This is a genomic window from Pseudoalteromonas sp. NFXS53 (assembly GCF_056629255.1).
In genome coordinates, this window is sequence record NZ_JBWVBR010000001.1 from 173,014 (window position 1) to 230,684 (window position 57,671).

The window sequence follows — 57,671 nt, forward strand, 5'->3', positions numbered from 1 at the left end:
CAGAAGCGGATGGTCGTTTCACTTTAGAGTTCGACAACGCTGATACGGCCTTTGTATATGGTATTGAAGCTGAGTGGTTGCTTGAGTTATCTGCTGATGCACTAGGTGGCGCAATATTTACATCAGGTAACGTAACGTTAAGTGATTCTGAAGTTGAAATATTAGAAGCTGACAAGGGAGATCTTACAAATCTCAAACGCAGAATGACAGGTCATTCTAAGTATGTAGCTAACTTCCAACTTAACTATGATTCACATAATGGTAATCACCAGGCATCAGTAATTTATAATGTATTTGGTGATCGTATTTTAGCAGCAGGTGTTAATGATTTTGATGATGCTTATGAGCAGCCGATAAACTCGTTAGACCTTGTGTATAGTTATTATCCGAACTTTAATACAACGGTTACTTTTAAAGTGAAGAATCTATTAGGTCAGAACTTTGAAGTACAACAAAATAACGTTGTGATCCGAGAAAAAGAAATGGCTCAACAAATCAGCTTAGATGTTTCAATGGAATTCTAATCTGAGTAAAAAAATGTCAGTAAGCCCACTAAAGTGAGTGGGCTTATTTTTAAACACAATAAGAACACATCTTACAATTGTTTTTAAAATTAAATAGATGAAAGTTTTTGAATTTTACCAGATAAAGCTAGTGATATTTGTCGATTTTTGCTAGTTTTAGACGTCTAGACTCACGCAATGATTCTAAATAATTTGATACAAGGTAAAAGACTATGAATAAAGTAGGACTCGTTGGTTGGCGTGGTATGGTTGGCTCCGTTTTAATGGAGCGTATGCAGCAAGAAAATGATTTTGATAAGATTGAAGCGCATTTTTTTACAACTTCTCAAACTGGTCAATTAGGACCTAACATTGCTGGCACGCCTAAACCGTTGCTTGATGCAAATGACGTTACTGCTTTGTCCCAAATGGACATTATTATTTCTTGCCAAGGTGGTGATTATACAAAATCTGTCTATCCACATTTAAGGGAGTCAGGCTGGAGTGGATATTGGATTGATGCAGCTTCTGCTCTTAGAATGGAAAGCGACAGCATTATTGTTTTAGATCCAGTTAATAACGATGTTATTAAGCAAGGGTTAGAGCAGGGCGTTAAAACCTTTGTAGGCGGAAATTGTACCGTATCATTAATGCTATTAGCATTAGGCGGCCTATTCGAACGTGATTTAGTTGAGTGGGTTTCTCCAATGACTTACCAAGCAGCATCTGGTGCTGGTGCGCGTAATATGCGAGAGCTGATCACACAAATGGGTGAAATTAATTCAGAAGTTAAGTCTCTGTTAGATGATCCAAGTTCAGCAATACTTGAAATTGATAAACTAGTCGCAGAGAAAATTAAATCTGATTCGTTACCTAAAGATCAATTCGGTGTGCCGCTTGCTGGAAGTTTAATCCCTTGGATTGATGTGCCAATGGAATCTGGCCAGTCAAAAGAAGAGTGGAAAGCGCAAGTAGAAGCAAACAAAATTTTAGGCTCCAGTCGTTCACCAATTCCAATTGATGGACTATGCGTAAGAATTGGCGCAATGCGTTGTCATTCCCAAGCAATGACCATTAAATTAAGAGAAGACTTAAGCGTAGAAGAGATCGAAAGCATTCTTGCTAATCATAATGAATGGGTTCGTGTTATTCCAAATGATAGAAATATTACAGCAGAAGAATTAACACCTGTAAAAGTAACTGGCACATTAGATATACCAGTTGGACGTATTAGAAAACTAACTATGGGTCCGAAATATATTAGTGCATTTACTGTGGGTGATCAGCTACTTTGGGGAGCAGCTGAACCATTAAGAAGAATGTTAAGAATTATTATAGGTTAATTCTTTTTCCAAAATTTATTAAATAAGTTTGGATAATTTTCTTTAAGGGACTTAGGTTTATTTTTAAACCTTTTTCCCTTAGGTTGAAAGTTAACTACTTGATGATAAGGTAATTCTTCACCAGTTAGTTCTTCAAATAATAAACCTGGTACTAGATCAAGTTCGTCAATATAAGGGTAAGGTAAAATATCTTTAATTGGAAAATTATAATCGAACAGCTCGTCTGGTTTACTAGTTAGTTTTATATTAAATTCTTTTCCTTGTAATAAACACCAATTACAAAAATCTAAAAAATCATACTCTGTATTACAACCACATATAATAAATGCAACCGCCCAGTTATCCCAATGCCAAAGACTTCTAAGCTTTTCTGTATAAATTGTATCAAAGCCTTCGATGTCATTGCTTGTTAATTTAGCTAAAATGGATTTGAGTGTTTCATTTGGTTCTTCTGGAGATTGATTTACTTTTTCTAAAATTTCCCAAAAGGTTTGTTCATTCATTTTTATAGGCCAACTAGTAAGAGAAGACGAATTTTACCATTTAATTCAACTATAGTTAATTTCCTATAATTTACGTTATGTTAAATTATGATGTTTATATATTTAAGAGCAGTCTGGGTTAAAAACTTTAGTTTACATAGCCTCTCTAAATCTCTAAACTATGTCCAATACTAACCAATATCGGACTTAATATGATTTTCCCGTTAGTTGATACTGTAAAGCAATTAAGATATATGATTGCCCATGTTGAAGATGCTACCCTTAGAACCGAATATCCTGAATTAGAATCTCTACTTACAGCTTTGAACTCTAAACATGGCTTTATAACTTCGGATTACGAATTTTTATTAAAGTTTTTGTATGTTTACGGAAGAAAATCTGAGGCAACATTCAATCGTTTTCGAAATGAAATCGAACGATTCTATCTATGGTCTTGGTATTTTACAAAGTCATCAGTTTTCAATTTAAAGCGTGAAGACATCGAAGCTTACGTTGATTTCATGGTTAAGCCGGAAAAAGCTTGGTCGACAAACTCTGTACAATGGCGGTTTAAAGATAAAGACGGCATAAAATGCATTAATGAAAAATGGCGTCCTTTTATAGAAAAAGAAAATGGTGTCAGTCAACAAACGCTTGCAGCCATGTTTACTGCGTTAAATGTATTTTATAAATTTGCACAATTAGAAGAAAAATCAGCTTTTAACTATGTGCCTGTAGTTAAAAAAAATTCTCCATATTTAGTTGTGCAATCTCAAATCAATATGCCGGATACTCTAAGTGACCTTCAATGGGAATATGTCTTCGGTGTGACAAAAGATAAATGCGTAAAAGAGCCAAAATTCGAAAGGAATTTATTCACGTTAGCTTGTTTAAAAGGTTTATATCTTAGAATTTCAGAATTATCAGATAGGCCTCAGTGGTCACCAGTTATGAGTCATTTTTGGCAAGATTCAGACAATTATTGGTTTTTGCGTGTGATGGGTAAAGGTAACAAACTTAGAGATGTTACTTTAAGCGTGGAATTTTTAGAGTATTTAAAAAGATATCGAATCCATAGAGGGTTTGAAGCTTTACCTCGCGCTGATGATCCATCCCCTATCCTTCATAAATTGCGTGGTCAAGGTGGTATGAATGTCAGGCAGATCCGAAGAATTGTTCAAGAAAGTTTTGATCTTGCAATCGAAAAACTAGAAAAAGATGGATTCGATGATGAATCAGAACAACTAAAAGCTGCTACATCACATTGGCTTCGTCATACAGGTGCAACGCATGATGCAAAACATCGACCACTGAAACATTTATCAGAAGACCTTGGTCATTCTAAAATTGCCACGACTGACCAAATTTATATACAAACTAATGTGTCAGATCGTGCAAAGTCTGGCTCTAAGAGAACTTTATAATAGCATATTTTGATTATATTAAATTGAATGTGGTTGAATTATTTCAACCACATTACTCATATATTTAAAGTTTAGAAGCAATTAATTCTATTGGGTGAAGTGGTTTTTTCCCTTCAAATCGTTTAACTTGTGAACGACAAGAAAAACCAGTTGACAAAATAGTATCCAATTGTTCATTTTCTATCTTCTTTTTCCAAGAAGACTCATATAACAACTTCGACTTTTCATAATTTTGCTTTTCATGTCCATATGTACCAGCCATACCACAGCAACCAGTTGTGGGAGTATGTAACTCTAAGCCTATCTGAGAAAAAATATTTTTCCAAGTTTTTGATGCTGACGGCATAGCCGTTGTTTCAGTACAGTGCGACAACAAAGTGAACTTTTCTGAGCTGTTTATCTTTAGCTCACTAAAATCAAATGATTCAAACAATTCATGTGCAAGCTTAACTTCAAAACGACCTCTATCTTCAGAGTTTAAAATTGTTTTATATTCGTCTCTATATACCATGACCAATGATGCATCTAAACCAATCATAGGGATGTTTAATTCTGCAACTTGATTCAAAAACTGACTTGAATTTTTTGCAGTCGTTTTAAACTCTTTAAGAAAACCCTTAACGTGTTGAGGTTTTCCATTTGGAACAAATGGCAGAACAAAAACGTTTATACCTAATGCTTCGATAAGTTTAATTGTCGCATTAACAAGTTCTGCTTCATAGAAACTCGTAAATGGATCTTGCACGATTAAAACTGAATTATTTCTTTCAGATTCAGAAAGTGAATTAATCGTTTCTAAATCAAATTTGTTTTTTGTTTTTATACGTTCAGATATTGAAGGTACACTCAAGTTAGGTGTATCTACGTAGCCAATTACATTATTTATGAATTGTTTACCAGGAAAGTTATTAACAATAAAATTATTTAGTCTTGGAAATTTAGACATTAATGGCGCTGTTAATTCAACATTAGCAACCAGTAAATCTTTCGCTGGTCGCAAATAAATACTGTGATAGAAATTTAAGAATCGAGCTCTAAATGTAGGAACATCCACTTTGATTGGGCAGGCTGAAGAACATGCTTTACAAGCCAAGCATTCATCCATCGCTTCTTTGACTTCGTGGTTAAAGTCGTAATTATTAGAGCCAGAGTTTCGGTACCTTTCCCACCAGGTAGTATCACTTTCTTTATTAATTAATTGCTTTTCAACTTCTAGAAGATTAACGCCCTGCTCTTCTTGAAGTCTTAACCATTCTCTAAATAATGATGCTCGCCCTTTTGGTGAATGACGTCTATCTTTTGTCACTTTATAAGATGGACACATTGGTGTGTCATCATCATAATTAAAACAAAGTCCATTACCATTACAATTCATCGCATTTTCAAAACTGTCTTTAACACTTACATTTATTTTGCGATCAAACCAACTTCTTTTTTGTCCATCAACTGAAACAAGTGAGTCTTTACTTTCTATTGGCGTACAAATTTTTCCAGGGTTTAGTCTATTATTTTTATCGAACACTGTTTTTATTTTTCTAAGTTCGTTAAAAAGTTCTTCACCAAAAAATTCAGGACCATATTCACTGCGATAGCCCTTACCATGCTCGCCCCACATTAAACCATTATATTTAGCTGTAAGTGATACGACTTGATCAGAAATTTTTCTCAATAACTTTTCTTGTTCTGGATCGCACATATCGAGTGCTGGTCTAACATGTAATACACCTGCATCAACATGACCGAACATACCATAATGTAGATTATGGCTATCAAGCAATGTTCTAAATTCCAAAATAAAGTCTGCTAAATTTTCAGGAGGAACGGCCGTATCTTCCGCGAAAGCGAGAGGTTTTTGTTTTCCCTTTGTATTACCAAGTAACCCGACTGCCTTTTTACGCATCGCATAAATTTTTAGAATTTCAGATTTATCGTTTGTTAGTTGATAACCGATAACACCTGCTTGTTTATTTTCGATAAGGGAGTCAAGTTTGTTACAAAGGTTATTAATTTTGTCATCCATTTCATTTTCTGTTTCTCCATTGAATTCAACCATGTTTAAACCCAACATTTCTTTGTCAGGGACATCTTGAATAAGGTCTGAAACTGAATGCCAGATAATATCTTCTTTTGCTAGATTAAGAACTTTACTATCTACGGTTTCTACGGATGTTGCTTCGGCATCAACTAAAAATGGAGAATTACGGAGTGCAGAATCAAAACTATCATATTTTATATTTATTAAAGTTTTAAATGGTGCAATAGGTGTAATATTAAGTTTTGCTTCTGTAACTATCGCTAGTGAGCCCTCACTTCCTGTTATAACTCTAGATAAATCGAATGTTGATAATTCTTCATTAAAAACATTTTCTAAATCATAACCAGTTAAAAAGCGATTGAGTCTCGGGAATTTCTTCAGAATTAATTCTCTGTTACTTTCACATGAAGTAAGTACTTGCTTATATACGGATGACGTACTTGTTTGTTGTTCTGCTAATAACTCAGCTTGTTCTTTAGTAATTTTACTTGTGTTTAATTCGGTGCCATCAACAAGATATGATTTTAACCCTAAAACATGATCACTGGTTTTTCCATATACTAACGAACCTTGGCCAGAAGCATCAGTATTTATCATGCCGCCAATTGTCGCTCTATTACTCGTTGATAAATCTGGGGCGAAGAAATATCCATAGGGTCTTAAAAAATCATTTAACTGATCTTTAATCACACCCGCTTGAACTTTGACCCATTTTTCTTCTTCATTTATTTCTATAATTTCACGCATATGTCGTGATAAATCTAGAATGATGCCGGGTGTAAGCGATTGCCCATTAGTGCCAGTGCCTCCACCTCTTGGACCAAAAGTTAAAGACAAAAATGGATCTTGGTTGGCTATTTGTAGTGCTGTTTGTATATCTTTATTTGATTTTGGAAAAACGACAGCTTGAGGGACTTCTTGATAAATACTGTTATCAGTTGAATTAACAATACGTGTTGCGTAACTGGTATCAAGATCACCTGTAAAGCCTGAACCTTTAAGCTTATCTATATAGCGATTGATTAATTCATTTGCGTTATCTTGTTGAGAAATTTGAGCAATCATGACGGCTTTTACTTATTACTTATGGCTCTATTGTATCACGGTAGAATGTTAAGAAAATTGAGTTTTATATTCTTTGTTACAGTTAGAAACAGAAAATTATATTTAACTTGCTATTATTTAATACAGGAGGCTGCTATGAAGAAATTTCTTACTTTGAGTTTAGGTTGTCTATTTGTAATATTAGCAATTATCTTTTTTGTTGTGCCCGGGCCTTCAATCATATTTGGTTTGGCTGCACTAATGTGTTTTTCTTCTTATTACCCTAAAGCGAGAGTTTATTTGAAGAAATTACAGCGTATTTTTAGAGATGTTTGCTATAGATTAGACAAAGCAAAATGAAAAAAGCCGGCTGATGCCGGCTTTACAATTAGTTTGCTTTAAGCTTATCAGCTAAATACAACCAAGTTTCTAGTACTGTATCAGGATTTAAAGATACAGAATCAATACCTTGTTCAACAAGCCAAGCAGCAAAATCTTCATGATCTGAAGGACCTTGGCCACAGATACCTACATACTTGCCTTTCGCTTTAGCTGTTTGAATAGCCATAGATAAAAGTTTTTTGATTGCAGGGTTTCTTTCATCGAAAAGGTGTGCGATTAAACCTGAGTCACGGTCAAGACCTAATGTTAACTGAGTTAAATCGTTAGAACCAATAGAGAAACCGTCGAAGTATTCTAAGAACTCTTCTGCTAGTAATGCATTTGATGGTAATTCACACATCATGATTACTTTTAAGCCATTTTCACCACGTTTTAAACCATGCTCTTCAAGCAATTCAATTACTTGTGCAGCTTCTTCTAAAGTTCTCACGAATGGGATCATGATTTCAACATTTGTTAAATCCATGCCATTTCTAACGCGCTTAATTGCTTCACATTCTAGTGCAAAACACTCGCGGAAATCTTCAGAAATATAACGTGATGCGCCACGGAAACCAATCATTGGGTTTTCTTCTTCTGGCTCATATTGCTGACCGCCAACTAAGTTCGCATATTCATTCGACTTAAAGTCTGACATACGTACAATAACGCGCTCTGGTGCAAATGCTGAACCTAAAGTAGCAATACCTTCTACCAATTTTTCGATATAGAATTCAACTGGAGAAGCATAACCTGCAATCATTTCTTTGATTTCAGCTTGTAAATCAGCTGGTTGAGTATCAAAGTTGATTAAAGCTTTAGGGTGAATACCGATCATACGGTTGATAATAAACTCTAAACGCGCAAGACCTATACCTGCATGTGGTAATTTGGCAAAGTCGAACGCACGATCAGGGTTACCAACATTCATCATGATTTTCATTGGTAAATCAGGCATAGAGTCAATTTCAGAAGTAATTACTTCATAATCAAGTTTGCCTTCGTAAATATAGCCCGTATCACCTTCAGCACAAGAAACAGTTACTTCTTGGTTATTGGTGATTAAGTCTGTTGCGTTACCACAACCAACTACTGCCGGAATACCAAGTTCACGAGCAATGATTGCTGCGTGACATGTACGACCACCACGGTTTGTAACGATCGCAGCTGCACGTTTCATGATTGGTTCCCAATCTGGGTCAGTCATATCAGTAACTAAAACATCACCAACTTGTACTTTGTCCATCTCTTCGATTGAGTTAAGTACTCGTACAACACCTGAACCAATTTTGTGACCAATAGCACGACCTTCTGCAATAACATTTGACTGTGCTTTTAGCTGGAAGCGTTCCATTATATTCGCATCTTCATTAGAGCGAACTGTTTCTGGACGTGCTTGAACAATATAAAGTTTTCCATCGTTGCCATCTTTTGCCCATTCGATATCCATCGGACGGCCATAATGTTTTTCGATGATCACGGCTTGTTTAGCTAGTTCTTGTACTTCTTCGTCTGTGATTGAAAAACGGTTTGACAATTCTGGTTCCATATCAACAATTTCTACTTGTTTACCATGTGACTCGTCACTTGAATAAACCATTTGAATTGCTTTTGAACCTAAGTTTCTTCTTACTACTGAAGGTTTGTCTTTAGCTAATGTTGGCTTATGAACATAAAATTCATCAGGATTAACAGCACCCTGTACAACCATTTCACCTAGGCCATAGCTTGATGTAACAAATACTACATCTTCAAAACCTGATTCTGTATCGATACTGAACATTACACCTGAAGATGCTTTATCAGAACGCACCATACGTTGAATGCCGGCTGAAAGTGCTACACCACGGTGGTCATAACCTTGGTGAACTCGATATGAAATGGCTCGGTCATTAAATAATGAAGCAAATACATGTTTAATAGCAACCATTACGGCATCTATACCACGTACGTTTAAGAATGTTTCTTGTTGACCTGCAAATGATGCGTCAGGCATATCTTCTGCAGTTGCAGATGAACGAACTGCGAAAGAAACGTCTGCTGATGCATCACCATGGAGCGTGTTATATGCGTCGCGAATAGCTTTATCTAGTTCTGGTTGGAATGGTGTATCGATGATCCATTGACGAATGTCAGCACCTACTTTTGCGAGGGTGTTAACGTCATCAACGTCTAATGTGTCTAGGATTTTGTGAATTTTTTCGTTTAAGCCTGATTGCTCTAAAAATTCATTGAAGGCTTCGGCGGTTGTAGCGAATCCGCCTGGTACTTGTACACCAGCGTTTGCTAGGTTTGAAATCATTTCCCCAAGTGACGCATTTTTGCCACCCACTCGAGGTACATCTTGCATACCTAACTCTTGATACCAGAGAACGTAGTCTTGCACGGAACTGTCTCCATAAACAAATTGTAATAAATGTGAGAGATTGTTTGACCATTAGTATAGTCGAGTGCATTCTACACTGGCAAAGCTAGTCGCGTAAACCGCGATAAGGAAAATAAACAAATTTCATTAGGCTTATTTATGAGAACTGCTTTTTATATTTCGGATGGAACAGCCATTACCTCTGAAGTTTTTGGTCATGCGACTCTTTCACTTTTTCCTGTTGAATTTCAACATAAAACCATTCCTTTCGTAGAAACAGTGGAAAGAGCAAAAGAAATTAAAGAATTAATCAATAATACAGTTAGCGCAGATGGTGAAACCCCTTTAGTATTTTTCACCTTCGTTAATCCGGAATTGTCCGATATTATTTTATCTAGTAATGCTGTTTGTTATGACTTCTTAACATTAGCCAGCCATGTTCTTAAGAAAGAACTAAAAACAGAACCGGTCCCCCGTATACATAGAACTCACTCAATACATGAATCAAGTTATGACTTTAGGATTGACGCGGTTAACTACGCATTAGCAAACGATGACGGTGCAAACATAAAGAACTACGAAGAAGCAGATATCATTTTGGTTGGTGTGAGTCGTAGTGGTAAAACACCGACAAGTCTTTATTTGGCTTTGCAGTATGGTATTAAAGCTGCGAATTACCCGATGACGGAAGATGATCTAGAAAAAGGCAACTTTCCTAAATGTTTATTGCCATTTAAAAATAAACTCTTTGGGTTAACAATCGATCCCGAGAGGCTTTCTTTAATTCGACAAGAACGTATGGCTAATTCAAAATATGCGTCAATACGTCAGTGTCGTATTGAAGTGAGAGAAGTTGAAATGCTTTTCAAAAAGCATAAGACCCCTTTTCTTAATTCAACAAAACATTCAGTAGAAGAGATTTCGGCAAAAATTATTTCTGAAGCTGGGTTAGTGAGGCGCAAGTACTAGTCTTTTAATCTAGACTTTTCAAATTTTTAGATAATTTTTAACACATAAACCCCACATATAATATGTGGGGTTTAAAAATTAATTGATACTCTGTTCAATCAATAGTAAAACTATTTTCTTGCATCTTTCAATAAATCAGCAACTAAGAAACCTAGTTCTAAAACTTGGTCTGCATTTAGTCTCGGATCACACTGAGTTCTGTATCGTTGTGCTAAATCTTCATCAGATAAACCATATGCACCTCCAGTACACTCTGTTACGTGTTGACCGGTCATTTCTAGATGAACACCACCTGCGTATGAGCCTTCTGATTTATGTACAGCGAAGAATTGACTTATTTCGCGTAAGATATTGTTAAAGCTTCTAGTTTTATAGCCCGTAGTCGCTTTTTCAGTATTGCCGTGCATTGGATCTGAAGACCAAATCACTTTACGACCTTCTTCTTGTACCTTTCTTACGAGTGCTGGAAGCTTCTCAGGAAGAATATCTGCGCCCATTCTTGTAATAAGTGTTAAACGACCTGGTATATTATCTGGGTTTAATGCGTCGATTAATTCAATAAGCTCGTCTGGTTTCATGCCTGGACCGACTTTAACACCTATTGGGTTTTTAATACCTCTGAAAAACTCAATATGAGCATGGTCTAATTGTCGAGTACGCTCCCCAATCCATACAAAGTGCGATGAACAGTCATACCAATCACCGGTAAGGTGATCTCTTCTTGTAAGTGCTTCTTCATAACCTAATAATAAAGCTTCATGCGAGGTATAAAGTGACGTTTCTTTCAAACTTGGAGCTACAGTCGAGTCTATTCCACACACTTCCATAAACTGAAGCGCATCTTGGATTCTATCTGCTAGCTGCTGGAACTTTTCTTTTAGCGGGTTCGCTGCAACGAAACTCATATTCCAACGGTTCACCTGGTGTAAATCTGCCAAACCACCTTGTGCGAATGCTCTTAATAAATTTAATGTTGCTGCACTGTGATGATATGCAGTCATTAATCTGTTTGGATCTGGTATACGTGCAGATTCAGTAAATTCAAAGCTGTTTACAATATCACCACGGTAAGATGGTAATGAGACACCATCAACTGATTCATAATCTGATGATCTTGGTTTGGCATATTGCCCTGCCATTCTAGCTATTTTCACAACAGGACACTTACCGCCATATGTTAATACAACAGCCATTTGAAGTAGTGTTTTGAATGTATCTCGTATATTTGCAGCACTAAAGTCTGAAAATGACTCAGCACAATCACCACCTTGTAACAAAAAGGCTTTACCTTCACACACATCAGCAAGGCTTTTGTATAAGCTTCTTGTCTCTTCTGCAAATACTAAAGGTGGCGCAGAATTTAGCTGTTTTTCTACTTGTTTTAATTGTGCCTGATCCGGATATTCAGGCTGCTGGACTATTGGGAAGTCTCTCCAGCTATTTGGGTTCCAGTTGTTCATTCCTCATTCCTATATTTAATTTGAACACGAACAACTTACAACATTGCAATTATGAACTCAATAGTTAAAGCACCCAAAAAGAACACAACATACAATGTATCCTACTAGACGTAAGCATTGAGTTACAGCTAATTATCAAAGCCAAACGGGATTCACGGTACACATCATAAGGCTGATAACACGACAATTAAGAACACATCATACAATTTAGTTATAAATTAAAAGGTGCAGAATTTATAAATAATCAAAGAAAAGGTTAATTGTAATGGGATATTATTTAGCCTAAATTTTCTCAATCTTATACATGTAATAAGTAAATCAGAAAATTAATGTTTAGATAACAAGCTAACAGTTTTTAATTTATGCTTTTTTGAAAGTCTAGTTAAAGCTCATTTTGTAAGTTTACTCAAGGAGTACTAAATTAAATCATTCGCTTATTTCATAAATTTTATTACTGTTCTTCTAAAATATTGTTGTATGTATGTAGTCTACTAGGCTTTTCTAATTCTATAGAATTTTGCTTTGACTAACTTAAACCACCTAAATTCTAAATCATACTAACGTTAAAAAATTTTAAAGTTGAATTAGCTATTTTGGTTTCTCAATAGTGCTTAAGAGTATGGCATTGCTTAGAAAGACTTTAAAAAAGTGCTTAAAATATGAAACTGTAAGGTCTAAGGCTGAAAAACATACATTCTAAAGTCCGCCTAAAGTATTAAATGCTTAATGTCTTCATCGCTTAATAAACATAGAAAATTAGCTAATCGCTTTTTAAATTGTTTAATTCGACGTGTCATTTGATATGAAATTTACAGGACTAAGCTAAGCTGTTCAGTTTTAAAACAAACAAAATATCTTTCAGATATTGAAAATTTAGTCATACTTCTTTTGCTATATAGTTTTGTCTTAGTTACTGACAGCTAAAGCGATTCTAAATAATTCGTTATAAAGTAAATTTCTTGGGACCAACATTCTATTGAACATATTTAGTTTTATTAAAAATTACATTTACCCCTAAGTTTTTTTGATGTTGAATAAACAAGAGAACAAGTAACATTTAGTACTTAAATATTGGATGATAATTTTATACCAATAAATTAAGCTTTTTTAGACCATGTAAAGTAATCGATGATTTAAAATGACAAGCATTTTAATTAGAGTTGATAATAGCTTAACTTCTTTGAGAAACATTATTTGTCTAATTCATTTTTACTCAGAATTATAAACTACAGTAATTAACAGCATAAGTTACCTATTATTTATTTCCTATCCAATCTAATTTTTCGATAGAAACTTCGATCAAGTTAAAATTAGAAAAACTTAGTTACGCTTAACTTAATGGTTTGATGAAATTTTTATAACGTTAAGATGCTGTTTAGAGGTGATAGATTTATAGTTTTTAGTAAAGCTAAGATGCAAGTGAATTTTTAGATCAATAGATCAGTGGTTTTATATTTTTGACTTTCCTCTTTTAATCTTAGTGTCATTCATTTTTTGACTATTTTAGTTTTATAATTTTATGAATAGCTGCGCTAAATTAGTGAGAGTTATATCTACATAAAGCTCTTCAAAAAATTTACCTTTAAAATTAAATGATGATAACTTTGTGCTTAAGTTACTAATCGAAAGCTTGTATTTATTCACGTTCAATTTTTGTTATTGTTTTCTTATAAATCTACTTGGCCTCAGAGCTTCGCCTTTCATCTACTTTGTTGATCCATTTTTTAGTTGTTATCAGCCTTACTTTTCGTTTAATAAGTTTAACCCATGACACATTAAATTATGAGCTGCATAATTTAGCCAGCTTTGTATCAGAGGTAATACTTATTTTCATTGAATAAAGTCCCAATGTTAAATTACTTATAACGTGATTTAACATAACTTGCTAACCATTAAATTTTCAGAGCTAAACAACATTAGACAACCGTTGGTCTATTGTGCTATGAAGGGAACACATCATACTTTATTGTAAAATAAGAATTATATCATTAATTAAAAGCTTACACGAAAAAAAGTTGCTTTCACGTTTACCTAATACACCTTTCATTTATTCTACTTTTGTTCCAATATCATATCCTTTTCTTATCTATAGTTTATAGTTTTACCAATAGATACTTAATCCCAAATTTAGTTCTGCATTTAAATTTTTTCAATATTCAGTCGGACACTAAAACTCCAAAATCCTCATGCTTCTCATCTCCTAAATTCTTCATACTTTTTTGAGGGTTATGTAACTATTTACTCTACTATCCTTCTATTAAAGAAATACTTCTTACTCCCGTTTTGATATATTGTTGTTAAAAAGATTTTGTAAGCCTGTTTTCAGTTTAATACTCTTAGTATGTAGACTAGCCTATAACGATAAATAAGTACTCCTCTCTCGCTAATGCAAAACAAGTATAAATTTTATAATGAGCTATTTTATGTTATAATTAAAGAACACATCATACATTATTGCATTAATTAAAATCTAAGATGAATATCAATTTTCTTATCAAAGCACAATTCGATTTGCTGCAAAATCATTTAGAACTTTTCTCTAAAGAACTTGAAGCAGCTAATATAATTTCTGCTAATTATTATTCCCTTCCAGGATATAATAAAGAGCAAGAACATACTGCCCCTGAACAAATAACTGTAAATGAAATTTCTGGCGATGAAGCCCTAAAAAAAATTATATTTGCATTCAATGATTTATTTCTAGAGTCAGGTAAAAGTGGCAAAGTTTTAACTCGGCACCCAGGTATTGTTTTAGTTGAAGATAAATTTAAGCATTTACAAAATAGGATAAATTCAATAAACATTGAAAAAGCAAAGTTTAAAGAATTAATCCTCAGTATTCCTAACAATGATGCTCGTTTTGAAGCCGTTCATTCAGCTGTTCCAAATTTAATTACTTTGGCTGCATATCGTAAAATTCACAGTGAATCAGAATCACCTTTTTCGGTCCGATTCTCTTGGATGAAAAAACACGCAACAAAAACGTTGAGCAAAGATGCAGCTTTAGAAATGCTCGATCGTTCTTCTAAGTATTCTAACCCACGAGCTATCGATCAAGAATCATGGTTAAAGGCTGTTGAAACTGAAAAAATTCGAGTTCAAAGTTTACAGGCAGACTCAAAATTAAGGATAAGAAGACCAACTAGAGTAACGCCAGAAGTAAATATCCGTTTTACTGCGACTAATAGATACCATGTAAGTGGTGCATTGCCTTTTATTATGTTAAATCCTAGCAAGAAATTAAAAGTAGGCAGTCTTCCTAACTATGATGCAAGTTTGAGTGACCCTAGAAAGCGGGAGTATAACTTTTTAGTCGATAGAATCTATCTAGAGAAAAAAGAGTAAATTCAAAATTTACTCTTTTACAATCTCTTCAAGTACATCCTCATCAATAACTTCAACAGCTTCAACCAATCGTTTTCCACCCTGAATTTCGATTCTCTTGTTTTGCTTATTCAAAGTAAGAATTTCATCACAAAACTCTTCTGAAGGATGCATCTCATAAACGTAATCGATAATTTTTCCAGTTTTATCATCTTTCACATTTGTTATGTCGTATTCTGAAATAGCACCTTTTTCTATCAAATCCTTCATTGTTGTAGTCATATCTCGACGCAATGCTTTCAGTTTATTCTCTGTTATCTCATCTGTTGAATAAATAGAACCATACTTTTCCATAATTGAAAGCAATCTGAAGTGGTAAGTTTTACCTGGTGCAGCATATCGCCATAGATGATATAAACGAAGCATCATCCAACGAGATAAACCCCGCTTTAATTCTTGCGCTCTGTTGAAATAGTAACCTTTATATTCCAGGTTATCGATCATGTTATGAACAAATGCATTCAAACAAGCAACACATTTTACATTACCACCCTGGCCTTTTTTACCACTAAAGTGCAATGAAGAAAGAAAGTTCATATTTGATTCGTAGAAAGAATCATCGATATCTGTATTTTTAGTGTCTGTTGCTGAATATTTAAACGACAGTTTAGAACCTTGAAGTGCTTCTAGCGATTCTTTAATTTGAGGGTATGGCATAGATTGACCAACAGCTTTTAATTCCTGCGCCAATTCATTCATAGAAAATATCACAGCATATTGAATACCGGACTTAAAATTGATTTTTACAATTTTACCCTTTGAAGCCAATCGAATTAATGCCCTTTCGACTTTTTCTTCACGATCAGATGGCCAAACTAGGCATTCAACTTCTTCGCCTTCTAGTTTCGTACTCACAACAGCTGGCGTAATTTTTATTTCACCTTCGTAAAGAATACCATCAACTTTTTCAGATATACGTCGCGTTATTATTGTTTTTTTAGGTGCTTCTTCCAGTGGCAACTTTTTGTGACCTGAACGGACAAAGCGCCCCCAAAGATCATAATGGTTGAATGTATTAGAATATGCTCGAAGTTCATGCGCAGCACTGTCAAGTGTGATACGAACATCTTTATTATCTGTAAATAGTGCTAAATTTTCATTATCGGTTGCACTTTCTACTCCATGAATTTGCCCACGTAATGAATCAGGTAGATTATCTACTGAGATGTTCACCTTTCGGCTCATTGTTTTACTTCCAAATTTCGACGACATGCTATAACAACATATTCCACAGCAAAAGTTAATAATTAAAGTTAGTAAAAAAGTGATCTGAAGACGATTTTTATCGAGATCATATTTTTACTAACTTATTCTACAAATCAAAATTTTACTAAGTCAGCTTCGATTTGTCATACATTTTAATGGTTTCAAATTACTTATTTCCCTTTTCTGTTGTGTATAACTTAGTTCTATATTAATAAAGATCTGATCTGTACTAAGAAGAGATCAGATCTTTATTAAGTAATTAAATATTTTATGTATGGGAGCAGTGTATAACTACTTGATTTATCTTAGTAAAAATCTGATCTCAAGCAGGTTTCTGTTTGTAATTTTGTTTATAAACTGTGTATAAGTCTTAATCAGATATTTTAGTTAGTAAAATCTAGATCCATAAGTTAATAAAGATCTGATCTTTACTTCGTTAGAATGTGATCTAAAGTTTTTATTATTGGTGATAAAAATCAATGGCTTATATGCTATTTTAGCTTCACTAGCCTTTATTACCTTATATTTTAACCATACTTAAACTTCTTATTTATTCTTTATATGTAATTAATTTATAAATGTCTTCTTTTTTTGTTGTTTACTATTAAATTTATGGACATTATAATCTTTAGCATAAAGTTAAGGATATTATGTATGTCAATTAATACTCGTGCACTATCAACCTACAAGCTTTTAAAGGCAACAGCTGAAGTTGCTGAGCAGTCTTTAGAAGGCAGGATCCAACATTATCGCGCTCATTTAAAAAGCGACGAAAAAGAGCTCCGTACATATACACAAAAAGCAGCTGCCGACTTACTTGGCTGCAATAATAGAACATTAAAACGAAGACATGACCAAGGTGACTTTGATGAATTAAACATTCAAAAAGGAGCTAACGGTCATTATGCTTATACATTATCTAATATTTTTGCTATGGCTGAGATTATGGGAATTCCTCATGATCAGCGAAAAGACAACGATAAACTCCAAGTCATTGTCATCAACTCTTTAAAAGGTGGATGTGGAAAGACAACATCTTTAGTAAATATCGCAGCCGCACTAGCAACAACAAATATTAAACGTTATCGCATCGGTATCATTGACCTCGATCCTCAAGGTTCTTCTTCTAGTTTCTTCCCATCTCAAGATCCAGAACCTATTACTGTTGGGGATCTTATGCGTGATTGTATTGAATTAGATGAAGGTGAAGTTTGGTCGGACGTTGTTAGTGAAGCTTTTCAATCGACACATATACCCAATATTCGACTTTTACCCTCAGGGATGGATGATTTTTATTTTGAACATGAAACAGCAACAGAATTAAAGGAATCTTCTGGTTATGAACAAACACGCCATTATCACAAACTATTGGAAAAAGTGATTAAGCCCGTAGAAGACCAGTTTGATATTATTCTTATTGATACTGCTCCTTCTTTAAACTTCATGTTTTATAACGCATTAATGGCTTCCACTGCGATGCTTATTCCTGTTCATCCTGAAGCCGTTGACTTCGATGCTAATAATAAGTATTTAAAACGTTTAGGTGAGATTTACCACACAGTTGCAGCTTTAGGTCATGAAGGTTGGGATTTTATGCAGTTCCTTGTTACCAACTATGTTAAAGGTAATCATTCACAACGTGATATCGTCAAAGATGTTCGAAGTGCTTTTGGGCGTCAGGTTATGAGCTATCCAATTAATCATAGCTCCGCGATTACAGCGAGTTCCTCTTCTTTCAACACGATCTTTGATCAAAAAACTTCTGATAGTCTTGCTAGTCGTGAATCTTTGATCAAGTCTCAAGAAAACATCAAAGATGTTGTTGATGAACTTGAAATGCTGATCCGTTCAAACTGGGTTTCAACTCAATCGTCTCTAGAACAACAAAGTTAATAGGTTTTACATGGCTAAAAAACGTAAAAATGATACTCGCTTAGACCCTTTTGCTTCGCCTGTAAGTACCAGTAGTTTGGATGAGTTACTAGAACAAGCTTCAGTTGGTGAAGTATTAACTATGCCGGCACCGAGTGATCCTAATAGAATGATCACTTTAACGTGTCAGGTGATCAAACATAGTGATATTGAATATCAAACTAGAGTATTTGGCCAAAATCGCCGTGATCAAAGTTTGCTTTCTCAAAAGTCAGTGGCTGATATTCTTCCAGCAATCAAAAATGACCAACGCAACTTGCACCCTGCATTGTGCTGGCTAAAAGGCGATATTCAATGGGTTTTATCTGGTTCTAGACGCCGCAAGGCCTGTTTACTTGCAGGTGCTGATTATGTCGTTCTTTCTTCTCCTGATTTTACTGATGAAGATGCAAAACTGTTAGCGGTTTCTTCAGATCAATATATTGCACCTAGCTTGTGGGAGCTTGGACAAGCTTATGCTGATACTAAGCAAGAATTGATTGCTCAAGGTAAGAAAGGCTCTTACCGAGAGATTGCGGAGCTTGAAGGGGTATCTCACACTGCAATCGCTGATTCATTAAAAGCTTTTGAACAAATTCCTTTAAAAGTTTTGCAACACTATCCAACGCCAAATCACTTAGGTCGTGAGGCTGCAAAGAAATTAATTGATGCAATTAAAAAAGATCAAGATATGTTTTTCTTGTTGTTAGAAGATTTACGAAATCAATCTTTTATGTCTGAAGAAATGAGTGATGAGAAACGAGCTATTAAAATTACTCAATTTCTGATCAACTTTGAGCAGCCTGTCCGCCGAAACGAGTCTCTGTTTAGCAATGAATTTATTGATTTACAAAGAAGTAACAAAAGCGGCGATATAACAATTAAAATTAATAATCAGGTCATTACTGACAAACGTTTAGAGCAACTACAAAAGCTGCTTGCTACTTACAATTAATAAAGGGCTTCGGCCCTTTTTGATTCCCACGTTTTATTGTTAAATTTTTATCTTGTCTTACCAGTTAAGTTTTTTGCTTTATCAAGTTTATTAGGTTTATTCGTTGTTCATATTTCCATATACTGGGCGGATGATTTGATTTTTACGCGAATTAAATGTCAACGCAGTTATCTAAAGAACAATTATTTGCTCTTTTTGAGGAAATAAAACAAGAGCAAGCGACTCAATTTCCCCTTTCTGAGCGCTTTTTAAAGCAGTACTTCAATAGTAGTCTCTTATCTAAAGCAAAAGAGTACCTTCATAATTCCCAAATTAGTTTTTTAGAGCATAGCGAAGACTTTTCTACGATCGATAGTCAAGTCATTGGTAATTTTGGTAATACCTTCTCTCAACATATCAAAATTACTAAAGTAAATAATAATCCGAGTGTAGATGCGCAATGTACCTGCTCTAATAATGCTAAATGTCGACACATTGCAGCTGTGCTCCTCAAGCTAAAAGTTGAGCATTCAGGTGGCTTTGGTGAAGCATTTTTGGTGAATGACTGGTTTAATGAATTAACAAGTTTGCAGCATGGCGAATCTATCGATACTGATAATGTCTTGTTGTTCACGCTTGAACCAATCGGTCAGGAACTATTGCTTTACCCCAAAATGTCACCCTATCGTCCTGATGGTCAGTACCCTTTAGGTCGTCTTTTGACTGAACCCCAGTTAAATAGCCCTGTAGCCCCTCCTGGTCTGCTCGAGTCTGACTTTAGACTATTTAGTTGGGTTCGCTCGCAAAACTCACCAGGTCATTATGAGCTTTCAGGTAAGTGGGGCTTCGAAGCAGTTAATCAGCTTTTACAAACAAAGCGACTTTTCTTGCAAAATAGTAGAACTTCTTTAAAGCTTGGTCACCAGGCCAACCTTACGCTGAACTGGCATCAAAAGAATGACAAGTCACAATTAGTTTCGTCGATTGAGGGAGTCGAAACTTGGCACCTTATTAAAACCGATCCACCGCTTTATTTGGATACAGATACCCATACCATAGGTCGAATTAATAGTGCGCTTAGTGCCCAAGAGCTAGCACATATAAACACCATGCCTGCGGTACCGAACGATCAACTGATGCAAGTGGTGAAGCGGTTCCAAGAGGTATTTGCTGATAATATCGTTAGCATGCCAAATGGTGTTCAAACTGGACTAGAGTCATCTGGTGTGCCTTTAAAGCTTAAATTAGTTGCTTCAGACGCATATTTTGGCTTTAAACTGATTTCATCGTTAAAGTCTGATGCAAAAAACACCGAAATCAGCAAAACATTAAAACGCTCTGAACAATATTTGCTAGGTCTAGGCTTACGTTTTGAAGATGATCTTTTTGTTTTACCACAACAAGATGGTGCATTTATCCATTGGTTTAACCATGAAATAAGAGGCCATTTGCAAAGCAAAGGTTGGCAGGTAGATGAGATCTCTGAATCGAGTTCAGTAATATCAACTAAAGTCTCTTTATTGTTGAAAAGGGATAAGCATCATCATATCACAGGTAAAGTATTACTTGATTCTAACCCTGTCTTACTTGACTGGGACAAACATACTGAGCTTGAAGTGAATACACTTGCCAATCAGTTCTACTATGTCGAAATTGCAAAACAAACTTATGCGCTAGAAAGACAAGCTTATGACAAGTTGATGTCTTTAAAAGCGCGGTTTAGTTATTACGCATCGAGTGCGCAATTTAAATTCCCTCTGTCGGTGATAAAGCAACTGTTTGCTATCGATGAACTTAACATTGAATGTAAAGATAAGAAGCTGCTTGATTATTTAAATGAGCTTAATAGCCCTGATCAAGTTCAATTGAAACCAAGTAATCATAACTGTGATTTATTTACATTAAGGGATTATCAAGAGCTGGGCGTAAATTGGTTAAAGTTCCTACATCGCCATCAGCTAGGGGGGATCCTTGCTGATGACATGGGATTAGGTAAAACACTACAAGTTATCGCTTACTTTATTAATCAGCATAATACCTTAGTGACTAAACCGAGCTTAATTGTGTGTCCAACCAGCTTGGTGGGAAATTGGCAAAATGAGTTTGCGCGTTTTGCGCCGAATTTACAGTTGACGACCGTCCATGGCAGTCAACGTGATAAGGTATTAAATAACCTTCATGGTGCACGTTTTATCTTAACCACTTATCCATTATTGAAACGCGATTTGGAGTATTATAAAGGGCTCGACTTCGATTCGATTGTGCTAGACGAAGCGCAGTACATTAAAAATGAAGCGGCGCAAGTCTCTAAGTGTGTTAAGCAATTGTCTGCACAGTTTAAGCTTTGTCTCAGTGGCACGCCGGTTGAGAATAATTTGCTTGAACTTAAATCATTACTTGATTTCGTTATGCCTGAAATATTAGGCACCAAGCAGCAATTTAAAGGTTATTTCCAGCAACCGATAGAAAAAGAGCAAGACCAAAGTCGTGTCTCGGAGCTTAAAGACCTTATTTCGCCGTTTATATTGCGCCGTACCAAGCAACAAGTAGCGACTGAGTTACCGAGTAAAACTGAATTAGTGAAAGAGTTACAGTTTGCGCCAATACAAGCTCAGTTATATTCAAACATACAAAAACAACTAGAAAGCAAACTATTAGAACTCTTTAAAGAACAAGGTGTTGAGCGTAGTAAACTGGCATTTTTAGATGCCCTACTGAAGCTTAGACAAATTTGTTGCCACCCTAAATTGGTAGATAGTGAAACTTCTGAAGTAGGTGCTAAATTGACTTGGCTGGGAGAACACCTGCCTGAAATGCTTGCGCAAGGTCGTAAAGTGATTATTTTCAGCCAGTTCACCTCAGTACTTGATTTGATAGCAGCGCATTGCAATGAACTGAATATCACATTCAGTATGCTCACGGGTCAAACACGTCACAGAGATAGAGTCATCTCGACGTTCACAGAAGGTGAGAGCAATGTGTTTTTGATTAGTTTAAAAGCGGGTGGAACCGGACTGAATCTGACACAAGCTGACACTGTGATCCATTTTGATCCCTGGTGGAATCCGGCGGTAGAAAATCAAGCGACTGATAGAGCGTATCGAATAGGACAAGATAAGCCTGTTTTTGTCTATAAATTAATTATGGCTGACTCAATAGAGCAAAAAGTGTTTACTATGCAGCAGCAAAAGCAGGCTCTGGTCGATGCTTTATTTAATGATAAGCATATGAGTTTCAATAGTTTTAACGAGGAGCAAATGCTTGCACTATTACAAAGCTAAAAAAGTTAAAATTATTTTGAACTAACTCGATTGAGGGCAGTCTATAAGTACAGTGATGCAGAATTACTGTTTTATTTCCCCCCTTAACTTACTTGTTTTTAATGGCCAACTTATAGTTGGCCATTTTTTTTAATGTTTTTCATCATTCCACATTTGATCCACATTGTGTTGCTTTAATTACCCTATCGCTTACTTACTTTAGTTAATTGCAGCCGATTTGGAGTCGATTATGCTTTGCCATCAACAATCTGAATTAAGTTTTATTGAGCCACTTTCACCTTGTGATCAGGATTTACTTTCAGAAGTTGCCAGTAGTGAAGATCTTTCAAGCATTTTAACTATGCTTTTATTTGATGAAACTTTATCGTATGAGCTAAAGCAAAGTGTTAAAGCTCAGCTTAAACAACTAAAATGTCTAAAGACTCAGTAATAAAATAAGAAACCATGCCACATATTCTAATTGTTGAAGATGAATATGACATTGCCGAGCAGGTGATGTTATTTTTTAAAGCCGCTCAATTCGAAGTCACCCATATTGCCGATGGTGCTGAGGTTGTCGATTGGGTTGCTCAACATAAACCTGATGCCATTTTAATGGACATTATGATCCCCAGCAAAGATGGGGTTGAATGTATGAAGCAGATCAGACAATTTTCAATGGTGCCTATTTTGATGATGACGGCAAAAGTCGCTGAAGCTGACAGGCTAAGAGGCCTTGAGTTTGGTGCTGATGATTATGTCTGTAAGCCTTTTAGTGCTGCTGAACTTGTGATGCGAGTTAGGGCTATTCTTCGTCGTTGCGCCCCTTTAGAGGCTAAAGATGAAAAAATACTGGTGGATGAAGAGCAGCTATTGATAAAGCTTAAAGGCCAAGCTTTACCGTTAACTAAAGTTGAGTTTGATATATTTGCACTGCTTTACAAAGCGCCTAGTCGTGTTTTCTCTCGTCAACAAATTCTAGACTTTATTCAACCAGATAACTTTGATATTTCAGATCGTGTTATCGACAGCCATATCAAAAATATTCGTAAGAAAATTAAGCAAATAGGCGTATCTTCTAAGCTGGTAGGTTCTGTGTACGGGGCTGGGTATCGCTTTGATGAACAGCAAATAGACACGGCAGTTTAACCCATTAGTGAACCCTCGCCTTGACTAAGGTATTATCAGCCTAATAATAATATTAAGAGGTTGATATGATTGATTCATTTCTCTCGCAATTAACTTGGGTGCATGGTTTTGTAGGCATCCTGGGCGTTGCTGCTCCTTTGCCTTTTTTCTGGCAACGCCTTGTAAAAAAACAATCTTTAATCCATCAACTTGAATTACAACTTGAGCAACACATTGCTCAACAAGCACAATTGCAACAGGCTCACAAAGCAGAGCAGCAATTAACGCAACAGCTACAAAGTGATAAGTTGCAGCTACATGGTCAAGTTCAACAAACTCAAGCTCGCTTAAGTGAAAAACAACTTCAGGCGCAACAATTCCATAAGCTTTGGCAACAGGGTGAACAAAATTTACAAACGCTACAGCAAGAGAAAAGTCTCATAGCGGTTGAGTTAGCTGAATTAAAGGCGTCATCAGAGCAAAAACAAGCTGCATTAGAAGCTCAGCTTAATCATTTAGAGCAAACTAAGACTCAATTGAAACAAGAGTTTGAAAACTTAGCGAATCAAATTTTTGAGGAAAAGTCACAGCGTTTTGGACAACAGAGCCAAGAGCGAATTGGTCAATTGCTGCAACCAGTTCAAGGTGAATTAAAAGGCTTTCGTGACAAAATGGAAGCCATTCACAGTGAAGAACTCAAACAACGCGCAGCATTAAAAACTGAGCTGTTACACCTACAAGCTAATAATAAATCAATCACTGAACAAGCAGATAAATTAACGACTGCACTGCAAGGACAAAAGAAAACCCAAGGTAATTGGGGAGAGCTTATGCTTGAAAATGTTTTAGACAGTGCGGGTTTAAGAGCGGGTGATGATTACAAAAGAGAAGCGTCTTTTACCACTGAAGTTGGCAAGTTTAGACCGGATGTATTGGTTTACCTTCCTCAACAAAGGCACTTAATCATTGATGCTAAAACATCATTAAATGCATACACACGCTATGTGAATGCACAGTGTGATGCTGAAGCGCAAACCGCCTTAGCACAGCACTATCAGGCTGTGGCAGATCGTATTAAGGAATTGGGCGATAAACGGTATGAAAAACTACCTGGGATCAACTCACCCGAAGTGGTGATCATGTTTATTCCTATAGAGTCGGCATTTGTTGCGGCAGTCAAACATAATCCAGCCATCTATCAACATGCGTTAGAACATAATGTATTAGTGGCGACACCCACTACGCTCTTAACCAGCCTTAACATTGTCAAACAGCTTTGGCGTTTTGAGGAGCAATCAAAGCATAGTCGTGAACTCGCTTTACGTGCCGAGCGTTTTTATAACAAGCTCAATGGTTTTCTCAATAGCATGGAAGGGGTGGGTACTCAATTAGATAAAGCCAAAGAGAGTTATGAGAAAGCATTTTCTCAGCTTTATGCTGGCAAAGGTAATTTAATCAAACAAGCTTCAGAGTTTAAGGAGCTCGGCGTGTCAGTCACTAAAGAGCTTCCTGAGTCTTTGCAAGAAAAAGCGCGATTAGAGCTAGAATAGTAATAAAAAGGAGCCTTTTGGCTCCTTTGTTCTCTCAGTTTTGTTGGGTTAACTGTTTTGTCTTAAATTAGGGTTATGACATCTGGCTTTTTGCCCTTTTCGTTGCAATGACACAAATAAGTTCATAGTCAGAGGGTGTGTTTTAACATCTTGCCAAATTACACTGCTTGCAGGTGGGCAAAGAGAGTGTTGTATGTAATTTCTTAGTACTTCACCATCCATGTTTAGCTTTTCAGGTACTCGAACATGTGTGATAACACCGTATTCACTGAACTTCACTTCATCTAGTTGCCAAGTGCCCATCATAAATTGCTTTGAGAAATAGCGTGCAATGCGAGTCTGCGAGTCATCTGACAGTGGTGTTTGTGCTTGAGTTGCGGGTACACTAGCCCAATAAAAAACCGCAAAAATAGTCAGGAAGACAAGCCCAATAGAGACTAATTTGAACGATGAGCTGCGAGATTTTTGGGTGCTATTTTGCTTTTGGCGCGTTTCAATGATTTTTGCCCAATCGCCATGTTTTAAAGTTGGTTGAGACATATTCTTTCTCCCGTGTTAATGGCGTTATTAAAACAAACCAATGTGGAAGAAAAATGGAGTGAATGTGGAGTAAATTTGTAGGCTTAGAAGAGCCTACAAATTGAGTTGTTAAGCTCTAGGTATTGCACTTAATTGGCAAAGTGAGCTGAACACACAATCCACCTGACTTTCCATGTTTGAGTACGATTTTTCCTGCTAAAGCCTGAACTAAGCTTTGACAAATTGACAAACCCAACCCTGAACCGCCTAAGGCCCGAGAGCGAGACTTGTCAACTCTGTAAAGTCGATCAAAAAGTCTTGGTAAGTCTTCATCACTCACACCAGGGCTAGAGTCATCGAGTTGAATAAAGACCTTTGTTTCATTTGCTCTTACTTTCAGTCTGACATGTCCCGGCGCATCCGTGTAGAGACAAGCATTTTTCGCAAGGTTGAGGATCACTTGCTCGAGCTTAGATTGATCCGTTTTCAATACCGTATTTGCAGTAAAGTCGATGTCACTTATAAACCTAAGCTGATTTTGCTCTGTAAGCATTTTAATATCGGACATAAACTTTTGCGTAAGCTGGTGTAAATTGATTTCTTGCAAGTCGATATAGAGTGCTTTGTTTTGCAATTGAGATAATTGGTATACATCAGAAATAAGATTATTAAGCTGTGCAATTTTGTCATTGATCTTGCCGTAGGCTAAAAGCTTATCGTCAATCAGGTTATGTTCTAGGGCTTCAATATGTAGTTTGAGTACACTTAGAGGAGTGCGAAGTTCATGAGAAATATCAGCAAGCATTTGTTCCTTTTGTTCAAGGTTATGCTGATACATTTGAGCCTTATAGTGAGTATTTTTTTGCTTTATGTAGTAAGCATAAATAATAAAACCACTCACAGCTGAGATGAGTAAACTGGCTAATAACCAAATGCGTTTTTGTAAGGTTTCATTTTCTAGCTCGATAGTCGTTAACGCATGTTTCTTTTCTTCTTGCGCAAGCTTTAAAGATTTAAGTAGATTATCTAAGCGCTTCTTAATAGTGACGGCATCACGATCTTCGATATTTTTAGCATAGGTTTTTAAGTTGGCAGTTGCATCTAGTAAGTATGCATAGGCTTTTTCATAGTTTCCTTGTTGCGAATAGGCTTTACTTGAGTACAAGTTATATTGATGAGTAAAAAAAGCTGACTTAAATTGCGCTGCAAGTGGTTTTGACAGCGCAAGATATTCTAGGGCGATTTCAGGCTGCTGATGCTGAATATAGGCTTGGGCTAAATGAATATAAGACCAAAACTTGCGAACAGTTGATTCTGTCTTTTCTGCATAAGCATGTTCTTTTTTCGCATGCCAGAGACTTTTTTCAGGCTTATTTTGCTTGAAGTAAATATTAAATAAGGTACCGTGAGCGCTTGATAGCCCTTCATTTGCATCTAACTGGGTTAATAATGAAATGGCTTCATTTAATTGAGGAATGGCATTTTGATAGTCGTCACCTTTAGCTGAAAGCTGTGCAAGTGTTAATGCCGTGGATGCTATATTTCGTTTGTGGCCGGTTTTTTTGTCATAAACCAGAGCCTGCTCAAGGAAAAAGCGCGCCTTTTTGCCATTACGTAATACATTTGATAAACCAAATAGGTTGTAGTAATTAGCTGCTTTAAGCCCATAATCATCTGAGCTTTCTAACATTTTTTGTGCGTTAATCTGCAGTTCCATCGCCTTATCAAATGCACCTTGGGCTTCATACAAAACACCAAGGTTTATCATTGATTGCGCTATAAGATCGTCATCATTTAACGAAAGCGCGATTTGCTTTGCAGCTAAGTAATAATATTCCGCTTTATCCGTATTCATGTTTCTACGGAAATTAACCCCTAACTCTTTGTTCACGTCATATCTAAATTCAAGAGTTTGTTCTGGTAGAGTAAGTAACGGTAAAAGTAGTTCTATGGCCTGGTTATATTGCGCTTGCTCACGAGCTATTTTGGCTCTTTGTAAATTAACCTGAGGTTGAAAAATTAACTGTTTTTCTCGTTCGAGCGTTTTCAGTGCGACATCTAGTTTACCTTCCTTGGTGAGCTTTTTGGCTTCAGAAATTATTTCTGATGTTAACGGTGCGGCACTTAAACTAAAGGCCAAAGCCGCTAACAACAAGGTAAAACGTTTCATGTTGCTTTGTTGAAGGGAATTATTTATTGAATCTTAAGCGCAAATTGTGATTGAAATGTGGAGTGTAAAGGCCCTTTACATATTTTTAGTTAGGTTACTCTAAATGATAAAAGGGCCCGATAGGGCCCTTTGCTGATAAGGAACTATATGACTCAAAAATTAGAACTGGTTCATGGTGTTGGCTTCACCACCTGCTTTTAGTGCATTGTCACCTGAGAAGTACTCTTTGTGCGTATCACCGATGTTTGAACCTGCTAGGTCTTGGTGTTTCACTGACGCTTGTTCACGGCGGATTTCTTGACGTTGAACATCACGTACATAAGCCAGCATGCCTAGGTCACCGAAATAGCCTTCAGCAAGAATATCTGTGCTTAGTGCAGCCGTGTGATAAGTTGGTAGCGTGATTAAGTGATGGAAAATACCCGCTTCACGTGCGCCATCTTTTTGGAAGTTCTGTACTAGTACATCTGCCGCCGCTGCAAGTTCAGAGCTATCTAGTTCAGGTGCCATCAATGCTCTGATGTCTTGAGACGGATCAGGGTAAGCAGATAAGTCTTTACCTTGTGCTTGCCATTCTGCGTACACTTGCTCTCGGAACTTAAGCGTCCAGTTGAATGATGGAGAGTTGTTGTAAACTAACTTCGCATTGGGTACTTGCTCACGAACACGATTAACAAGCTCAGCGATTTGTTTTACGTTTGGCTTTTCAGTTTCAATCCACAGTAGGTCAGCACCCGATTGTAAACTAGTCACACAATCTAGTACCACGCGGTCTTTTTCTGTACCCTCTTTGAATTGGTATAAACCATTGTCTAGGCGAACAGGCTTACAAAGCTCACCATTTAATTTCATCGCCATTTCACCTTCTTCAAGGTCTGCACCACTTGACACTGGTGTTGTGTCTAAGAATGCGGTGTACTGACTCGCTAAGTCGCCCGGTGTTTTAGATACTGGCACTTTTTGTGTCAGGCTTGCACCTAATGAATCTGTACGCGCTACAATCACACCATCTTCAACACCTAGTTCAAGGAATGCATAACGAACTGCGTTGATTTTTGCTAAGAAGTCTTCATGCGGCACAGTTACTTTACCTGCTTGGTGCCCACACTGTTTTGCATCTGATACCTGGTTTTCAATTTGAATAGCACATGCGCCCGCTTCAATCATTTTCTTAGCAAGTAGGTATGTTGCTTCTTCGTTACCGAAACCCGCGTCGATATCTGCAATAATTGGTACGACATGTGTTTCGAAGTTGTCGATTTTGCTCAGTACAGCTTCAACATCACCATCGTTTGCTTTTGCTTCATCTAGCTCTTTGTATAGGTGATCGAGTTCACGCGCATCTGCTTGCTTCAAGAAAGTATAGATTTCTTCGATAAGCGCAGGTACTGAGGTTTTCTCGTGCATACTTTGGTCAGGTAGTGGACCAAATTCAGAGCGAAGTGCCGCAACCATCCAGCCACTTAGGTAAACATAAGAGCGCTTAGTCGTTTTTTGATGGCGCTTGACAGCCATCATCATTTGCTGTGCTGTGAAGCCGTGCCAACACCCTAGAGACTGGGTGTATTGACTGCTATCTGCGTCATAAGCAGCCATGTCTTCACGCATCACTTTTGCTGTGTACTTTGCGATGTCTAAGCCTGTTTTAAAGCGGTTTTGCAAGTTCATACGGCTTGCAAACTCTGGGCTGATTGATTGCCATGTATTACCCTGTGTTTGGCAAAGTGTGCTGAAGTGGTCAAGTTTTGATTGATAGCTAGTCATAATAAAAATCCTTCGAACGGGTTGCTGTATAACTTTTTATTCATGTTTATGAGAGTGACACCATAAAGCTGTTGGTTATTTGCTCTGTTTGGCGCTTAATTCAACACTAGGCCGATTTTTGTGATTTTTTAAATTTATAGTTGTTATCCCGGGTATTCTTTTTATGAATGACTTAGGGGTTAGGTTTTCGCTGTTTTTAAGATATGGTTTGTCTAAACCCGTTCAAATTTTATGCTTAGGAAGATATTCATGAGTGCAACAGTTCAACAAGCTGGCTTAACCATAGATCAGCAACTTTATGACTTCGTTAATCAACAGGCTTTGCCTGGTACAGGCTTGCAAGTAGAGACTTTTTGGCAAGGTTTTGCAGATCTGGTCAATGAACTTACACCAATCAATAAATCATTACTGACAAAGCGCGATACACTGCAGTTGCAGATTGATGCCTTTCATAAGCAGCAAGGTCAATGGGATGCAGAGGCTTATAAATTATTTTTATCTGAAATAGGTTACTTAGTACCTGAACCTGAAGAAGCAACGATCACCACTGAACACGTTGAACCTGAGATTGCGCTCACAGCAGCCCCACAGCTGGTTGTGCCTGTAAGCAATGCGCGTTTTGCATTGAATGCGGCGAATGCAAGGTGGGGCTCGCTCTATGATGCTTTGTACGGCACAGACTTATTGCCAGAAAAAGACGGCGCTGAAAAGCAAAAAGCGTATAACCCGGTGCGTGGCTTTAAAGTCATGGCTTACGCTAGACAGTTTTTAGATATTGCCCTGCCGCTGCAATCAGGTTCTCACATTGAGAGTACTAATTACTCAGTGCTAGACGAACAACTTGTTGTTACTTTGAATGACAGCTCGCAAGTCTCGCTTTCGACACCAGCACAGTTTGTGGGTTATCAAGGTCAGGCACAGAATCCAACGGCTTTATTGTTCAAGCATCATGATTTACACATCGAAATTCAAATTGACCCGCATAACCCTATCGGACAAGCCGACAAAGCGGGGATCAAAGACGTATTACTCGAAGCCGCGTTAACGACCATTATGGACTGTGAAGACTCTGTGGCCGCTGTCGATGCCGAAGATAAAGTGGGTGTTTACGGCAATTGGCTAGGCTTGATGAAAGGCACCCTAACGGATACGTTTATTAAAGATGGTCAAGAACTGACGCGCAGCTTAGCAACCGATCGTGAATATACCAGTAAAAGTGGTGAGCGTTTGAGCTTGAAAGGTCGTAGCATGATGTTTGTGCGCAATGTCGGGCATTTAATGACGAACCCTGCGATCTTAGATCAAAATGGTGAAGAGATCTTTGAGGGGATCATGGATGCGGTGATCACGTCGCTGTGTGCAATGCACGATCTGCAGGGCAACAGCCCATTTAAAAACTCGACAGCGGCGAGTGTTAATATCGTTAAACCTAAAATGCATGGTCCAGAAGAAGTCGCTTTTACCAATACCCTTTTCTCTCGTGTTGAAAGTTTACTCGGTTTGCCAGAAAACACGTTAAAAATGGGTATTATGGACGAAGAGCGCCGCACTTCCGTGAATTTAATGGCATGTATTAACGAAGCCAAATCTCGAGTGGTGTTTATTAATACTGGGTTCTTAGACAGAACCGGTGATGAAATTCACACTTCTATGGTCGCGGGTCCGGTATTGCCAAAAGCTCAGATCAAGGCACAACCTTGGATAGCGGCATATGAAGATCAAAATGTCGATATTGGTCTAAAATGCGGTTTCAGTGGCAAGGCGCAGATCGGTAAAGGCATGTGGCCGATGCCAGATAAAATGGCAATGATGATGGAGCAAAAGTTGGCTCATCCTAAATCGGGTGCCAATACGGCTTGGGTGCCTTCTCCAACAGCGGCAACGCTGCATGCGATGCATTACCATCAAGTGGATGTTTTTGCTATTCAGGCTGAGCTGAAAGCGCGTCAACAAGCGTCGCTCGACGACTTATTAACGCCACCTTTGCTGCTTGATGCAGAGCTAAGCAAAGAAGATATTCAATCTGAACTTGAGAATAACGCCCAAGGCATTTTGGGCTATGTGGTGCGTTGGATAGACCAAGGCGTTGGCTGTTCAAAAGTGCCTGATATTAATCATATTGGTTTAATGGAAGACCGAGCGACTTTGCGTATTTCAAGTCAACATATCGCGAACTGGCTGAAACATGGCATTTGTACACCGGAGCAAGTACAAGCGACATTTGCCAAGATGGCTGAAGTGGTCGATACGCAAAATCAGCACGATACAGACTATAAGCCAATGGCATCAAGTAATGAGAGCCTTACCAGTAATCTAGCGTATCAAGCGGCGTTAGCCTTAGTATTCGAAGGTGAACAGCAACCTAATGGCTACACAGAGCCGCTGTTACATAGTTACCGGCTTAAATACAAAGCGGCAAATAATTAAAGTGCTCACTTAACCAATTTCTTTCCTAGATTGATGCCAACGTAAAGTTGGCATTTTTCGTTTGTTACCCATAAAAATCCATTTAATTAAAAAAACTTAAAATGTGATGTTGTAACACTTGTTGTTTTGTTATATTGTAACAACTGTTTTAAGTGATGTACTTTCTTTTCCCTTGAAAAGATGAATTTATAAACTAATCGCCCGTATTAGTTTATGAGTATCGATTCAGTTAAAGAGTACGCTTTAGGCGGAGGGTTTTCTCAGTTTCCCTCCGCCTTTTTTATACCCCGTTTTTCTCTTTAAACATGTAAAGCCCCTTTACAAATAAATAGATATTTTTGACGAAACGAGAGTTAGTTCTAGTCCCTCAAACAATTGAGGGTTGGGTATTCCTGTTTTTCAGAATAAAAAAAGCTGACAATAGCCAGCTTTGGTAATACCCAATTAGGGCATTATGCGTAAACTTTATTGTTAGAGTGGACCTTTATTGTCACTCGGCGTTTGCCATAAACTATGCCAGATGTAATTGCCGTGAATGTAATATAAATCATCGCTATGAATTACAGCCCTGTCTAATCCACCCCATACATATGGCGCGGTCTCAGCGCTAATACTTGAATAATCTACTTTGCTGCTACCAAGGTAATTAAGTGCTGGCGCTTCTGTTGTATCTATTTCAAATGAAGCAAGCTCGCTCACTCTATGCCATAAATATGAAGTGCTGTTATCAGATTGACTTTGCCATGTCTCGACAGGCATGGTGAATCGTAATACACCTGAGCCAGTCGCCAAAAAGCTGAGTGATTTATAGTCCCACTCTGCAGGGGTGTAAGCATTTGCAAATACCTTCTCATTAACGATTTTCGGATTTGTGATATCTGAAATATCAAATAGTGTGACTTTGGCGCCATTTTCAACCTCTTGCGCATTTGGAGCTTGCCAATCTTGAATATTTTGTCCGATACCAAGCAGTAAGTTTTCACTGACAGGGTGTAAGTAGGCTGAATACCCAGGAATTTCTAATGCGCCTGCAATTTTAGGCTTTGTTTTATCAGCTAAATCGACAACATAAAGAGGGTCTATTTGTCTAAACGTCACGATAAACGCTCTATCTTCAGAAAAACGAACTGCATAAATATTCTCATCAACTAAGCCCTGCTCATTGGTTTTGCCGATGGGAGTGGGATGCGTATCGTTAGGCAGTTTTGCAATGGGCGCTAATGAGTTCTCTTGTTGTTGTAAAACAAATAACTGATGTTTAAATGGCGAGAAACCAGCAGACTCGTCAAAAGGTAAATTAGTTGTGGTGACAATACGCAAATCGTTATTAAATTCGCTGAACCTTAAATTCTCTGGTCCTCTGCCTAAGTGCCCTTCGACAGCGCCTGTTGCTGTGTACTCTAGGGTATCGGTCAGGTCAAACTTATGAATAACGGTTTTTACTGTATCATCTTGAGATACAGTACCGTGTGTATAAAGTGCATTCTCTGAAGCATATATCCCATAGATATTCGTGTTGATACAAAGCGACTCTCTTTGTTCAGGGTTACTTAAATTAACCTTAGTAATGGTAATAATACTGTCGAACCCATCTTTATCTGATGCATCAGATGAAATATAACAGTTATCTGGCGTGACCAACTCTTCACTATTCTGATTGGCTGTATTAACAATGTTTGGTGTCAGTTCAGCGAGTTGCACTTTACTGAGGTTTTGATAGTTTGCCAGCACAGTCGCTTCATCACTATTACTCGTATCAAATCCAGTAAAATTAGGATGGTAGTTGCTCACTAGATAAAGAGACCCATCAATAACTCTGCTATCGATTAATCCCCCTTCAATTTTAAATTGGTGCTTGATGGCGGCTTGACTAGGTTGACTGACATCAACCAGGCTTAACTCAAATTCATTATCACCGTAATAGAAAAATGGCTCTACAGTCGCTGCTATGTCATTTGCTATGGGGAATGAAAAGTAGCTAGGTGAATAATTTAAAATAGCGAGTGTATTATCATGGAGGTAGAGCTGTTGGTCTGAACTGTGTACGTCAGAATAAGTCAGGTTTTGTATAGGGTTCATTTCGCCCTTTTCATTGCGTTGCATGATACGAATATAGTTTTCACCTTCATTTGAATCATGATCTATATCGTTAAATGAATTTGCAGCAATAAATAAAAACTCACCGTCATATTTAATTCTGTCAGCTTCATCAACATTTTGCTCTTGTTGGTTTGTTTGAGAGAAGTCTTCTGATGTTGAAGGCGAAGCAGTTGCATCGTTTTCTGGAGCATCATAGTTAGAAAGGCGCGCTTGATAACGTTTGAATAATCCGTTCTTAAGGTTTTGAGAAAATTGAAACTCAGATGCTTTGATAAGTGGCGCTGCCGATACTTTTATATCATTTAATTTTGGAATCTTTTGTTCATCTATTGGTGGCGTATCTGTGCTATTACTACCTCCACAGCCGATTAAAATACCTAATGTCAGTGAACTGAGTAAAAGAGAACGTTTCACTTTGGGCTCCTTGAAAGTGATTAAGTTAAAAGTCGTTGTGTGTTTTTTAATCTTAATCAGCCTGCCTAGAATATCTGTTATTTTAGCTAGGCGAATTGTTATTTAATGTAACCGAGCATAGAAAAATAACTTAGGAGTGGTAAATTATAGTCAGGGAAATAGAAGGGTTTGATTTTGAAAGCTTCTTTAAAGTATTTATTGCTGTTGGCTGCGTTAACGACGTCCAGATTAGGTTTAGCTGCTGAGTCTGCAACTTGCTCGCAAGCCAATGAGGAATGTATTGAAATTGGTCAATGGCAGGTGTCGCTAGCCGTTGGGGGCGGTGTACTGACAAACCCTTTGCAAGGTGGCGAAAATATCCCTCTCATTGTGGTGCCTTATGTCAGTTACTACAATGAACAGTTTTTTCTTGAAAACACCACACTTGGTTATACATTTCAAGAAGCTGAACACTTTGACATAAGTGCTATTTTAGAACTCAATGGTGAGCAAAAGCATTTTAATCGGCTGCATGCCGGTAATATTATTGGCGTTGATGGTGCGCTCAGTGAAGGTGGAAACTCTGAAGTCCCAACTTCTCCTGATTCGAACGGGTCTGAAGACCTTTTCCCTGATACAGATAAACCTGCTGAACCAAAACGTCTTCCAACTTTAGATGATATTGCCAAGCGCGATTGGGCTATAGATGCCGGTGTACTTGCCCATTGGTATATAGGTAAACAGCATAAAATAACCGCTCAGTGGTCACATGATGTCAGTGGCGTTTATAAAGGTCAGTATATTAAAGCCAGTTATAAATACCAGCTTCCCGTTTTTGACTGGCCTGCGAGATTACAGCTTTCTGTTGGGTTTGACTGGCAAAGTGCTGAGCTTCTTGACTATTACTATGGTCTAAATAGTAAAGATAACGTAGAGCAAGCGTACTATTATCAGGGTAAACAAGGTGTGTCACCTTTTCTTGGGGTGGTATTTAATTACCGGATTAATAAGCAATGGCAGTTTAAATTCAGTGCCAAGCGTGCTTTCTTATCGAGTGCGATAACTGATAGCCCATTAGTGAATGATAAGCACCAAGATTATGTATTTATCGGGGGGCTTTATGAGTTTTAGTCGCCTATTATTCATATTGGTTTCGAGTTGTTTATTCGCCTCTCTTGCAAATGCGCAAAGCGCTTCTGAACATGATAATCAATATGTGACCTCCCTTGCTATAAAGCCTATCACCTGCGTTGTGAAAAGTTTAGGTGAAGCATGCCAAATGAAAACGAACGTGACTTGGCAGTCACCTGTGCCGCAGAGTGTGTGTTTGTTTCAGGATAAACAGCAACTGAAGTGTTGGGCTAAGCAAAATCAAGTATCTGAAATTTTTGATGTGACACTCGAAAAAACCATGGTATTCAGCTTGCGTGATAAGAAGCAAAATACATTAGTTGAACAAACCATCAAGGTGCATGCATTGAGTAGTCGAAAGTATCGCCGAAAGTTAAAGTCTGATTGGAGTTTATTTTAATGTCTAAAGTTATTTTAGTTGAAGACGATGTTCGCTTAGCCACTTTGACTGCGCAATTTTTAAAAGCAAATGGGTTTGAAGTAGAGATGATCCATGATGGGGCTGACGCTGCTAAGCAGATCATTGCTATGCAACCTGATATCGTGATTTTAGATATTATGCTACCGAATCAAGATGGGTTCAGTATTTGCCGTGCCATTAAAGACGAATATTCTGGGCCTGTATTGTTTTTAAGTGCCAAAGATAGCGACTTTGATCAAGTCAAAGGACTCGAGATTGGGGCAGACGATTATGTTATTAAGCCTGTTGAGCCTTTTGTGCTATTAGCGCGTTTAAATGCCCTACTCCGTCGTTGTCAAAATAAGCCAGTAAATCAAGATTCTCTAACCCTAGGTACATTACAAATAGATAAATCAGATCGCCGAGTTTACCTTGATAGCGAGGAGGTTGAGCTAACCAGTTATGAGTTTGATTTATTGTGGGCGCTAGCAAGCAACGCGGGTGAAACTCAAAGCAGAGAGTTTATCTATAAACATGTAGTAGGCAGAGAATATGATGGACTTGATCGCAGTGTCGATGTGCGCATTTCACGTCTTCGCAAGAAGCTAGGAGATAACCTAGAGCAACCATTTAGGCTCATCACAGTATGGGGTAAAGGCTACTTATGTTCGAAGTCAGCTTGGGATTAATCAAGCGTGGTTCGTCTTCTTATTAGTCTCTACTTGGTAGTCATAACCAGTATTATTGTTATCAATCAAGCCAGTGACTATGTTTGGCAAAATTGGGTAACACAAGCCCCAGATGAACTTCGTCATGCCAAACAAGTTGCTAATGTCATGCGGGCACACATTACCTCGCCAGCACAGCTGCAAGCGAGTTATCAGGGGTTAGATATTGATAGCATCGCTTGGTTAGACGAGCAGCGCACTCAATTATTAAATGGTGAAGTGCTGACAACCTATAATGAGCAGGGTCAGGCATTATTGAGTTTTTTACTTATTGATAATTATACCTTAGTTCAACTAGGGCCATTTTTACCCTCAGAACCGGCGTCGAATAAACTATACCTTTTCAAATTCATCTCTTTTCTGGTGTTAGGGTTATTGTTGATTGTTTGGTTAAGACCTTTATGGCTAGACCTGATGCAATTTAAGGGAGTTACAGAACAATTAGCGCAAGGCAACTTAAATGTAGAACGAAAGACTTCTCGCTTTTCTGCCATTTCTGATCTCACCGAGCAATTTCATATTATGGCGCAAAAAGTCGCTAATTTGATGACGGATCAAAAGCAGCTCGTTAATGCGGTTTCTCATGAACTTCGTACTCCGCTTGCGAGATTAAAATTTGCGTTGGCTATGCTACAAAGTGCACAGCCTGAGCAAGTTTCTGGTATGCAACAAGATGTTCAAGAGATGGAGTCATTAATCGATGAAATGCTCAGTTACGCACGTTTAGAAATCGCGGGTGAGCAGTTAAGTTGTGAAGAGTTTAATCTATCAGAGCTAATGCAGGCGCAGCTTGATAAGTTGCAAGGGCATAGTAGTAAAGAAGTTACCGCATCTATTTCATCAGGTATTAAAGTCAATGCCAATGCGCATTACCTTGCTCGTGTATTACAAAATTTACTGCAAAATGCTGATAAATATGGTGCTAGCCAAATTGATGTATCTCTGAGAGAGGTTGAACAGCAGGTGATTATTGTGGTTGAAGATGATGGTGAAGGGGTAGCAGAAGACCAATACGAGAGCGTGTTTATGCCTTTTGTTCGACTAGAAAAGAGCCGTAATAAGCACCTTGGTGGCTATGGGCTTGGTTTGGCCATAGTGAAAAAAATAGTGAGTTGGCACAAAGGGCAATGTGTGGTCGCAAAAAGTAAACTTGGTGGCGCGAGTTTCGTGATCACTCTACCAAAATGAGCTTTATCACAGTTAGAAAGGAAAGATTTAGAAGCGTTATCAAAAATATCAAAGGCCTTAATTAAGGCCTTTTTTGCTAATACAAACTATTCGAATTCTAAGGTGATGTAATTTGTGACGAATGGGTCAATGGTAATCGTACCTGTTGCATAGGATTTTCTGTCAACACCTCTGGTTTGCGCTTTAATGTAATATTTACCAGCAGGCAGCGTAATATTCTCATTAAAGGTCGTATCAAACTTAGTTCTTGTTTTTATTAACCAGCCTTCAGGTGAGTACTCATATAAGTAAGCTTCGAATGCGACATTACCAATACGAGGGTGAAAAGATCGTCCTATTTTAAGGATTGTTTTTTCGTTTGGATTACGCTCTGCTTTAGTTATGGTTGTTTGTCCATAATCTCGCGACGTTTTTTCAGCTGTGATAATAGAGATGTTTTCACTGCGAACCGAATAATTACCAGATTGATTGGGTGTGTTTGTTACAGGAGATGATGGGCTTGTAGAACCAAGGATACCGTTTATTGCACCGTTAACGCCGTCTTTAACTGTGCGCTCAACGGTCGTTGTTGAACAGCCTGATAGTACAGTCATAGCGGTGAATAATAACGCGAGTTGAGTCTTCATATTTCTTCCTAGTCGTTTTGGCTTACCTTAAAGTTCAAAAGTACACACTTTTGAATGCGTTATTATTAAACAATTTACCCGTTATCTGCAATAAATAATATCTAAAATAGGGGCAAGGAGTGTATTTAGTAATCAACGCGCTTGCGAAGTTGTTTTGTTTGGCCTTTTTTGACTTTGCTATCGACGCGTTTACGTTGTGAGCTTCGGGTAGGTTTTGTATCCCTTCGTGCCTTTTGAACTTTAATCGCATCTAAAATAAGGGCTTTTAAGCGCTCTAATGATTCTTCTTTATTCATTTCTTGGCTACGGTGCGACTGCGCTTTGATGACAATGACCCCCTCTTTGGTGATCCTAGAGTCTTTTAGCGCAAGTAGCCTTTCTTTATAAAATTGTGGCAACGATGAACGTTTAATATCGAACTTTAAATGAATGGCGGTTGATACTTTATTGACGTTTTGACCCCCAGCGCCTTGGGCGCGGATCGCGCTGAACTCTAATTGCCAAGCTGGAATTTCAACATTGTTGGATAAAACTAACATGTCACGTCTCGAGGTTTTTACTTAATATTAAGAGTTTAACATGTTGGCAGTAGATGTTTGCAGTTTTGAAGATATGTCGTGTCCAAGCAATTGTTTAAGAAAAATCACGGCATCCATGCCATGGCAAGTGCTTGGGAATTAGTGGCCTAGTTGGTACTTATGCGCTAATTGTTGTTGTGAATACTGAAGAGCGCGTTTTGTTGCTTGTAATAAGTCTTTACCCTTGGCTTTAATCTGCATACTTGGCAAGCCTGGCAATAATAACTCAATGCTGCATTGCTTCATGCTGGTGGCTTTATCTTGATGTATGTCTTTTACATTGATAGTAATTTTACGGATGTTTTTACTGTACTTAGACAGCTTGCTATTCACCAGCCGTGAAATTTGCATTTTTGTCGCAGCATTTTGTAATTTGTCTTGTAGCGTCAAAATTAGTTTCATCGTGTAAATTCCAATCAGTTTATAAAGTTTTATCGCGATATATTGCAGCGATGGAATTAATCTACTAATGTAATAGAAAAGAAAAAAGCTGATTAAATCTTACTTAGGGTTCGGTGAAATCGAATGATTACTAACATTAATTACAACCACCTCTACTACTTTTGGCAAGTAAGCCGCCATGGCAGCATCGCGGCAGCCAGTAAAGTGTTACATCTGACACCACAAACGGTCAGTGCACAAATTACCAGTCTTGAACATCGACTAGGTAAACCATTATTTTTACGTGAAGGGCGAGGTTTACGACTCACTGAGTTTGGTCAAGTCACTAAACAGTATGCCGATGATATGTTTGCCATTGCCGAAGAGTGGCTGGAGACGACTCAAGGTGATATGAGCAATGTCTCTAAAACGCTTAGGGTAGGTATCTCCGATTCCTTACCTAAATCTTTGGTATCTAAATGGTTAGCGCCTTTGATTGAAAACGAACGTATTTCGAATTTACATTGTATTGATGGCCAACAAGCGGAGCTACTGGCGCAAATGGCAACCCACAAGCTTGATTTGGTATTAGCCGATAAGCCATTAGATAGCAGTCTGCCGTTTAAGGCTTTTTGCCATGAGATAGGCAAGAGCCAACTGGGCTTTTTTGGTAAAGCCAGCTTACAAAGCAGTGTACAAACGCAATTCCCTAACTTACTGAGTGAGCTGCCTGTCATTTTACCAGCTAAAACCAGCCCGGTGACAAGCGCGATTAAGTTTTGGTTAGAAGACCTAGAGTTAGAGGTATCTGTAGCGGGTCACGTTGATGACAGTGCATTAATGAAAGCATTAGGCGAACAAGGATTTGGTATTTTCCCTGCGCCATTGTCAATTAAGCAGGAAATCGAAAAAGCGCTCGATGTGACTTATTTGGGTGCAATTGAAAATGTTTACCAGCATTATTATGCATTTACACCTGATAGACTCATTAAAGATTCTATTTATTCAGAGTTTGTGAAAAACGCACAAAGTTGCTGAACAAATAAGCTTGGGTTAAAGAAATTAGGGGCTTCGTGTTTTTGTGAGTACAATACGCCCCTATTTACTTTTTTGAGCCCGTTATGCAGTCCTCAGCAATCTCATTCCTTGATTCTCATCTTGCTAATCTTCCTCCCTTGCCGAATGAAGTAAGGCGTTTATTTCACGGCCGAGGTAAAGCGTTTGAAGGGCTTGAGCAAATAACAATTGACTGGCTTGATGGACAAATCTTGATTTCAATTTTCAAAGAAGTCGATGAAGATTTTCTGTCCGTGTTAAAACAGCATATTACTGCATGGTTGCAGATAGATGCATGGCAGGCGCAAGTCAAAAGTGTATTGTTACAGTATCGATTTAAAATGAGTTCACCGATAGAAGTGGTTTTTGGTGAATTAACAGAACAGCAAAATGTCATTGAAAACGGATTGAAGTTTCAGCTCGATTTGGGTCAAAAGCAAAATAACGGCTTATTTTTAGACATGCGCTATGGTCGTAAGTGGGTATTAGAAAACAGTAAGAATAAGCGTGTTTTAAACCTTTTTGCCTATACCTGCGGTTTTTCAGTTGCAGCCATTGCTGGTGATGCTCAAAGTGTTGTGAATCTTGATATGGCCAAAGCGGCACTGTCAAAAGGCAGGGTGAACCATCAATTAAATGAGCATGATTTGAGACAAGTCCGATTCTTAGGGTATGACTTATTTAAATCTTGGGGGAAAGTCAAAAAGTTCGGACCTTACGACTTGATTATCATTGACCCGCCAAGTTTTCAAAAAGGCAGTTTTGCACTGACCAAAGATTATAAAAAGATTTTACGTCGTTTACATGAATTACTGAGCGAAAACGGGCAAGTACTTGCATGCGTGAATGATCCTGATCTGACTTCTCAATTTTTAATTGACGAAATGGCGGAACATGCACCTTCAATGCGTTATCAGCACCGTTTAGACAACCCGCCAGAGTTCATTGATAGTGATCCAGAAGCCAGTTTAAAAAGCTTATTATTTGTTTTAGATGGTAAATCAGAGTGAATCAAAATGCTTTTTATTGTTTAAATTTTAAGTGTAAAGCCCCTTTACACTTAAAATCTGATGATTAGATCACGATTATTCTAACTCAGGCTATGAATATTAAACGGGTTGTTTTTTTTAGTCTTACTTGAAGTTATTCAAGGTGATTTCTAGGTACTGACTTACAATTCTTTCTTAGAGAAGAAAATTCACATTATTTTTTAGAATTAAATTGAATTTATTTAAACAATCGAGGGTCAAACTTCAGCTATAAACCGAAATTTTACTAACTTTAACGATTTTATTTGATTGATAGATCAAATTTTTACTAACTGTAGCGTCGCTTTGAGATGCAGTTAACAAGCTAAAGCATTGTGCTTTCTGATCTACATTAACTTTTAAGTTAAATAGTTGTTTATATCGGTTAAATTAACTTGTTCATTTTAATCAAGCAGGTATAGTTTATGGCTGCTTTTAGATATCAAATAGGATTTGACGTAATATGCAATTAGTCGATTTAAACCCAGAAGATCCCAATGTCATTGAATTATTTGCGGAGATCGATCGGCTGATGAATACGCTCTACCCTATTGCCAGTGATCAGTCTCTTGCGCTTTCTGAATTACGCCAACCCAATGTGCGTGCTATCGGTTTATTAAATGAAGATGGCATTGTTGCTTGTGGTGCGATTGTTAAACAGTTTGATAAAACGCTATATGGTGAGTTGAAACGTTTATATGTAAAACCCGCTTATCGAGGTAAGGGGTTATCTAAGCGTATTATGCAAACCCTGCTTCATTATGCCGGAGAAGCGCAAATCCCTCTTATGCGCCTTGAAACAGGTAGTAAGCAGGCTGAAGCAATCAGCTTATACGAAAGTTTAGGTTTTAAGCGATGTGAGCGTTTTGGTCTTTACCGAGATAATCCGCTGAGTGTTTTTATGGAGCTCCCACTTAGTAAGGCTTAAGTCTTACAGCGCAGTAATCTGTAATCAGCTGTAATGGCTTTATCGCACTTTTTGCAGTAATTTCCTTCCTTGTATTCTATATTTATACCAGTCCGCAATAACACTTAGTCATTTTAAGGGATTAAACCTGATGATAGCTGCGTTAAAGATTTCTCATTTAGAACAACTAAATAGCGAAATCTTTGCCTTGCTACCAACCAGGTTTTCTTGCCTCAAAATAGACTACTTAGTTAAGCTGATTGGTATTATTTTTGATTGTTTGACTCTAAGTAGGGAGACTTTTGACGATGAAAGTACTCGTTGTTGACGACATGGCCGCGATGCGACATGTAATGATGAATATGTTAAGGCATGTCGGTTTCGAACATTTAGATGAAGCTATTGATGGTTTCCAGGCGCTAGGGATGCTAAAAAATGCCTCTTACGATCTTGTGATCACCGATCTCAATATGCCCAAAATGGATGGTCAGCAATTACTTAAATCGATCCGCAATGATCAAAAATTAAAAGACACGCCTGTGATCATGGTGACTTGTGAAAACGACAAGCAAAAAGTACAGCAAGCTTTATTAGAAAAAGTCAGCGGATTTATCTTGAAGCCTTTCAACTTACAGACACTTGAAAAACAACTTTCAAGGCTAAGAGAGGCGGTTTAATTTTTCATTTCATAGAATAAAAAAGAGCACCATCAGGTGCTCTCAATCTCTTCTTGTTTAAGCAAGCATTAAAGCTTAGTCACACCCATATTATGTAATGTGAACCCAAATATATCGGCGTATTGGTCGATGATCTTGCTTGTCGGTGTACCTGCACCGTGACCTGCATTCGTTTCAATACGAATAAGCGTTGGATTTGAACCCGTTTGCTTGTCTTGCAGTTCTGCTACAAACTTGTAAGAGTGAGCTGGTACAACGCGGTCATCATGATCGCCAGTCGTTACAAGTGTCGCTGGATACTGTACACCCGCTTTCACATTATGAACTGGCGAGTAGTTTTTAAGGTACGTGAACATCTCTTGGCTTTGATCTGCTGTGCCGTAGTCATATGCCCAACCTGCACCTGCTGTGAAAGTGTGATATCTCAACATATCAAGTACACCAACGGCTGGCAGTGCAACTTTAAATAGCTCTGGACGCTGCGTCATTACAGCACCGACTAATAGGCCACCATTTGAACCGCCATTCAGAGCAAGCTTCTTACTTGACGTATAATCTTTGTCGATTAGGTATTCAGCTGCAGCAATAAAGTCATCAAATACATTTTGCTTCTGAAGCTGTGTACCTGCTTTGTGCCAGTTTTTACCATATTCACCACCACCACGAATATTTGCTACCGCGTAAACACCACCCATTTTCAACCATGCAGCACGAGAAGAGCTGAATGAAGGCGTAAGACTGACGTTAAAACCACCGTAACCATACAGAATCGTTGGGTTTGAACCATCAAGTTCTAAGCCTTTCTTGTAGGTGATGATCATAGGCACTTTCGTGCCGTCTTTTGAGGTGTAGAATACTTGTTTCGACTCGTAGTTGTCAGGGTTAAAGTTAATCTCAGGCTTTTGATAAACTTCAGACTTACCAGATTTGATATCAAACTTATAAGACGTGGTTGGTGTTTTATAGTTACTGAAAGCATAATATAAAACTTCGTCATCTTTCTCACCGCCAAAGCCGTAAGCTGTGCCTACACCTGGTAGTTCAATCGTACGAACTAAATTACCTTTTTTATCAAACTGTTTTACTTTAGATACGGCATCAACCATGTATCTTGCAAAGATATAGCCACCACCCATACTCGGGCTTAGCACATTTTCAGTTTCTGGAATAAGGTCTTGCCAGTTAGCTGGTGCAGGATTGCTCGCATCAACAGTAACAATGCGCTTATTCGGTGCGTCAAGGTTAGTAACTAAGGTTAGCTTACTGCCTTCGCTATCCATGACATATGTGTCTGAATTGGTGTGATCAAGGATAGTAACTAGCTTACTGTTTGGCTTAGTTAAGTCTTTGATGAATAACTTGTTGCCTGAAGTTGAAACGCTGGCAGAAATAATAAGGTAATGTTTATCTTTGGTAACGCTCGCGCCGACATAACGATGTTTTTCGCTTGCTGTTGCACCATAAATTACTTTATCTGCAGACTGAGGCGTGTTTAGTTGGTGGTAATATACTTTGTGCTGATCAGTTTTTGCTGATAACTCACTGCCTTTTGGTTTGTCGTAGCTTGAGTAATAAAAACCCTCATTACCGTACCAAGAAATACCACTGAACTTCACATCAACTAAAGTTTCACCAATTTGTTTTTTGGTTTCAGTGTCTAATACAATGACCTTACGCCAGTCACTACCACCTTCAGAAATTTGGTAAGCAACCTGTGATCCGTCCTCTGTAAAGCTAATGCCCGCTAAAGATGTTGTACCATCTTCACTGAACGTATTTGGATCTAAAAATACTTCAGGCTCGCCATCTTCAAGTTGGCGATAAAGTACATATTGATTTTGTAGGCCATCATTTTTGTAGAAATAAGTATATTTGCCTTTTTTAAATGGTGTGCCGATTTTTTCGAAATCCATTAACTCGGTTAAGGTTTCTTTGATTTGGTCGCGGTAAGGGATATTAGCTAGGTAATCAAACGTTGTGTTATTTTGCGCTTTTACCCACTCTGCCGTTTCTGCACTCATATCATCTTCTAACCAACGGTATGGATCAGCAACTTGTTGGCCGAAATAAGTATCGACCACGTTATCTTTACGTGTATCAGGGTAAGAAACTTGTGTTTTATTTTGAACTGCCACGTTTGAATCAACTTGTTCGTTTGAGCTATTACAACCTGTCAGTGCGATTGCCACAGACAGTGCTAGTGCTTGCTTTAGCATAGTGTATCCCTTATTTATTTTATAATTTATCTCGATATTTCATCTTTGGTTGCAAGTATTCATTTTAGCGATAAGCAAGTGTATTGGCTTTGCTATTATGGAAACGAAACCTGTGTTTTAACCTCTCATTAGCGCATGTCTTTTAATAACACGATGAATTATGCAAAGGTTTGAAAAATCGAAATCTTCATCTTCGCCAGACTAGTAATCACTCTAAAGAGCGCTAGAAGGCTAGATTTAAGTGATGTTATCACTAGGAATAAATGCTGAGAAGTAAGATGAGATGAAATTATTTCTTATAAATCAATAGTATATTTTTCTATTAACATTGATTTACGAATACACAGGAACTGTAAAGGGGGTTAACAAAGTGATGAGCGTTTTACAACTCATCACTTTAGGGGAATATGGGTGCTATTGCGCTAAAGCGTAGCCTCCTTTTAAATGAGCAACATGCTCAAAACCAAGTCGGACTAGTGCTTGTGCAGCAACCGAAGAGCGACTACCACTACGACATACAAGCACCAAGGGTTGGTTTTTGTTTAGTCGTTGGAGTCCAATGAAGTTTACAAGTCTGGTTAATGGCACGTTTTTATCAAATTGTTGCGCATGGTTTAGTGCATATTCATGTGATTCTCGAATATCAATCAGTTGTACGTCTTTAGTGCTGTCTAAATGAGCTTGCAAGGCGTCAGTATTTAACTCTATGTAGCTATGCTTTTGCGAGCAATTAGTCAGCGCACCACACATAATTTCTTGGTTGGCCTGGTCATGAATATGGCTATCGAGTTCAGTCTTTTTGCTCATAAACTCTGTAACTGATATACGTTGACTTACAACGTCTGCCAATAACTGATTACGCTGCGTTTCTGCATTTAGAGTTGTGACAAACTCATTGTTATAGTCATGGCTAGGGCATAGCAGGCTATCTTGCTCTAATAAGCTACTTAGTAACTGTAATGATTGATACATTTGAGACGCATCACTGCTTTCAAAGTTTGTTCTACCTAGTGTGCCCATTAAAATTAAATCACCGCAGAAGGTATAAAGACTATTGAATTTACCCGCCTTTAGCTCTGCTTTATGGCAAAGCGCCAAAGAGATACTGTCTTGTGTATGGCCTGGCGTGGCAATTTTGACTAATGCGAATTTCCCTACATCGATAAACGGCAAAGTCAGTGCATCGACTGTTACAACGTGACACTGGCTAGGCCAGCCTAGGTGATCAGTCACTTGGTCTTTTAATTCATTACTTAACAGTTGCGTTCTAGCTGAAGTATGATCAGCATGACCATGTGTGTCTATAACCGCTTTTAAAGTAAGGCCTTGGCATTCTAAAACGGTCAATAAGCGCTGAGTGAGTTCTTCTAGTGGCTCTATAATGATTGCCTCTTGGCTTTCACCATCGACAAATAGCCAGCAGCAACTACCGCCTACTTTGAACTGCACTAATCCATCGAGTTTTGACTTATTGTCTAAGTCCCCCATGTTTACTAAGCAACTATGGCCAAGCGCTTTAGCACAGTATGCTATGCGTTCACAGGCTGCATCTATCTCAGTTTGTGTGGCTGCAGGACCAAAAGATAGACGTATTGCGGCTTCACTTTGTGCTTGGGGCAGTCCCATTGCATCAAGCACAAAACTGCCAGTTACTTTCGAACTACACGCAGAGCCTGAGCTGACACGAATATTGGCAGCATCAAATAAATCTAAGATCTCTTTGGCACTAAACCCTGGGATCGCGAAGTTTAATGTAGTTGGAACACTGCACGCAAAGTTATTGTTAAACACAATGGTAGGAAATGCTGTTGTTAACGCTTTTGCAAGTTGGTCGCGGTAATCGCATAGTGTTTCTTTGGTTGCGAATACTCCCCTACCCTGCCCAAGTAGTTCATCGAAAATCACATTCAGTGAAGCTAAGCCTGGTAAGTTTTCAGTACCTGAGCGTAACCCACTCTCTTGCCCTCCCCCTGCGATAAATGGCGTAAAAGGCGCTTGTTCACGAATATAGACAAAGCCGATGCCTTTCATTGCATAGAGTTTATGACCGCTAAACGGCGCGTAATCGATACTCGTATTCGCGATATCCAGTTCAACTTTACCGAGTGCCTGAACGCAGTCAACCATCCAGTATGTCTTGGGGTTATTGCTTCTGATCACGGTTTCTAGTTTAGCTAAGTCTTGCTCTGCACCGGTTTCGTTATTGACGGCCATGGTGCAGATCATCAAGGCGTTGGGCACTTCTTTGGCAATAAAATCTAAATCTAACATGCCATCTTTATTAACTGGGATGGCTTTAATTTCAGCATGGATATCGAGGATATGATTCCAGTGCTTTAGAGATTCTGGTACGGCTTTATGCTCAGTTGCGCCATACAAAATACAAGGCTTTTTATTCGAGCAGTAGTTCTGTTTCGCTTGATAAAGCGCAGACAATATGGCCGTTTGGATCCCTTCGGTTGCGCCACTGGTAAAGATAACTTGCCCGCTACTAGCACCTATTACTTTACGTGCTTTACTACGAGTTTGTTCCATTATTTGCTTAGCTTGAAGCCCTGTAATGTGGCTACTGCTCGGGTTACCAAATTGGGTCTGCATGGTTGCAAGCGCAGCTTGTGCGGCCGCTGGTAATACGGGGGTGGTTGCGTTGGCATCAAGATAGATTTGATTCAATTGCTGCTGCTCAGTCATGACATAGCCTTTATTTATATAAAAATGCGCCTATATTGCATTTTGTTATATCTAATTACTTAAAGGAATATTAAGGGGTTTTTGATGCTTATTCAACCATAAAGTTTTTAAGGGGTTGCTGTTATTCCGAAGCCGTGTAGCGACTTTGTATTTTGATCAGAAGTTCATGTCTATATGTTTTGTTTGTGAATGAGTATGAAAACGATATTGAGGAGATAGCTGAGCCCTAAAAATAGGCTGTTAATTTAAGAGATTGAAGTATGGCTGTAACTAAGAAAGGACTAAGGTTTATTGTATTTGCTTTTATGCTGCTTTCTTGCTTTGTCTATTTCTTGCCAAATTTGCTGAACAAGATGGGGGTTTTGTTTATAAAAATGTTTGTTAAATGGTAAATACCAAACAGTATCCAATAATTGTTCTTTGGAGGGGGTAATAATATTAGTGAGTTGATTTTCATAAAGTAGATGAAGGCCAATTAAGCGTTCTACCACATACCCATCTAATTTGCCTTGCGCCACCATTTTGAGACCTAATTCAGGTTCATATTGAAATGGGCTTAACCAATTTCTTTGATTCAATTCTTGCCAAACAACATACCCTAATGGCGCACCAAGTCCTTTATTTGGTAAATAGTCAGTCAGCGAAAATGTTGACGCTTGTTTTATAAAAACAGGGTAAGTTGCCGTCCAGAGATGGCCGTTTTTGTAATTCGGAAAAGCGTACTCTTTGTCTCTTTTTGGAGTTTTTATCATGGCAAATAAAGCATGGCTGTTACCTGCCTTGACATCTTTTTGACAGCGATTCCATGGTTTGCCATCGAATTGCACGCTTACTTTGGCATTTTCAGCGGCAGTTTTTATGATATCGGTTAATAGTCCTTTAGCTTGGTTGTTTTCTTGATAGATGTATGGCGGGTAATTGCTGGCTTCATGACAAATTTTAAGCGTTGTACGAGCATAGCTGTTTGATGAAGTAAAACACATGAAAATTACCGTACTCAAGTACAAGGCATGCTTTAAGTTCATTCTGGAGAAGCTAGTCGCTATCATCAACAAGGTGTTTTTTGTGGTTATTTTATACAGACTATAGTTAATTTTGTATATTAACTCTACAAGTTAGCGGCTTTTTGATGAAGAAAGAGCAAGAGTGAACCTCTTGCTCTGTGAGAGTCTTAAAGGTTGTGTCTTAAATCAAAGCGGTCAAGTTGCATTACTTTGTGCCAAGCCTTGGCAAAATCATCTGCAAACTTTTGCTTTGCATTATCATAGGCATAAACTTCCGCAATGGCCCTGAGTTCAGAGTTTGAACCGAACACAAGATCTACCGTAGTCGCAGTATATTGTTTCTGTCCACTCTTACGGTTAAAGCCTTCATATAAGCCTTCTTGAGCTGACTTTTTCCAAACAGTCGACATATCCAATAGATTAACGAAGAAGTCGTTGCTCAAAGCGCCTACATTATCAGTGAATACGCCATGGCTACTGCCATTACTATTTGCACCTAAGACACGCAGACCTCCTAAAAGCGCCGTCATCTCTGGTACGGTTAAATTAAGCTGATCTGCTTTATCGACTAGCATTTCGGCTGGAGAGCGGTAGCTTTCTGTAGCATTGAAATAGTTCCTAAAGGCATCTGCTTTTGGCTCAAGTAGCGAGAATGAGTTTACATCTGTTTGTGCTTGTGTGGCATCAGTTCTTCCAGGTGTAAAGGGGATTGACACTGTTACGCCAGCATTGTCAGCTGCCTTTTCGACAGCAGCTGCACCACCCAGTACGATGATGTCTGCCATAGACACTTTTTTATTGCCAGATGCTTTTCTGTTGAAATTGCTTTGCACAGTTTTAAGTCTACTTAACACCATGCTCAGTTCATCTGGGTTATTTACTGCCCAGTCTTTTTGTGGTGCTAACATAATGCGCGCACCATTTGCCCCACCTCTCATATCTGACGCTCTAAAGCTTGCAGCTGAGCCCCATGCCGTTCTTATAAGCTGAGGGATGGTTAAACCTGTACGCAGAATATCGCGCTTTAAGTTAGCAATATCTTTTGCATTGACAAGCGTATGCTCGACAGCTGGTACAGGGTCTTGCCAAATTAACGCTTCACTCGGCACATTATCACCAAGGTAGCGAGCTTTTGGACCCATATCTCTATGGGTTAACTTATACCAAGCTTTTGCAAATGCGAGGCGATATTCTTCTGGATTTGCTAAGAAACGCTCTGCTATTTTGCGATATTCAGGATCGTACTTAAGGGCTAAATCAGCGGTAGTCATAACTGGTGAATTAAACTTACCTTTCACATGTGCATCAGGGACTGAAGTATGTAGCGATTCATCGGTTGGGATCCACTGAATTGCACCTGCTGGGCTACGTGTCTGTTGCCACTCAAAGTTAAGTAAGTTTTGTAAATAAAGGGTCGTCCAACGAGTCGGTGCTTGCGTCCAAGCGCCTTCAAGGCCACTGGTCACGGTATCTTCTGAATGACCTTTACCGCATTTATTTTTCCAGCCTAACCCCTGCTCTTCTATGTCAGCGGCACCAGGTTCTTTACCCACACATTGACCTGCTTTGTGTGCACCGTGCATTTTACCAAAGGTATGACCGCCAGCGATTAGTGCAACGGTTTCTTCATCGCTCATAGCCATACGGCCGAAGGCAATGCGAATATTTTTAGCTGAGCCAAGTGGATCAGGCTTTCCTTTCGGACCTTCAGGGTTCACGTAAATTAGACCCATATGTGTTGCCCCAAGAGGACGCTGTAGTTTACCGTCACGCTCTTCGCGGTCACTGGCAAGCATTTCTACTTCAGGGCCCCAATAAACAAGATCTGGTTCCCAGTCGTCAGTTCTTCCGCCGGCAAAACCATAGGTTTTAAATCCCATATTCTCAAGGCCAACTGTACCTGCCAGTATCATTAAGTCACCCCAAGAGATGCTTTCGCCGTACTTTTGCTTTAATGGCCAAAGTAATCTTTTGGCTTTATCTAAATTACCGTTGTCAGGCCAGCTATTCAGTGGGTCAAAACGCATTTGACCGCCATCACCACCGCCACGGCCATCTAGTGTGCGATATGTCCCTGCGCTATGCCATGCTAGGCGGATGAATAATGGTCCGTAGTTCCCCCAGTCTGCTGGCCACCAATCTTGAGATGTAGTGAGTAGCTCATTCATGTCTTTTTTGAGCGCAACCATGTCGAGTTTATTGAATGCGTCTGCATAGTTGAAGTCAGTACCAAGTGGATTTGAGCGGCTGTCATGATCTCTAAGTGGCGACAAATCTAATTGTTCAGGCCACCAAAATTGATTTGATTTAGGTGTACCAACTGCAACATTACCAGTCCCCGTTGCCCCTTTTGGTTTGCTCATTTGGGGCGAACTGGCGCATGCGCCTAAACTTAAAATACCGAGACCAACAAAGGTTGCAAGTACCGACTTACGAAACTGAGTGTGGATCTTCATTATGTTCATCCTGTGCGTTAAATTACGTTCAACTTGATTGGCGTTAAGTGACAACTAGAATGAAACGTAAAACTTCTTTAATACCCAACTTTAGGGGAGAGTTTTGAAATCACGTTTCGTTCTTTCATGTATCAAATTTTTGCACCCAAGCGTTCGACTTGTTTACATCAGAATTGAGTATAGAAGGGGATTGAGTTTTTTATAAATTGATTAATTAGATTCATATGTTCAAAAAAAACAATGAAGAGATGTTGTCATATTTGGCATAAGAAATACGCTCAACTGGCTTTACTGTGTTTAGGCCAATTTATTAAAAATTGGCAAAAAGCTTGTTGAGGAATAGGCTTTGACCAGTAGTAGCCTTGACCATATCGACAGCCTAGTTGCATTAAAATATTGGCAGTGCTCTTATCTTCGATACCCTCAGCAATATTCTCAATACCAATTGCATGGCTCATTTTCAATATGGCATCTACTAAGTGGTATTGATTGCGTTCATGCATCATATTTTTGATAAAGGATTGATCAATTTTTAGAGTCGAAGCATTGAACTTGGTTAAGTAATTTAAGTTCGAGTAACCAGTACCAAAATCATCAATAGAAATCGAAATACCCTGAGAAACCATTTGGTGAATTTGTGCCTGTATGTTTTTCTCGTCTTCAATGAATAGTGACTCAGTGATTTCAATATCGAGGTAAGAGGGGTCTAGTTTTTGTTGTTTTAAGGATTTTAATACTAAACTGCCAAAATTGCCTTTTTTAAACTGTTCCGCTGAGGCATTGACAGATACCCCAAGCTGATTAAAACCGAGCTGGTGCCAAGTAAGGCAATCTTTAGCTGCTTGTTTGACTACCCAGATCCCTATTTCATTAATTAATCCAGAGGCCTCTGCAACAGGAATGAAAACAGAAGAAGGCATTAATGTGTTATCTGGTAGGCGCCAGCGGATCAGCGCTTCTACCCCAGCAATGGTATTGCTACTCAGTTCAATCTTGGGTTGATAATAGAGCTCAAACTCTTGCTGTTCAATGGCTCGTTTTAACCCAGCTAGCATAGCCAGTCTCGCTTTACTTTGTTGTTCCATCTCTAAATCAAAAAACGCGTACTGGTTATGGCCCATTTGCACTGCTTTTGTTAAAGCTGTGTGTGCTCTGCGTAATAGCGCATCATAGTGATTGCCATCATGAGGGGCTATTGCAATACCTATGCAGGCCGATACTTCTACTTCGTATTGCTCGACGTAATTGCTAAAAAAAGTAGTTTGCAACGCTTGGTGAGCAAAAGCTTCTATATCGTGGTAATCAGTTTCATCAATAAAAATAAAAAATTGATTGTTGGAGCTGTGAAAAATTTTGGCGTTATCTTCAGACAATGTGTTCAGTCGTTGTGCAATCATGTTGATTAGCTTGTCACCAATATCAAACCCTAAAGAGGCATTAATGGAGTTTAAGTTATTTAAGGTGAGCACCATTAATGCACTGAGTTGTTCTGCTTGATGATGGCGGTAGATGCGACCTTGGACATATTGCGTACAGGCTATTTCATTAGGCAACAGAGTCAATCTATTCGTCAGTGCTTTTCGCTGAGTTCGAGTTTTATTTCTAAGTGAATTAACGTGCATTTTGATGAGTGTTTCGAGCAACTTGTCAATGTCTTTCGTTAATAAGTAAACCACAGAAGCAAACACAAGCATCATGAGGGCCATGTTATGCGCTTTGCGCCAATCGGCGAACTCAGCCAGTGGAGAGGCTAATAATCCTATGTACTCTGCATAGGCTAAACAATATATGCTGAACACCATAAATGCGGTTGTAGAGATGATGAGTAGCCGACTGTTAAGCATGGCACAAAATACAAGAATACATGGGTAGGCAAGTAAGCTGGTGTCGTAGAGCCCTTCAATATTCCAGGCAAAAAAGAATGCCAACAGGGTCAAAGTCCATATAAAAATACCAGACACCACTGGTAAGGTATCTTCACAGACAAACCAGTGTAAAAATAAAAAGATCCCGAGAGCGACGACAAGGGTGTAAGCGTAGCCTTGTTGATAAATTAATATGTTGAGGATAAAGAACAAGGCCAAAGAAAGACTGATCAGAAGAATAAGTGACTTTAGACGCTTCACCTTACCTGTTGCAATTTGACCAAGAATACTGCTGTAGTCAACACTTTCTCGCCTATTCATACTTGCGCTCTAAAGTTTTATTGGGAGTAGCAAAAGCCAGCGTTCTTCCTCCCCTTGTTTTAGACTCAGGTTTAATGGCATACATGGCTTTATCGGCTAAGTGGATGAGCTCCGGCTTGTGGCTTGTGTCATATGGGTAAAAAGCAGCACCAATACAAAGGCCTACCTGTACATTAGTTTGGTGCGAGATAAGAGTATAAGGCTTAACGATCCGTGTTGTGAGTTGTTCACAGAACACTTCAAAATCAGCTTTGTTGGTGTTTTCTAATACAACCACAAACTCATCGCCTCCCCATCGACAAGCTATCCCATTACTTGGGGTGAGCTGTTTTAACTGATTCGCCACGAATATAAGCACTTCGTCACCTGCATCATGACCATAGATATCATTTACCTGTTTAAAGCCATTGAGATCCATCAAGGCAAAGACGAAAGATGTTTTATTTTTTATGAGTTGATCAATTCTTTTCTCACCAGCATGGCGGTTAGTCATATTGGTTAGGGCGTCATAATCGGCTCGTCGGCTTAATTTATCGAGCTCGTCACGTTTCTTAGATACATCATTGAGTGTGATTTGATAATACGACTTTAAATCATCTGTAATGATGCTAGATACAACCACTTGTAACCAGATGGTTTTATCTTGCTCTTTAAATTTTAGTCGATGCTCACCTATGGCGATTTCATCATTCAAAAATGCACTATTAACAGAGCGAGTCACTAATTCAGGCGTTTCAAATAGATCACTAAGTATAGGGCCATAGTTTTTCTTTATGGGTTGCTCTATCCGTTCTATTAAAGACTTAAAAGCTTTGTTGCTGAGAAGAATATTGCCTCTTGGTTCCATTAAAATGATGGGGGCGACGGAGTTTTCGAATAACAACCTGAAGCGTTTTTCTAAAAGCTCAATTTCAGAGCGTAATAATCGCTCTTGAGAGATTTGCTCTTCTGCTTTTTCTAATAGTAAGTTGATGTCTTCAACTAAATTACCTAGCTCGCTTTTGTCATGAAAAATAGGTTTCTTTAAACGCCTTGCTGTACCAGGGTTTAGTGAGTGCAGACTATTTGCGATAATAAGAATAGGCTTAGTGATGAAGTAAAATGCTATAAAAATAGCAATGGCAGTGACAACAAATGCTTGTATCAGCAAAGAGTTTGATAAGAAGCTTGCTGCATTTTGTGAGTCTTCTTCTATGTAGGCTAAATTGTGCTGAACTTTGATTGTACCTAATGATTCAGAAGGTACAAAAGGTGAATAAACCATAAACTCTGTTTGTTTTGCAGGTTCAGATTTAAAAGCTTTGCTTTGTATTGAGAATAGCTCAGATTCAAAGGATGCAGCTAAAATGGCTTGGTTGTTACTAAGTCCATTAATCACTTCTTTTGCTAATTCTTGATCACCTAAATAGGCCGCAATATTGGCCGTAGGTGCAACGACCTCATAAAGCTGCTCAATGCTGGCCTGAGTTTTATCTAGGTTTTTTTGATACGCTAGTTTAAAAAATACCTGCGATGAAATAAAACCGACAAACACGGCAGCAAAGCTAATTGATATTGCGAGTCTGAGTAATAAGCCACTCTTATTCATACAATTCCAAGATGACTTTTACTTTTTGTTTTTGTTGTTTAGTTAAAGCGTCGCTAAATACATAACCGATGGCATTGGGGTTTTCGGCTATAAAGTTTAAAACCATCTGCTCGTCAGCATATGTTTCTGGAGGGGTAGCTCTACCGGTAAAACGCACTCTAGACCAATACGCATTTACTCTCGATAAAGGCATATTAACGAGCCTTTTGTAGAAAGTTGATTTCAATCCCTCCGGTGTAAGTGTATCTAATGGTTGAGCGGATTGGTTGTCAGGGAAGGCAACATATCGGCCCATATATAAGTCAATTAACTGCTTTTTTGACAGTGAATCTGTAGTATTGTCGGCATGCACAACAATAGAAATAGGCTTAGCCGCTGCCGTATTGATTATGCAGCAAGCGAGTATTAGGGTGAGGAAGATAATTAACTTGTTCATAGCTAAAAAGTAAAACTCACACTAAAAAATAGGGTGGTAAAAGACTCTTTTGGTGCCAATGTATTCATACCTTGATATGACCACAGCGCCCCCCCTTGAGCATCAATATTAGAGTGATCAATTTGTAACTTGAGGGCAATATTGTCTTTCACGTCATATCTGACACCGAGAGAATGGGTTTGTTGATTAGGGCTGAATACACGAAAAGACTCATTAACCGCTAAAATAATCTCCTCAACTTGGTTAGGTAAAAATCGCTGAATATTGACCGCATCGTTAAACTCACTTGGGTCGGACTCTGCGATCGCAAAGGTATAAAATACCTGCCCTTTATCAAAATTGTAGGTCGTACTGATATAACCGCTACTGACAGCTGAAACCACAGATGAATCGCTGTGGAGATGGGCAAACTCGGTTAAAAAAGTCAGTGACCCTAGGCTATATTTTAGTCCTGCAGAGCTAAAATATGCTTTTTTATTGATTAACGAAAAGTCGTTAATAAAAGCAGCTTTATCGGGCCAAATTACGTCAGGTATCTGTTGTAAGCCACCAATAATACTTGCCATGGTCGAAATGTTGTTTTTGGTGCGAGCTTGAGTGTGTTTAAGAGACAGTGTCCAGTCGAATTGACTGAGTTCGAAGGACACACCTAAAACATCATCAATTTTTAGTTCTACATTTTCATTATCAAGGGCAATGTGACTCGAAGATTGACCGCCAAACAGCTTGATACGGTAATCTAACTCATTATGGCTTTTGAAATAGGTAAAATCAGCACCATCTAAGTTGCGATATGGTAACAAACCATAGACTTCTGTTGGCACTTTTGCCCACGGGTAAGCAAAGCCAATATCTCTGTATTCTGTGAGTAAGTATAGGTCAAGTTGTGTTCGACCAACTCTGAGCTCCCAGTCAGGAGCTGGTTTGTATCTCAAAAAAGCTAAGCTAAGCGCGTTGTCTAAAGTGACCTTTTTTTGCCCGCGATAAATTAACTGGGTGACGAGGTCGAAATCACGAAATAAAGATATGTCAGCTTGAATGCCTAAAGAACTAATGGCACTAAAGTCTAAACTATCTTCAAAGTTGTCATTATCTCGTGAGATATCAGTTCTAAAGCGATAGGTGTCAGAATTGGAATGGACGGCTCCTATGTTGCCAAAGCCGCTGATGGTTGCACGCTCAGCACAAATACCAAAAAAGCTTGATAGACATAATAAAGCGTACAGAAATCGCAACATCTAACATCTCACCGATAATTTATATAAACGCAGTAAATAAATTATAGCGGATGTTTGGCTTTTCGAAATGAAATGAGTAAGTTTTCAGCGCCTTGTGTGGCTTAAATCAAAAAAGGAGCCAATTGGCTCCTTTTAAATGCATTTTGCGAAGATTACTTGTTCACAATCGCATTGTGGTAGATATTTTGCACATCATCACAATCTTCTAGCATGGTCATGAATTTTTCAAAGTTAGCTAGGTCGTCTTCGTCTGTGATCTCAACATGTGTTTGTGGCACAAACGTGATTTCATCTACTTCAAAGTTGATGCCTTCGAATGCTTCTGTTAATGCTGTTTTCGCTTTGAAGTATTCAGTGTGAGGCGCGAATACAGATACTTTACCGTCTTCAACTTCAACGTCAGT

General features: G+C 38.3%; 41 protein-coding genes (2 of these 41 only partly in view). 20 read left to right on the forward strand and 21 right to left on the reverse strand.

What is annotated here, in order from left to right; translation table 11 throughout:
• Positions 1–524: the final stretch of a TonB-dependent receptor plug domain-containing protein gene (locus tag AC1HJP_RS00720; protein ID WP_480359694.1), read on the forward strand. 2,191 nt of this gene lie to the left of the window's left edge; 524 of the gene's 2,715 nt are visible here — the last part of the coding sequence; the start codon falls outside the window, past its left edge; the stop codon is at positions 522–524.
• 212 nt (positions 525–736) lie between these two features.
• Positions 737–1,846, forward strand: coding sequence for an aspartate-semialdehyde dehydrogenase (gene asd, locus AC1HJP_RS00725; RefSeq protein WP_480359695.1), 1,110 nt, complete (start codon positions 737–739; stop codon positions 1,844–1,846).
• Here the strand turns inward: asd and AC1HJP_RS00730 are convergent.
• Positions 1,843–2,349 (reverse strand): DUF4240 domain-containing protein, encoded by a 507-nt coding sequence (locus AC1HJP_RS00730; protein WP_480359697.1) that lies wholly within the window; start codon positions 2,347–2,349, stop codon positions 1,843–1,845. The genes asd and AC1HJP_RS00730 overlap by 4 nt on opposite strands.
• Positions 2,350–2,540: 191 nt before the next feature.
• Here AC1HJP_RS00730 and AC1HJP_RS00735 point away from each other — a divergent pair, with 191 nt between their 5' ends.
• Positions 2,541–3,752 (forward strand): tyrosine-type recombinase/integrase, encoded by a 1,212-nt coding sequence (locus AC1HJP_RS00735; RefSeq protein WP_480359699.1) that lies wholly within the window; start codon positions 2,541–2,543, stop codon positions 3,750–3,752.
• A gap of 64 nt (positions 3,753–3,816) precedes the next feature.
• Here the strand turns inward: AC1HJP_RS00735 and ydiJ are convergent, their stop codons facing one another.
• Positions 3,817–6,852: a D-2-hydroxyglutarate dehydrogenase YdiJ gene (gene ydiJ, locus AC1HJP_RS00740; RefSeq protein WP_480359700.1), complete on the reverse strand. Its 3,036-nt coding sequence runs from the start codon at positions 6,850–6,852 to the stop codon at positions 3,817–3,819.
• A 367-nt stretch (positions 6,853–7,219) separates the two neighbouring features.
• Entirely contained in the window at positions 7,220–9,598 is a 2,379-nt protein-coding gene (gene ppsA, locus AC1HJP_RS00745) for a phosphoenolpyruvate synthase (protein ID WP_480359701.1), read from the reverse strand.
• Positions 9,599–9,736: 138 nt separating this feature from the next.
• Between ppsA and ppsR the strand changes: the two genes are divergently transcribed.
• Positions 9,737–10,546 carry a posphoenolpyruvate synthetase regulatory kinase/phosphorylase PpsR gene (gene ppsR / locus AC1HJP_RS00750; RefSeq protein WP_480359703.1) on the forward strand — a complete coding sequence of 270 codons (810 nt, stop codon included), beginning with the start codon at positions 9,737–9,739 and terminating at the stop codon, positions 10,544–10,546.
• A gap of 110 nt (positions 10,547–10,656) precedes the next feature.
• Here ppsR and AC1HJP_RS00755 read toward each other — a convergent pair whose 3' ends face one another.
• Entirely contained in the window at positions 10,657–12,006 is a 1,350-nt protein-coding gene (locus AC1HJP_RS00755; protein WP_480359704.1) for a class II 3-deoxy-7-phosphoheptulonate synthase, read from the reverse strand.
• A 2,475-nt stretch (positions 12,007–14,481) separates the two neighbouring features.
• Here AC1HJP_RS00755 and AC1HJP_RS00760 point away from each other — a divergent pair.
• The gene (locus AC1HJP_RS00760; RefSeq protein ID WP_480359705.1) at positions 14,482–15,351 is read left to right on the forward strand and encodes a DNA replication terminus site-binding protein; all 870 of its coding nucleotides are present in this window, start codon (positions 14,482–14,484) and stop codon (positions 15,349–15,351) included.
• 9 nt (positions 15,352–15,360) lie between these two features.
• Here the strand turns inward: AC1HJP_RS00760 and AC1HJP_RS00765 are convergent, their stop codons facing one another.
• Entirely contained in the window at positions 15,361–16,575 is a 1,215-nt protein-coding gene (locus AC1HJP_RS00765) for a replication protein A (RefSeq protein WP_130254783.1), read from the reverse strand.
• Between the two features lie 675 nt (positions 16,576–17,250).
• On the opposite strand from AC1HJP_RS00765, the gene AC1HJP_RS00770 reads away from it, so the two are divergent.
• The 6 genes from AC1HJP_RS00770 to AC1HJP_RS00795 all read left to right on the forward strand — a co-directional run bounded on the left by AC1HJP_RS00770 (position 17,251) and on the right by AC1HJP_RS00795 (position 25,379).
• Complete coding sequence (locus AC1HJP_RS00770; RefSeq protein ID WP_480359707.1) at positions 17,251–18,489, forward strand: AAA family ATPase; 1,239 nt, start codon at positions 17,251–17,253, stop codon at positions 18,487–18,489.
• Between the two features lie 10 nt (positions 18,490–18,499).
• Positions 18,500–19,462 carry a transcriptional regulator gene (locus AC1HJP_RS00775; RefSeq protein WP_480359708.1) on the forward strand — a complete coding sequence of 321 codons (963 nt, stop codon included), beginning with the start codon at positions 18,500–18,502 and terminating at the stop codon, positions 19,460–19,462.
• A 155-nt stretch (positions 19,463–19,617) separates the two neighbouring features.
• Positions 19,618–22,722 carry a DEAD/DEAH box helicase gene (locus AC1HJP_RS00780; protein WP_480359710.1) on the forward strand — a complete coding sequence of 1,035 codons (3,105 nt, stop codon included), beginning with the start codon at positions 19,618–19,620 and terminating at the stop codon, positions 22,720–22,722.
• 229 nt (positions 22,723–22,951) lie between these two features.
• Positions 22,952–23,152 (forward strand): hypothetical protein, encoded by a 201-nt coding sequence (locus AC1HJP_RS00785; RefSeq protein ID WP_058031695.1) that lies wholly within the window; start codon positions 22,952–22,954, stop codon positions 23,150–23,152.
• A gap of 14 nt (positions 23,153–23,166) precedes the next feature.
• Complete coding sequence (locus tag AC1HJP_RS00790) at positions 23,167–23,850, forward strand: response regulator (protein ID WP_480359711.1); 684 nt, start codon at positions 23,167–23,169, stop codon at positions 23,848–23,850.
• 65 nt (positions 23,851–23,915) lie between these two features.
• Positions 23,916–25,379, forward strand: a complete 1,464-nt coding sequence (locus AC1HJP_RS00795) for a DNA recombination protein RmuC (RefSeq protein ID WP_480359712.1) — start codon at positions 23,916–23,918, stop codon at positions 25,377–25,379.
• Between the two features lie 48 nt (positions 25,380–25,427).
• Here AC1HJP_RS00795 and AC1HJP_RS00800 read toward each other — a convergent pair whose 3' ends face one another.
• The 3 genes from AC1HJP_RS00800 to AC1HJP_RS00810 form a co-directional block, all read right to left on the reverse strand.
• On the reverse strand, positions 25,428–25,919 hold the full coding sequence (locus tag AC1HJP_RS00800; protein WP_480359714.1) for a hypothetical protein: 492 nt from the start codon (positions 25,917–25,919) through the stop codon (positions 25,428–25,430).
• Between the two features lie 115 nt (positions 25,920–26,034).
• Positions 26,035–28,068 carry an ATP-binding protein gene (locus tag AC1HJP_RS00805; protein ID WP_480359715.1) on the reverse strand — a complete coding sequence of 678 codons (2,034 nt, stop codon included), beginning with the start codon at positions 28,066–28,068 and terminating at the stop codon, positions 26,035–26,037.
• 159 nt (positions 28,069–28,227) lie between these two features.
• Positions 28,228–29,832 (reverse strand): isocitrate lyase, encoded by a 1,605-nt coding sequence (locus tag AC1HJP_RS00810; protein ID WP_480359717.1) that lies wholly within the window; start codon positions 29,830–29,832, stop codon positions 28,228–28,230.
• A gap of 249 nt (positions 29,833–30,081) precedes the next feature.
• Here AC1HJP_RS00810 and AC1HJP_RS00815 point away from each other — a divergent pair, with 249 nt between their 5' ends.
• Entirely contained in the window at positions 30,082–32,259 is a 2,178-nt protein-coding gene (locus AC1HJP_RS00815; RefSeq protein WP_480359719.1) for a malate synthase G, read from the forward strand.
• Positions 32,260–32,730: 471 nt separating this feature from the next.
• Here AC1HJP_RS00815 and AC1HJP_RS00820 read toward each other — a convergent pair whose 3' ends face one another.
• Positions 32,731–34,773 carry a beta-propeller domain-containing protein gene (locus AC1HJP_RS00820; RefSeq protein WP_480359720.1) on the reverse strand — a complete coding sequence of 681 codons (2,043 nt, stop codon included), beginning with the start codon at positions 34,771–34,773 and terminating at the stop codon, positions 32,731–32,733.
• Positions 34,774–34,947: 174 nt separating this feature from the next.
• On the opposite strand from AC1HJP_RS00820, the gene AC1HJP_RS00825 reads away from it, so the two are divergent.
• Genes AC1HJP_RS00825 through AC1HJP_RS00840 form a run of 4 tightly spaced genes read left to right on the forward strand, consistent with a single transcriptional unit; the run spans position 34,948 to position 38,199 of the window.
• Complete coding sequence (locus AC1HJP_RS00825) at positions 34,948–35,883, forward strand: MipA/OmpV family protein (RefSeq protein ID WP_480359722.1); 936 nt, start codon at positions 34,948–34,950, stop codon at positions 35,881–35,883.
• Entirely contained in the window at positions 35,873–36,283 is a 411-nt protein-coding gene (locus AC1HJP_RS00830; protein WP_480359723.1) for a DUF3019 domain-containing protein, read from the forward strand. Before AC1HJP_RS00825 ends, AC1HJP_RS00830 begins: the two co-directional genes overlap by 11 nt.
• Positions 36,283–36,972 carry a response regulator gene (locus AC1HJP_RS00835; protein WP_480359724.1) on the forward strand — a complete coding sequence of 230 codons (690 nt, stop codon included), beginning with the start codon at positions 36,283–36,285 and terminating at the stop codon, positions 36,970–36,972. Before AC1HJP_RS00830 ends, AC1HJP_RS00835 begins: the two co-directional genes overlap by 1 nt.
• Before the next feature lie 6 nt (positions 36,973–36,978).
• Entirely contained in the window at positions 36,979–38,199 is a 1,221-nt protein-coding gene (locus tag AC1HJP_RS00840; protein WP_480359725.1) for an ATP-binding protein, read from the forward strand.
• An 86-nt stretch (positions 38,200–38,285) separates the two neighbouring features.
• Here AC1HJP_RS00840 and AC1HJP_RS00845 read toward each other — a convergent pair whose 3' ends face one another.
• From AC1HJP_RS00845 to AC1HJP_RS00855, 3 genes are all read right to left on the reverse strand, one after another.
• The gene (locus AC1HJP_RS00845; RefSeq protein ID WP_480359727.1) at positions 38,286–38,825 is read right to left on the reverse strand and encodes a hypothetical protein; all 540 of its coding nucleotides are present in this window, start codon (positions 38,823–38,825) and stop codon (positions 38,286–38,288) included.
• Positions 38,826–38,950: 125 nt separating this feature from the next.
• Positions 38,951–39,364, reverse strand: a complete 414-nt coding sequence (arfB, locus tag AC1HJP_RS00850; protein WP_138479322.1) for an alternative ribosome rescue aminoacyl-tRNA hydrolase ArfB — start codon at positions 39,362–39,364, stop codon at positions 38,951–38,953.
• A gap of 138 nt (positions 39,365–39,502) precedes the next feature.
• Positions 39,503–39,805, reverse strand: a complete 303-nt coding sequence (locus tag AC1HJP_RS00855) for a hypothetical protein (protein ID WP_480359728.1) — start codon at positions 39,803–39,805, stop codon at positions 39,503–39,505.
• Positions 39,806–39,928: 123 nt separating this feature from the next.
• Between AC1HJP_RS00855 and nhaR the strand changes: the two genes are divergently transcribed.
• The 4 genes from nhaR to AC1HJP_RS00875 all read left to right on the forward strand — a co-directional run bounded on the left by nhaR (position 39,929) and on the right by AC1HJP_RS00875 (position 43,452).
• Positions 39,929–40,822 (forward strand): transcriptional activator NhaR, encoded by an 894-nt coding sequence (gene nhaR, locus AC1HJP_RS00860; RefSeq protein ID WP_138479318.1) that lies wholly within the window; start codon positions 39,929–39,931, stop codon positions 40,820–40,822.
• 83 nt (positions 40,823–40,905) lie between these two features.
• Positions 40,906–41,850, forward strand: coding sequence for a class I SAM-dependent methyltransferase (locus AC1HJP_RS00865; protein WP_480359730.1), 945 nt, complete (start codon positions 40,906–40,908; stop codon positions 41,848–41,850).
• Between the two features lie 481 nt (positions 41,851–42,331).
• On the forward strand, positions 42,332–42,796 hold the full coding sequence (locus AC1HJP_RS00870; protein WP_390443411.1) for a GNAT family N-acetyltransferase: 465 nt from the start codon (positions 42,332–42,334) through the stop codon (positions 42,794–42,796).
• A gap of 287 nt (positions 42,797–43,083) precedes the next feature.
• Positions 43,084–43,452, forward strand: coding sequence for a response regulator (locus AC1HJP_RS00875; protein ID WP_480359732.1), 369 nt, complete (start codon positions 43,084–43,086; stop codon positions 43,450–43,452).
• 68 nt (positions 43,453–43,520) lie between these two features.
• Here AC1HJP_RS00875 and AC1HJP_RS00880 read toward each other — a convergent pair whose 3' ends face one another.
• The 9 genes from AC1HJP_RS00880 to AC1HJP_RS00920 form a co-directional block, all read right to left on the reverse strand.
• Positions 43,521–45,668, reverse strand: coding sequence for a prolyl oligopeptidase family serine peptidase (locus AC1HJP_RS00880; protein ID WP_480359734.1), 2,148 nt, complete (start codon positions 45,666–45,668; stop codon positions 43,521–43,523).
• A 414-nt stretch (positions 45,669–46,082) separates the two neighbouring features.
• A complete protein-coding gene (locus AC1HJP_RS00885) occupies positions 46,083–48,359 on the reverse strand; it encodes an aminotransferase class V-fold PLP-dependent enzyme (protein ID WP_480359735.1) in 2,277 nt (758 codons plus the stop codon).
• Between the two features lie 281 nt (positions 48,360–48,640).
• A complete protein-coding gene (locus tag AC1HJP_RS00890; protein WP_480359736.1) occupies positions 48,641–49,342 on the reverse strand; it encodes a transporter substrate-binding domain-containing protein in 702 nt (233 codons plus the stop codon).
• Positions 49,343–49,530: 188 nt separating this feature from the next.
• Complete coding sequence (katG, locus tag AC1HJP_RS00895) at positions 49,531–51,819, reverse strand: catalase/peroxidase HPI (RefSeq protein WP_480359737.1); 2,289 nt, start codon at positions 51,817–51,819, stop codon at positions 49,531–49,533.
• Between the two features lie 278 nt (positions 51,820–52,097).
• Positions 52,098–54,005, reverse strand: a complete 1,908-nt coding sequence (locus tag AC1HJP_RS00900) for a putative bifunctional diguanylate cyclase/phosphodiesterase (RefSeq protein ID WP_480359738.1) — start codon at positions 54,003–54,005, stop codon at positions 52,098–52,100.
• On the reverse strand, positions 53,998–55,593 hold the full coding sequence (locus tag AC1HJP_RS00905; RefSeq protein WP_480359739.1) for a diguanylate cyclase domain-containing protein: 1,596 nt from the start codon (positions 55,591–55,593) through the stop codon (positions 53,998–54,000). The genes AC1HJP_RS00900 and AC1HJP_RS00905 overlap by 8 nt, the downstream gene beginning before the upstream one ends.
• Positions 55,586–56,029: a hypothetical protein gene (locus tag AC1HJP_RS00910; RefSeq protein ID WP_480359740.1), complete on the reverse strand. Its 444-nt coding sequence runs from the start codon at positions 56,027–56,029 to the stop codon at positions 55,586–55,588. The genes AC1HJP_RS00905 and AC1HJP_RS00910 overlap by 8 nt, the downstream gene beginning before the upstream one ends.
• A 2-nt stretch (positions 56,030–56,031) precedes the next feature.
• Positions 56,032–57,267: a hypothetical protein gene (locus AC1HJP_RS00915; protein ID WP_480359742.1), complete on the reverse strand. Its 1,236-nt coding sequence runs from the start codon at positions 57,265–57,267 to the stop codon at positions 56,032–56,034.
• Between the two features lie 152 nt (positions 57,268–57,419).
• Positions 57,420–57,671, reverse strand: partial view of a YebC/PmpR family DNA-binding transcriptional regulator gene (locus AC1HJP_RS00920; protein WP_421963982.1) — the 3' portion only. Its footprint extends 474 nt past the window's final position; only the last 252 of its 726 coding nucleotides appear in the window; its start codon lies off the right edge, out of view — the gene reads right to left on this strand; it ends in the stop codon at positions 57,420–57,422.

Excerpts from the sequence above, each read along its gene's own strand:
- asd (WP_480359695.1), top strand. The coding sequence starts at position 737 with ATGAATAAAGTAGGACTCGTTGGTTGGCGTGGTATGGTTGGCTCCGTT.
- AC1HJP_RS00730 (WP_480359697.1), bottom strand. The coding sequence starts at position 2,349 with ATGAATGAACAAACCTTTTGGGAAATTTTAGAAAAAGTAAATCAATCT.
- AC1HJP_RS00735 (WP_480359699.1), top strand. The coding sequence starts at position 2,541 with ATGATTTTCCCGTTAGTTGATACTGTAAAGCAATTAAGATATATGATT.
- ydiJ (WP_480359700.1), bottom strand. The coding sequence starts at position 6,852 with ATGATTGCTCAAATTTCTCAACAAGATAACGCAAATGAATTAATCAAT.
- ppsR (WP_480359703.1), top strand. The coding sequence starts at position 9,737 with ATGAGAACTGCTTTTTATATTTCGGATGGAACAGCCATTACCTCTGAA.
- AC1HJP_RS00755 (WP_480359704.1), bottom strand. The coding sequence starts at position 12,006 with ATGAACAACTGGAACCCAAATAGCTGGAGAGACTTCCCAATAGTCCAG.
- AC1HJP_RS00760 (WP_480359705.1), top strand. The coding sequence starts at position 14,482 with ATGAATATCAATTTTCTTATCAAAGCACAATTCGATTTGCTGCAAAAT.
- AC1HJP_RS00765 (WP_130254783.1), bottom strand. The coding sequence starts at position 16,575 with ATGAGCCGAAAGGTGAACATCTCAGTAGATAATCTACCTGATTCATTA.
- AC1HJP_RS00770 (WP_480359707.1), top strand. The coding sequence starts at position 17,251 with ATGTCAATTAATACTCGTGCACTATCAACCTACAAGCTTTTAAAGGCA.
- AC1HJP_RS00775 (WP_480359708.1), top strand. The coding sequence starts at position 18,500 with ATGGCTAAAAAACGTAAAAATGATACTCGCTTAGACCCTTTTGCTTCG.
- AC1HJP_RS00780 (WP_480359710.1), top strand. The coding sequence starts at position 19,618 with ATGTCAACGCAGTTATCTAAAGAACAATTATTTGCTCTTTTTGAGGAA.
- AC1HJP_RS00785 (WP_058031695.1), top strand. The coding sequence starts at position 22,952 with ATGCTTTGCCATCAACAATCTGAATTAAGTTTTATTGAGCCACTTTCA.
- AC1HJP_RS00790 (WP_480359711.1), top strand. The coding sequence starts at position 23,167 with ATGCCACATATTCTAATTGTTGAAGATGAATATGACATTGCCGAGCAG.
- AC1HJP_RS00795 (WP_480359712.1), top strand. The coding sequence starts at position 23,916 with ATGATTGATTCATTTCTCTCGCAATTAACTTGGGTGCATGGTTTTGTA.
- AC1HJP_RS00800 (WP_480359714.1), bottom strand. The coding sequence starts at position 25,919 with ATGTCTCAACCAACTTTAAAACATGGCGATTGGGCAAAAATCATTGAA.
- AC1HJP_RS00805 (WP_480359715.1), bottom strand. The coding sequence starts at position 28,068 with ATGAAACGTTTTACCTTGTTGTTAGCGGCTTTGGCCTTTAGTTTAAGT.
- AC1HJP_RS00810 (WP_480359717.1), bottom strand. The coding sequence starts at position 29,832 with ATGACTAGCTATCAATCAAAACTTGACCACTTCAGCACACTTTGCCAA.
- AC1HJP_RS00815 (WP_480359719.1), top strand. The coding sequence starts at position 30,082 with ATGAGTGCAACAGTTCAACAAGCTGGCTTAACCATAGATCAGCAACTT.
- AC1HJP_RS00830 (WP_480359723.1), top strand. The coding sequence starts at position 35,873 with ATGAGTTTTAGTCGCCTATTATTCATATTGGTTTCGAGTTGTTTATTC.
- AC1HJP_RS00835 (WP_480359724.1), top strand. The coding sequence starts at position 36,283 with ATGTCTAAAGTTATTTTAGTTGAAGACGATGTTCGCTTAGCCACTTTG.
- AC1HJP_RS00845 (WP_480359727.1), bottom strand. The coding sequence starts at position 38,825 with ATGAAGACTCAACTCGCGTTATTATTCACCGCTATGACTGTACTATCA.
- arfB (WP_138479322.1), bottom strand. The coding sequence starts at position 39,364 with ATGTTAGTTTTATCCAACAATGTTGAAATTCCAGCTTGGCAATTAGAG.
- AC1HJP_RS00855 (WP_480359728.1), bottom strand. The coding sequence starts at position 39,805 with ATGAAACTAATTTTGACGCTACAAGACAAATTACAAAATGCTGCGACA.
- nhaR (WP_138479318.1), top strand. The coding sequence starts at position 39,929 with ATGATTACTAACATTAATTACAACCACCTCTACTACTTTTGGCAAGTA.
- AC1HJP_RS00865 (WP_480359730.1), top strand. The coding sequence starts at position 40,906 with ATGCAGTCCTCAGCAATCTCATTCCTTGATTCTCATCTTGCTAATCTT.
- AC1HJP_RS00870 (WP_390443411.1), top strand. The coding sequence starts at position 42,332 with ATGCAATTAGTCGATTTAAACCCAGAAGATCCCAATGTCATTGAATTA.
- AC1HJP_RS00875 (WP_480359732.1), top strand. The coding sequence starts at position 43,084 with ATGAAAGTACTCGTTGTTGACGACATGGCCGCGATGCGACATGTAATG.
- AC1HJP_RS00880 (WP_480359734.1), bottom strand. The coding sequence starts at position 45,668 with ATGCTAAAGCAAGCACTAGCACTGTCTGTGGCAATCGCACTGACAGGT.
- AC1HJP_RS00885 (WP_480359735.1), bottom strand. The coding sequence starts at position 48,359 with ATGACTGAGCAGCAGCAATTGAATCAAATCTATCTTGATGCCAACGCA.
- AC1HJP_RS00890 (WP_480359736.1), bottom strand. The coding sequence starts at position 49,342 with ATGTGTTTTACTTCATCAAACAGCTATGCTCGTACAACGCTTAAAATT.
- katG (WP_480359737.1), bottom strand. The coding sequence starts at position 51,819 with ATGAAGATCCACACTCAGTTTCGTAAGTCGGTACTTGCAACCTTTGTT.
- AC1HJP_RS00900 (WP_480359738.1), bottom strand. The coding sequence starts at position 54,005 with ATGAATAGGCGAGAAAGTGTTGACTACAGCAGTATTCTTGGTCAAATT.
- AC1HJP_RS00905 (WP_480359739.1), bottom strand. The coding sequence starts at position 55,593 with ATGAATAAGAGTGGCTTATTACTCAGACTCGCAATATCAATTAGCTTT.
- AC1HJP_RS00910 (WP_480359740.1), bottom strand. The coding sequence starts at position 56,029 with ATGAACAAGTTAATTATCTTCCTCACCCTAATACTCGCTTGCTGCATA.
- AC1HJP_RS00915 (WP_480359742.1), bottom strand. The coding sequence starts at position 57,267 with ATGTTGCGATTTCTGTACGCTTTATTATGTCTATCAAGCTTTTTTGGT.